This is a genomic window from Moritella sp. 5, from assembly GCF_018219455.1.
GTDB lineage: Bacteria > Pseudomonadota > Gammaproteobacteria > Enterobacterales > Moritellaceae > Moritella.
This window is the reverse complement of sequence record NZ_CP056122.1, coordinates 1,845,489-1,903,159: the sequence shown is the minus strand read 5'-3', so window position 1 is coordinate 1,903,159 and position 57,671 is coordinate 1,845,489. Positions and strand designations below refer to the sequence as shown.

The window sequence follows — 57,671 nt, the reverse complement described above, 5'->3', positions numbered from 1 at the left end:
CGAGAACTTCCAGAGCTTGAGCTGTGGTTCTTGTACCCTCTTCTGTTAAAGATCGACTACTTTCCATCGCCTCTACCGCATTTTGGGCCTCATGCTGCAACTGATTAATCATACTTTGAATTTCATCGGTTGACTGTGCAGTTTTAGTAGCAAGATTTCTGACTTCATCTGCGACGACAGCAAAACCTCGGCCAGCCTCACCCGCTCTGGCAGCTTCAATTGCGGCGTTGAGAGCAAGAAGATTAGTCTGTTCTGAAACACCTCTGATCACGTCGAGTATAGACCCGATTGACTGTGTTCTTCCCGCTAATGCTGTGATAACCGATGACATGTTACTCATTTCACCACCAAGGCTATTGATGGTATTAGATGAGTCTTGTAATGTTTTACGCCCAGCTTGAGTTTCGCTATTTGCACCATCAGCCGAATTTGCAGCACCCGCAGCATTTTGCGATATCTCATTAATAGTCGCGATCATTTCATTTATTGAAGTTGCGACTAATAACGTTCGCTCGCTTTGTGCTTCACCTCTTGATAACCCAAGCTGAGATTGACTGCGAAGTTCTGTCGCTGAACGACCTATACCTAACCCCGTATCTACGACTTTGGAAATTATTTCATTAATATTACCCACAAAGATATTGAATGCTTTAGAAATATGGGCTATTTCATCCGTTCCTTGCACAGGTAATCTAACGGTAAGGTCTCCATCGCCTTTTGATATATCGTCTAATGCCTGTTGCAAGCCAGCAAGCGGTTTGAAAAATCGACCCAGTAGCCACATCAACACGAAAGCACATATCAGGAAGATAGCAATAATTGCGATTAACTGAGTGATTACAATATCTGCTACAGCATCATCGACTTCTGAAATTGGGATACCAATATCAAAAGCACCCAATAACTCACCATTCTTATCATAAACGGGGACCATTATGTCGTACACCCACATGTCTTGCACATCCGCATACCATTTAGAGTATTTTTGCTTGCCTTTCCCTGCAGCTTCTACAGTGTAGCTATCTTTATAGATCTTATTTAACTTGCTTATATCACTATGTGCAACGGCTTGGATGTTTCGGTCTATGAAAATCGCGTAGCTAATATCTGAACGTTCTGAAAGTGACAGTACTAACTCTTGTAAATCAACCAATGGCTGGGAAGACTTTTGTAATACATACTCAACGTTTTTAGCAATGACTTCAGCCTTTACTTGGGATTTTTTTAATATAATGCCATCAATTTTTTGATTAGATATATAAGCAGTAGAGGTGATACTTGTTATGCCTGCGATCGCAAACATAACGAATACCGTTATTAATATTAGATTTTTCATACACGACATCCTTGGTGTTATCATTCAGTTACAGTAATTAAATACCATATATTCATTCCACTTGTTATCATCTAGAATCAACAGGCTACAATAACTAAAATATTCTACCCCCGCTTTTAAATCAGAGCATAGATTGAAAAATCAGAATACCATGATGCCATGTTACAGGACATTGAAACTTGTTAATTTAAGGTGAGGTTTACCGCTATTTAATCTACTTTTTACAATTGTAATGGCTCATTCGAGGCTTTCTTTATCTAGAGAGAAAATCGTCGATATACGGCTTATTGAACGTGAAGATGCTAATGCGCAGGTCATGGTTATTCAGGAAAAAAGTCCTCTCTAACGCTTATTCTACCCCTTTAGAATCAATTTTAACCCGTAATTCTGGATGGACCATTTTACACTGTCTTAGTGAATCCCCCTTTCGCGTTGATTCTAATGGAAATACTTATTTCTAATATTTTTGTAATATGCGATACAAGTCACCATAAAATGGAGAGCACCTTGAATAATATTTAATCTAATCAAGGCTGGATCACAATTTAACTCGTGATAAGGTTACCGAGTGCTGTTGTGATATGGGAACGAAACACCTGCACAACCAAGAAAGGCAATGAGCATGACAAAATGCATCTGTAATTTTTCGCTTTTACCTATCATAAATCGCTCATTCCTTGACTAAATTTGATAAGAAGTCGAGCCACATAACGCCTGTCGGATTACATGGCCTTGTTAAGTGATTGCACGCTGAAGTTCCCGCATATTCCTGATGGTGTGCAAACATGAAATTGCACTATGTATATTGTTTGGATCATACAATATTGGGCGCATACCTGCTGCCTTAGCTGCTGATATACCTACCGGACTATCTTCAACAACGGCACATTCATTAGGTTGGAAACCCATTTCTTTTGCTGCGTGTAAAAATATACCAGGATCAGGTTTCCAAGAGTCGACTACATACGAACTATAGATTTTTCCATTAAAGTGCTCGGTCAGTCCAGTAATGGACAACGCTTTTTTAATTTTATCAAGTGGACCACTAGATGCGACACATTTAGGCAGTAAGATTTCGTTTAATGCTTTGTCCACACCTTCGCACGGTCTTAATTCTTTTTCAAAGAGCTCATCAACAAGTATTCGATAGGAGGTTACGAAATTATCTTTTAAATTAATTTGGTGTTCTGATTCTATATCCTGAAGGATTGCAGCTAATTTACCACCACGATACTTTTCCATCATCTCTGTAGCAGAGGAATCTATACCGTAATTTTCTAGCATCATTTCAAGGCCAAGATTACAAAGGTACTCACTGTCAACTAATGTTCCATCGCAGTCGAAAATTATACACTTAATCATATTATCCACTTAACAGATTATATAAACGGAACCAAATATACTATTAATTACAAATAGATAACTGAATCGACATAAGTATATTGTAAATGGGTTACGGCTTTATTTCTACCCATGTATCAGCAGCACCATCAACACACCTAGTTTTAAGTGAACAAATAATATTTGGGTTAACTAAACGAAAATTAACAGCCATTCTATTTTTATTGCCAATTTTTGTTGGTGTGTAATGAGTTAAACAACCACAATTATTACAGTGATGGAATTCAAGTGTTTTGTAACCCCAGCAATATGAAGATATAACATCTTTTGCAGCGTTAATCGTAACTTCTGTAGGTGAAAAATACGCCCAGAGTGATGCATATTTACTACAAACGGAACAATTACAACTGGTGACTGTTTCTGTTGTGGCTGGAACAGCTATTTTGATATTGCCACAATGGCAGCTTACCTCAATCATTTAGTGAAACTCCTTGATGTTAAACACCCAAATAGGTGTCGATTGCGTGATACCCGTCTATATCTTCAAATGTTTTACCAACAACATCCCAGTAATCGTTATATGAAGGAACAACCTTACATTTTTCATCAATCATCTGTTTGTAGCTTTCCTCCGTGTCGTAGCTTTAAGCGTGAAGAGAAACCTAATCCACCATATCTGTTTAATCGCTTGTTAGTCATTCACAATTACAACTACAACTACAACTACAACTACAACTACAACTACACAACTGATTTTATTGGGATTTAACTTTATAGCAAGAAAAATAAAACTGTTTTATGACAAAGTGTGACAACACGGAGATAGATAAGCTACCTAACAAAGCTAGGTGTCTGGAATAATCATTGGTGGGAGTTAGTTCGCTAGATTTTATGTAGCGAACCATTATCTTATTTAGAGTGACAGAGCAATTAACGCTGCTCTAAAGGATATGAGCGATAGCTCCACATACCATATACGCGTAAAGCATCACGGTAAATACCTAACAATTCACCATCACTTGGTACTTTAAGCTCTTCTAATGGTCTGTCATTCGCAGCATAAGTGTCAAAGGAGACACCTTTAGGACCAGTCTGCCAGCTTGCTACTTCAAATAATGTTTGTCCGCGGCGAACATGACTTGCAGAACTGATAATCGTTGCATGATCAATATTATGACGAGCCAAAGCGTAGCTGCTATACAGTGCATTTTCTACCGTACTTCTCGCGTAGTTATCTTCTATAATACGAGATGAATCAATACCGTGTTTCACTAACCAATCAGCCATTAGTTTACCTTCGGTTTTGTGGTTTTTAGGCACGCCACCAGTAACCACAATATAGGACTCAGGGTTCTTTTTCGCCATAGTCAAGGTTGCGTTAAGTCGGTCAATTAAAATTGGGTTCATGCTACCATCTGGATTTAACGCATAACCTAACGTAATGATCGCGTTATTGCCTTTGCCTGATTTTTTGATTTTATTGCTTAGTGGCGTTTCGACAATGCGGTCAATGGTAGATATGATTTTCTTCAAGTCCGCTACGCGTCCTTTATTCAGTCCTTCTAATGCGTTTAGATGGCGAGAAACTTCACTTTTGTTGCCTTTAAAGTTCTGCCAAATAACTAAATAAGAGTGTGCATCTACGTCATCTGGAGCCACGCTTAAGATTTGGGTGAATAGTTCAATCGCTCGGTCTACATTCTTGTTATAGATCTGAGCATTCGCTGCAGAAAATAGCAAATCGATTCGGTAAGGTTCTAATTGATAAGCATCAAGCAAGTTATTGGTGATGATTTCCATATTGCTTGGCATTTTTGCCGTAAAACCAGCATGAGATATACGAGCTGGATTTTTGAAGGCTTGATAAGCATCGTTAAGTAGTTGATCGACTACTTGACGTTGGGATGTCATTTCCGTGTAATTAGCTCGCGGCTGAATAACATCTGACGCTGCAACAGTTTGCGCTGAATAAATAGAACTTGAAAGAATAAGTGCAAGGGTAAGTGTAGATAATTTGCTTTTCATGATTGTACCGAATGTATAAACAGGTGTCTTATCCTACAGTGATAAAGCTTTGGTATAAACCCAAAGAGTTTCTCCGATTAAGAAATAACCTTAATAGCCGCTATAACAGAAGTATGACGATGAATTATATTTGTATTTTTCAATTAACTCTATAACATACATGTAAAATGTTACTTATGTGAGTATACAAACTCAGCGAACTTGTAACCATACAATTTATAGGAAAAATTTATGCGCTCACTATTTTTACGAATGCGTTTTATTCACTGGCTGGGTGCTGTTGCACTGTTTATTAACGCGCTATTTTTAACTGATAATCTAACTGCACAGATCATTCAATATGTCGTTATAGTATTTTTAATCCTCCACGACATCGATGAAAAATACTGGGGAGTAGACTCATTAGAAAATGTCACTGGATACATGAAATCTTTTGAGAAAAAAGATCTTTCAATCCCTTGCGACTTAGATAGCCGCTACAACAGTGAGATTGGTAACGTGCTAGATGTAATCAACGCCTTCCGAATAAATGTGAAAGATGCGTTGGTCGATATTCAAGATCAAGCGAATACCTCGGATGATATTGCAGAGCTCCTTAAACTAAAAGCGCAAAATATCTCTTCACGCATTCAAGAACAGGATAATCATGTTGGTTATCTGACGGATAGAATCGACACTTTGGACAGTACTTCTGTTGCGCTACAAGAAAAAGCAGAAGAAACGCGTCTGCAAGTAGAACGAACCCACGCAGGACTAATTATATCCAATAATAATATGGGGTCGATGTCCAAAGGACTCAAATCATACATCAAAAGTAACGACGAGCTACACGGTAAATTCAACCTGCTTTCAGAGCAAACGAAGTCTATTGAGAATGTGGTATCCGTGATACATAATCTAGCCGATCAAACAAATTTACTCGCATTAAATGCAGCTATTGAAGCAGCTCGAGCAGGTGAACATGGCCGAGGCTTTGCAGTAGTCGCTGATGAAGTCAGAAACTTAGCTATATCGACTCAACAAAGTCTGGTTCAAATTAACCAAATCATCGCAAATATTTCTGCCGCCGTAGTCGATGCTGGTGAGCAAATGAAAATACAGTCATTAGCCATCACTTCACTATCGGAACACACAGCTTCGAGCCAATCAGAATTGGAGGTCGCTTGTAGTAATATAGATGGGATTTTGTCATTAATCGGCGAAAATGAAACTAAAGATAATGTTGATATTCAATATATTAATCGCTTAGTGAGAGATGTTGCAGGCGAAATTGAAAAACTTAAAAACCTCTCGGGTTCCAATGCTCATGACAGTAGCGAATTGGAACAACAAGGCCATCGTCTAAGTGAGGCTACAGCACAAATTGTAGTACAACTTGGCAGTTTTAAAACTCGCTAACGCTAGCAGCCTAGAGTAAGCTCTAATAGAGAGGCCACATGAGAATGACTCGTTTCACCGATTATAGCTTACGCACCTTGCCAAATGCGGTTATGTGTAATTTTCCAGTAACTCGAATACGCTATTAGGTTAAATTACTGCTTTTCCATAATACCGCGCCTTTGCCTGTCTGAGCTAAGATGTCTTGCGGATTTCTTAGTTTACACTTATTGATAGATAGGCAACCACAACCTATGCATTCATCAAGGTCATCTCTCAACGTTTGTAAACGGTTAATACGTTCGTCTAACTGTAACTTCCACACATTTGCCATCGCTCTCCACTCTTCTTCTGTGGGGGCTTTTTCTTTGGATAACTGAGAAAGCATTATTGTCACTTCTTGTAAAGACACACCCAACTTTTGAGCCATTTTAATCACAGAGATTCGCCTTAACACACTGCGGTCATAGCGGCGCTGATTTCCAGCATTACGCCAACTTTGAATAAGCCCTTTCGTCTCATAAAAGTGCAAGGTTGATACCTTAACACCAGCCCTTGCGGCGACTTGCCCAACACTCATTTCCATCTGATTTCCCTATCTAATTTTGTATTTAAGTTTATGAAAATAGGACTTTACCTCAACATAGGTTGAGGTATTAGACTAGCACTAATATAAATAAAAAGCATGGAGCATAAAATGAAAAATAGAACTATTCCCTATCTATTCGCGCGATTTTTTGATGGTATTTCATCTGGAATGTTTATGATGGCGTTACCATGGATCATGCTTTCAGAAGAAGGTATGGGGTTGTTTGTGGCGATTACGGCATTGGTTTGTACCTCTTTATCATTTGTTTTTACACCATTTTTTGCCACTTTGATAGATCGCCATTCTAGAAAGAAAGTGTTGGTCGTCATGCAGTTAATACAATCAAGTACCGCATTGATGGTGTTCATTGCTTATTACAACGGTATTCAGTCTCACTGGCTTTTGGCTTTTGCTCAGTTAATATTTTGGTTAAGTAATGATTTAGCTTGGAGTTGTAATAATGCTTTCACACAAGAAAACTATCGCCAGGATGAATACGCGAAAATATCCAGTTATCAAGAAATCGTTATGCAAGTCACAACACTTGGTGCTGGCGCATTAGGGATTATTTTACTTGAATACTGGTCAATGCTTGAGTTTTCATTTTTGGCTACATTTGCTTCACTCCTGTCTGGATTATGCTATATAGCGATCCCTTACAAGCGCCAATTCAGTCCATCCTTAAAAGAGGCATTCTTTAAGCAACTTGTCGCAAGCAAAAGCATATTTTCTAAACAAAAACACTTTTATGCATTTTTGGCATTATCTTGCTTATCTTATCCAGTATTGACCTTTCTGGTAAAACTTGTCCCTATATATTTCGCAGAACAAGGCATCAGTGGTAGTTGGTTTGCGGCATGGGAAATGAGCTATGGCTTAGGTGCGTTACTAAGTGGATTGCTGATTGCTCGCCTTTTAAGGCGTTATGAGCATGAAAATGCAATGATAGTTTCAATTCTAGTGATGGCGATCTTACTTCTTTTGATGGGATCTTACCTTTCCCCTACTTTGATTATATTACTTACTATTGGCCTTGGTTTTTTCAATTCATATAATCGTATTGCAAGAACCAATAAGATGCATCATGTCATTGCGATGGAAGAAAGAGGACGCGTTGAAGGTGGATTAAAACTGTTCTCTACACTAGCACAAAGTTTGAGTTACGTCGTTATTGCGCTGTTAAGTTACTTACAACTCACAGCCTTAGGTTTCATTATTATCGGGATAGTATTGCTGATCGCAGGGCTGATAATGCTGCACTTAAAACAGCGTTCAAATATTAAGACATTTTTGAATCAAGCTGAAATTATCGGTCACTAGTCTATTGATAGAAACTATACGACCGTCGTTGCTTGCTGTATTAAAATTTAACGAATATTTAAGTACCACTACTGGACAGTAGTGGTACTTAATAGTGGCAGAGCTACCCTTGTTAATCGGCCGAGTATTACAGTTGCCCAGCAAACAATTCAAACACGGGGATTTCATTATCGTCCAGCATGCCCATGGCTTCGGGATAGCCCACCACATGCTGGTATATACCTTGTGCCAAATAGTTATACAACAAAGGCTTAAATCGACCTTGTATAGGCTCAGCGTCAGCCTCAATTTGTTGATAGCCTTTATGCCACGACAAGGCTAGCATAGCCGAGATCATGCTAATCACAAGCGGCCCTGGCAGCAGAAAATGGGACTTGTATAACAAGAACAACTTGCGCAGAGACTTTTGATTCCAGGCATGGGGGGCTACATCTAAGGAGTTAGCTACACGAATACACTCGCCCTCTGCAAAGCGCTGATCGGAATACGTGGCGAAGTCTTTATTACCTGCGGAAGGGCCCGCAAAAGCAACCGTCGATATTTTTGCGCTCTCAGGCAATTTTTCGCCCTGGATATCCTTCAGCCACAAAGCCAGTGTCGGCGCTAAAGCACCACCCAGACTGTGCCCCGTCACGCAGATATCAACGGCGTCTTTACCCTCAATGTCGCCCTGCAAAAATGCTAATAAGCTCTTACCCTCTCCTGGTACGCCGGGTTCCGCAATCATTTCCTGTAACTTGGTTATGCCAATTTCAGTGCTCTTCGAGATTTTTGGTTTCAACTTAGCTGCAGGTTTTCCGTACTGCCACGGCACCATGCTAGCCACTTGAAAATCTTCTATTAACCAGTCTTTCAGTCCCACGGGATTAGTGCCGCGTATGCCTATAACATAACGTGACGGATCTTTAATATTGCGCACCAGGTACATTAAGTTGTCATCAAACAAGGCAAGGTCGAAGATAAATACTCCCGGCCCCCAGACCAACTCCCATTCATCTTTAACAGGTGCCCAGCTGGTTAAGGCATGCTTAATATCTTTCTCAATTGTTTGAGCATTACACTTATCGGGACCAATTACATCAAATCCATAGTAAGACATATAAGCAAAGGCCAACATGGTTTGGCTTTTTGAATAACTCATGATCTATTTCCTTTTCATTAGGCACGGTAAACCCGCCATCAAGCAAATGCTTAACAGAGGGACTTAATTACCGCGTTAATTAATAACCAGGTCCGGTATGCAGTACTGAGGGTACTGAACGGAAATAGTTGTAGTTGTGCTGCTTATCTTCTTCCGTAGCAGTCCACTCCGTCTCTAACTTAGCAAGATCTTCTTGCAGCTGGTCAAACACCTTGTGCATATCGTCCTTATACTTCGCATCGACACCATTGAGCAGGTTAGTAAAGTCACCTTGCAGTAGCGTGAATCGAGCCTTGCCGGTTGCCAATGCCACGAATGCCAAAGAACGCCATTCATTTATAGCGGTAGTGCCGCCATCCATAGGCACTTGAACCTTGCTAATACGAGGGTCCAGAGCCGCACGTATACCCGTTGTGCCATAAACTTGATGACGAATAACCGTGTGATGAATAGTGTCCGAAGCAAAGCGTGCAACACCCGCCTTAGTCTGGAAGCTCTCGTAACGTGCAGGTAAACCCTTGACCATGACCTGTAACAAACCAGCGTGAAAATCTTGTAAGTACTTATCCGCTTGTACCGCAGCATCATTCGTATAAATAATATCGATCAATGCCGTGGTATAGCCATTCCAGATTTTAGCGTAATCTAACTCCCACTTAATACAGGCATTCGGCAATAGCTCGCCGGGCTTACCCGCAGAACCCTGCATAGTTAGCATCGCAGCACGCGCTTCAAAATCTTCATCTGCACCATACTCGAAGTTGGAGTAGCAGTCGTTTAAGTGGTGCACCAAGCTATCATGGGTGGTCGCAAAAATTTGACTAAACACCGCGCCCTCTTGAACCAAGTGTTCGGTAGTAATCCCTTCCGCCAACTCATGGGCAAAGAAGTGCAAATACATGAATGTTCTGAATGGATGCGCCCACTGCCCTTGCGCCTCAAAGGCGTCATGCATCGCCACTTCAACCAGGTTATAAGTCATATGTATTTCAGCCAAGTGCTTACCGCTGATCACTTGATAATACATAGAAGCTAATACCAAGCTTTCCGCACGACGGAAGCTAGGGCTGCGCGGGTCTGCTAGCAATACATCAGTGGAGTGAGGCGCCACGACAGAAATCAATTCCAAACGCTTCTTTGTGCTGTTTACTTTAAAGTAAGCCGCACCGCCATAGGACTCATAATCAGGCTTGGTTTCATAGTTCTCTAAGAAGCGGAAATCAATGGTCAACATACCCTCGCCCATTTCTGGAGCAGGCTTTAAGAAAGGCGATGCCACACCAGACTCGGCCAAATACCCCAACAACTGGCCTTCTTTAAAAGCAGCAATCGCAGGCTCAGGCGCTGTGTCCATATTGCCGCCGTCGGGTAGATGTAAACCAAATATTTTCTTCGTAAACAAGCCAGGCCAGTATTCAGAACCGTCGCTCCAAATAGCCATACGCTTTTTATTGGTCAAGGGAATTTTAACATTCGCTTGAGGCAGGTAGTGATCCAGTATCGCCATGACAGAGAAAGCGGTCCTTGCTGTCTTTATCAATTTTTTAAACAGAGTGACTGATTCCTCGATATTAACAACGGCAGGAATACTCAAACGCTGCAGTAAAAACTCGGGGTGCACTTGATAGTATGGTTTCAAGGTGGTTTTTGAAGGTGGCTTTTTACCACCATAAACTTCCGTCAAATTAAGCGGATGAGGAAAACGGTCTGCGCTAACCAAAAAGAAATACACCGGCGACCAAATCTTATTACTCAACATGACGAGGAAACCACCGAGGGTCTTCGGCAATAAAACCACCGTCAATACCAAACCTGTAATACAAGCACCCACAAAACCCCATAGAGCCAAAGAGCCCTCTGGTAGCACCACTGCAACTGACTGAGAAAAGCCAATGTCTGCAGCCGTCACTTTTAAGATTGCGCTGTACAGTAAAATACCAGAGATAGTACTAATAGTATGGAAGACTGTGCTCCTCCAGGGAGTCGCAGTACCGATCAACAATGCCGTTAGCTGCGATGCAGCCTGCCCCACTAGCAACCACGCAATGATTTCTCCGCCTGCTGGGATTGTACCTGTTAGCACCATGATTATTTGAGCAACCTGAATACCCGCCAGCGCGAATGCCACAAGGGCCTGTGCACCGCCAAAGAACAAGGCGAAACCCAAACCAAAACAGGCGCCGCCCGCAAGATAGAGCATGGCAAAGCGCATGTCTGCATGAGTAACAACCATACAAGTAATAAAGAAGAAGATGGTAGTAACCACAGGGGCTAAGTTTAATAGACGAAGATTTAAAATGAATACGCCAAACTTAGTTCGCGTTTGCTGAAAGGCATGACCGCTCAGTAACAAACCCAGTTCAAACAACATACCCAAAACACTACCAATGATAGTGAACAAGAAAGGCATCCACATCCATGCGGCCATATTCGCCCCAGCCTGAGGAGGTTTCAAAAAGGTAAACAAATCACCCAGCCAAGCCAAGCCCGTAACAGAGGGATTGAGCAGCTGAATAAACATAACGCTAGACAACGCTGCCATAAACAACAAACTCAATATAGAAAAAATTGAGGGCAAGATTGCATAGGTAGGCTGTTCTGGCTTTTGAAAGCGGACTTCATCCGCATATTGAATAGGTATGGGGGCTGGTATAGGTGATCTTTTTATTTGTCTGACGACCTCGTTACCGACTCTTTTAATGGATGCAGGATCCTGTCCCGCATCATCCTCCAGTTGAACTGCTGTTTCATTTTTCATATTTGCCCTTTTTGCTTATTTATTATTTAAGTGAGAGTTTTATTCGACATTCCGCACGTAGTTTTGGTAAATTTCGAAGGAGTTGCCTACACGTTCGTAAAAGATACGACTGTTACCCATGATAGATTTTTAAATGTGAATAAGAATGTAATATGAAATTTAAGCAATGTACCACCTCATCAATAATTCAGAAGAAAGACAATATTAATATGGCATGGAAACTTTTTAATATTCAATAAGTAGTAACTATAATTATACTTACTGTGATCTACTCACCAATAAGTATAATTATTTAGGGGTGCGGTACGTAGGTTTTATAATTATTGCTAACAAAAAACTGGACATTCGCCATTAGAAAAATTATTGCGACCTAATTAAACGGTCGAAGGATACTAGTTTTCTAACGCAGAAAGGGAAAATAACGCCAGAGGTTGGCATAGCTGGTTTGGGATCTTATGATTGCTTTGGACAATAATGTGCATTGCGCAACAAATTTTTAAGCACAATTATTGAGTGATTGATGTAATAAGCTGGCATATCCATTTGGTTTGTGCTCCAAATTGCAAATCTCCTATTTATATTGATGTATCAAAGCTTCTTTTTTCAACCATTTGATAAACACAGAAATGCGAGACTTTCTGATTGAACCTGAATGATATACTGCTGAGTACTCAACTCCTGGTAGTAGGCTTATATCAAATGGCTTTACGAGTAACCCTCTTTCGATAAAGTCTCCAGCTAGGCTATCTGTTCCTGGACAGACACCATGACCTGCAATTACCGCATTTAACCCCATATCTAATGTCTCAACTTCCATACACTGAAAAGCTCTTTTGTTAATATCGACATTAGCTTTTTGGAACCATTCTTCCCAAGAGAAGTGGTGGTTGCGAATCCCTTTAATCAACCAACAATCAAGAAGGTGCTTAGGTTCGGTAAGTTTCATATTGTTAGCAAGTTCTGGAGAGCATACAGGAAACACAGGCTCATCGAACAAGTGCTCTCTGACGAGGGATGAATCGTCATTACTTCCAACCTCACCGATTGCTATATCAACTTCACCTGCAAGTCCTACTTTCGGTTTAATAGAAGAGCTAATACGTATGAGCGTTTCGGGGTACTCCATGGAAAATTTCCACAGTCTAGGCATTAGCCATCGGGAAGCAAAAGAAGGCGTTGTAGCAACCGATAGTACACCTGCTATCGGCTCGGGCTGAGTAGCGTTTAATCCCTCAGTAATTATTTCGAACGCCTGAGATACTTTTTCATAAAGCCTCTTACCTTCAGCCGTAAGCACCATATCTCGCCCTTTACGAATGAATAGTTTACAGCCTAATTCTACCTCAAGTTGCCTTAACTTCTGACTGACCGCAGCTTGGGTAACACATAATTCATATCCTGCTTTGCTATAGCTTCCCAGTCGTGCAGCAGCCTCAAGATAACGGAGGTTGCTTAAGTAGTGTAGCCTTTTGTCCATAAGCTGTTCTTATATGTCCTGTTAGAAACCATCGTTCGTAATTTATAAAAGCTTACTGGATAATAACTATAAAATCAAAGACCTTCAGGAATGTAGCTATATAAAATTTTGTAGTTACAACCATTTGTGGGTTAAGGAGAGTTTATGAAAAAAATTGGATTGGTTGGAGGGTTGAGCTATGTATCAACACTCGAATACTACAGGCTTATCAACGCGATGGTCAGGCAAGAACTCGATGGACATTCCTCTGCTCGTTTGGTTATTGAAAGTCTGGATGAACGAGAGTTTTTGGATAAGCAAAAAGAAGATGAAACTGAAAAGGCTTGTGAAGAAATGATAGTTGATGCTGTCGGAAGCTTGATAAATGCTGATGCGGAAGTTATTGCCTTATGCGCTAACGGACTGCATCGTTTCGAAGCTGCAATAAGAGAAGCTCATGGTATTGAGCTAATAAATATTGCTGAAGCTACCGCTGCAACTCTTTCTGGTCAGCACATATATCAAGCTGGTTTATTGGGTGTTAAGGCAACGATGGAAGGAGACTTTTATAAGGAGAAGCTTCTCAAGTATGGTGTTGTTCCAATAATCCCTGACACTTCAGAGCGTAACTTAGTGCAAGAAAAGATTGTATCTGAGTTAGTTCTCAATCAATTTACTTTGGAAACAAAAAATGAGTTCTACAGCATCATCGAACAGTTAATCGACCAGGGATCACAAGGTATTATTTTGGGGTGTACAGAGATCCCACTACTGATAACTGAACCTTTATGGCAGGGCGTACCTTTGTTTTCTACAACAGAAATACATTGTAGAGCAATTGTTAACAGCGCATTGAGTCTATAATCTATGATTAACGATCACAATTTCATTTCAGAACTACACAAAAGAAGCTATCAAGAGCAGAGTTCAACTTAACATTCGTGTCAAAAAATGAAAAATAACAATGTGGTCGAATTCAGTTCACTTGTGTTACTGGTTATTTTTTTCTCGGTATTATTGGCTCTTTTTTGGAAATAATGATCAATTAAACGCCTACGATTTGTATCTCTTGCAGGAATAGATATGCAAGATTACGGAGAAGTGACTATTGTTGCGCGATCTACAACCGAGTCATTACGTTAACAAAGAAAGGGGCAATTTTGAGTTAGCAAGGCTATGTGATTACCGAGGGAGTGTGACGGAGTAATGACCGTGGGACTTTGTCGTTTTCACTATGGTATTTTTACTAATACCTCTGAACGCTCGATCCGTAACACCTTGGTATTCAGATTTTCTCTTACCCAGATGTTTCTAATTGTCGAGTGACTGATTGATATATTGTGCCTTTCATCATTTCACTACTGATAGGGATTTGGGTCAGGTCGATGGCATCGATTTTTTTCTGGACTTATGGAGCTGGGATTAGGAATGCCTCTGCATTGCAGAAGCATATTTTTTAAACAAAAATTACTACTGTTGCCATTAAGATTGAGATGAAAACAATATCGTATCGGAATAAAGCTCATATTTACCCTGTAATTTATTTTTTTTGAGCTGTTTTTTTTCAGTATCTGCGTAAGGGATAACGGCTTTAAAATCTACAAAGCTGCCAATGTATGACCACCCCCTATCACGATATTCATTCTTTGAAACCTCACCTTGTAATAGCTTCCGACCAAATCTATCCATAACTGTAACTTTTGTTTCAATTTTGGGTGGAAGGTTAGGCCACATCGAAGATAAATCTACGGTTTCCTCTGAGTATTCACCAAGAACAAACGGTTTTTCGCTTGAGATTTTATTACATTGATTAACGGTAATGGTTTGGCGATCTCTTGAATTATTTTTATAGTCGAAAGTCACAGGCTCAAAGTTTTTTTCTGAAACCAGTTCGTATTTATTTCTGCTTTTCTCGACTAAGTACACACCCGCGTATTCAGATGCTTTATCCATCCAATCTTCATTATTATCAACAAGTTTTATTTGTGGTGGCTTATGGTTACTCACAAAGTTGGGAGTATATTCATAAGTAATTTGAAATAAAAAGTCTTCCATATCAGGTTTTGTTAAGGCACTAAACGCTTTCTTAACCGACTTTTTTATCATACTGACAGAAGTTGGGTCTGTCAGGTAAACTTCTATTAGCCCATGTCCAGTGCTCTCATCATGGTTGACAGGTGCGGTAAAGTTGAAAGGTTGGACAGAACCAATACCAGTTAACTGTAAACCATTTATCACCAAATCGTTACCAGATAGGATGTAATCCCCTTTTACAATTGGTGAGGCAGGCGCTATGTGAATAACTTTTATATTATCTGCATCATATCCAGTCTGAGACAACACATTTTCATATGATTCATTTACCCATAAGTTCCCCTGTGAATGGGCAATATAAATTAATTTTTTACCTTCCCATGCTAAAGAATCGTTAATTAACCTATGATTTAATCTTACCTCTTCAGTATTGGGGGTACTACCAGTGAGGGTTGCTAACTTTTCAAGAAATGCTTTTATTTGATAGTTAAGTTTAATACTTATTACATCGTTAACAAATAGGATAAACCCTTCAACGAGTGTACCTATCTTTTGGATAATAGAGCTTTCTTGACGCCCATTAATTATATCCCAAAAGGCCTCCCAACGGTCAAACGACTTTTGTGTAAGCTCATGAGTTCGTTGGTCGAAGGTTTCAGCAAAATCCCCCAGTAGATTAAGATCCCCTTCGTCGATGTAAGAGTCGTTATAGAAGAGTTGGTATTCAACTTTTTCGCCTTTGTATTCGTCGGTATTGAGGGTTGACTGGATTTTATCCTGACCGCGTTCTGCATCTTTTTTCGTTGTCGCCACACCATTAAAAAATCCAATAGCATAACCCTCGACCTTACAAGAATTATTAGCCAATGCAGGCTGTAATGTTACAAGCAGAATAAGTAACCAAGTGAGTCTATTCACAGTACTCTTCCTCTGCAGGTAAGGATATCGATACAGAGCCATCTAACAAGTGGTTGTAAGTGAGGTAAGCCATAGTGCGAGATTTAGTATTATAGGTTAAGGCCTCAATTGTACGAGATGTATTAATTCTATCATCTACCGGAATGCCGACAAACTTTTTACATGCAATGACGCTGAGGAACTTGTCTGAAATTTCAATCGCTTTATCGATGTTAGCATCGTTTTTCTCACTGAAATCATGATAAAGATTTTCTTGTGTTTGTTTTGCATCTTGCTTTAGTGCTTTACGAACAGGTTCTGTCACTTCTAATGCATCAATAAAGGCTTCAATATCATCACGAATGCCATCTGCATTTTCATCGGGTCCGGTGAGAGAGTCAGAGCGGTCTAGAATAGGTTCAAATTTATCGTATAAAATTGAGAATTGGTCATCAATAGTTGGTTGGTCTTTTAACTCCTGAATCAGTTCTGGCGTTTTATCTATCTTAGTAACTGGTATGTGTTCATTATGACTTTCGTTATTGCCGTTTTTACAACCCGACAATAGTAAAAATAAGATTAAAGTAAACTTTCTCATGAGATATGTCCCTAATTACTCTTGCTATCAAAAACTTTATATCTGTCACTATGCATGTGCAATCTCGACGTTTAACACCAGATGAAAACAACATATAAAGCAAGTTAAATCAATGTACTATTTGACAATATCACGTTGATAAATGCTAAAAAACCAAGGGTTTGTAAGTAACACTAAGTAACACTGAGTAATGAATAACAAATGTATGTAAGATCGATATGAACATATTATGGATGGGTGAACATGAGTTACAAAAAATAGTGTAGTGGTTAAGTAAAACTGGTGTAGTAATAACCATTTATATAACCACTAATCGACAACCTCGTTGTTTTTATTTCTAAATAACCCAACTTGGGCATCCATTCTGTTTAATAGTAATGTCTTTGGTTTGCCTCGGCTTTCAAATGCCATTCGTATTACTTTCTTAGTAAGCTCACAGTCAGGACTACTAGAAATAGCCCAGCCAATAACGGTAACTGCTGCGGTTAATTAAAGTGAGTTTATCACCTCTAACCAGATGGCCAAATTCATTGTGCCACTTCACTACAGATAATGTCACTCGCCCAAGCAGGCCTTGGATATTCTTTTACCGGATATGGGCCTTTCGAAAAAGCTTTATCATGGTAATAATTCACTCCGACGTCGATAGCCAACTGGCTGCGAAAACTTCCTCCTTTGGATAAAGAGGTTAGAGCGTAGATAAAATCATATTTAGGACGCCAGCCTAAAGTTTTTTTAGCCTTACTGTTTATATACACCCGATCGATGGAGTCCATCATCTTCCAACCAAACTCTTCGTACGTTTGCTTATATCTGGGATATTTTTGCCCCGAAACATTTTAGACTTTCTTAAGACTCTTTATTATCATGGCTGGTTTACCACCGTAAATACTTCCGTATAGTAATCCCTAATTTTACGCTCTCCATAGGTTGGAGCAATACTGTCATTTCCCATAACAGTTAAGAAAAACTCAGCAGCACCACCCCATTTCTCAGGTAGGTGTTTCATTAAACACAAAGTTAAACGCCTTAGACAGTCAGGTAATCGAATAATATTCACGTCTTTATACTGTGCTTCAAAAGCAAACTGTGCAATCTGAGTTATTGTTAATACTTCAGGGCCACCTATGTCTAGTTCTTTCAAGTTAGAATTAATAGCTTCAATACAAAATGCAGCGAGGTCTTCACCATGAATTGGGTTTAACTTTATCGATAAAGAGCCAAACAAGTAAACACTACCTTTGGTTGCCATGTGATAAATTTCTTCTAAATCAGAGAAGAAGCCGTTTGGTCTAATAACGCATGGTTGTAGTCTTTCTGAGCTGAGTAGGCGTATAGAAAACCTTTCTTTAGCTCTCAACATACGAACATTGGAATATTTTGGCGCATTGAGCGCTGAAATATAGATAAATTTCTCAACTCCTGCTTTTTCAGCCTCTAGCAGAATGTTTAGATTGGCTTGGTAGTCGATATCCATATACTTCAAACCATCTTGCTGTCGAGTAATACCTAAGCAAGAGATAACGACATCGACATCATTGCAAATGCCTTCAAGTTGTTGCTGGTTAGTAACTTGCACCTCAATAATCTGTGCTTCATTTACCCCGTTTATTAGTAACTTTTGTTTGTTGCGAGCCAGCGCAACAAAGTCCTGTCCACGCTCTTGTAGTTGCTTAACGATATGTAGGCCTAAGTAGCCAGTCGCACCCACAACTAAAACCTTTTTTGATGTCGTCATCATATTTTCCTTACCTTTTACGGCTAATTACTCCGCTAATGTTCGGCGATACGGTTCTTCTCTTACGCCATGAGAAAGTACTAACTTCATTATGAAAATTGGAGCTATCCACTCAAGACCGACAGGGGAAGGTATAAGCTGAGCAAGAATGATCGATAGCATTACGATCAACAATGCGACAGCGCGTTGTAGGTACAAAGGTATAAAATGAATAAATACAATTGATACCATCATCATGCCATACCAAAAGAAGGCATAAGACCATGCGATGTCAAAACACAGTGGAATCGCAAACAATTGAAAGTGGATAGCTGGGAATAGAAATTTACTTCTAACCAGTTTTCCCAGCCAATTAACATCTAGGTTTTGGTCTGTATAAAGATAACGCTTCATTGAACCAAGCGAGTTTGTTAGCACACCACCAATCATATCCAAGGTTAAAACGGCTGCTACGATAATTTGTAATACACTCCAATCAAGCTCTTTCCACGCAAAAAAGTATAGGATTGCTGGTGCTATGAATGCAGCATAATTTGCAATTGCACTCTCAGCTTTAGTCGCACCATAGCCTGTTGTGAAATTAAACTTCCCGTTGCACTGCCAGTTAATAGGTGCACCTTTTAAGGTTATTTGATCTTTGGTCATGTTGTCCCCTTCATTTGAAATTATTACGGACGAGCAATATACAATCTTATTTAGTCCGATCGGTCTAAATAAGATTAACCGATCAATTTGGATCTTGTCAATGTTTTTAGTCCAACTGGTCTTTTAAATGTTGGTTTTTATCGTCCAGTGGACTTTTAAAGGAAATGAGAATATAGTCCTAGGGACTTTAAAAGGGGCGAAACCATGCCAAAAATCGTAGATCGAGAAGCATACCGTAATAAATTAATCACCAAAGCAGTTGATATTTTTTCAGAACACGGGCTGAACGGGTTAGGAATGCGAGGCATTGCAGAAGCATTGGGTGTATCCAAAAGCGCTCTTTATCATTACTTTTCAAGTAAAGAAGAGTTATTTACCGCCTGTACAGAGTTTGTGCTAGAGCCACACTCACTTTATGGCGTAGATAGTACTTCAGCTCTACCTGAAGACAAGAAGCTAGCCATAGTCCAATTGATAAAGACCTTGGATAGCCGTTTTAAGGGCGAAATGACGGTGCTACTGGACTATGTCAAAAATAGGGACAGCCAAGATATAGCGAATGATAAGCTTCTAAAAATGGCTGACAACAAATTCCTAGCAGAGCTAAATAAAATAGTAGGCAAAGAGAATGCGAATCAGGCTTATGCTTTGTTACTTGGTGGTTTAATGACCCGACTACTAAATGGAAACCAAACCAAAATTGAAGAGATAGCGTCTTGGATCCTCCAACTTTCAGCGGGGGATGCGAGCTAGCGGATATTCTTTTTTGCTCAGGAAAAGGAGCGAATTAGACCAAGGGTACTGACACTTTCTGCCCAGAACCGTTCTACACTACACTCTACTCTGCCATAACGACAAGTATCGCAAACTCAGCAGCGTCATCCGTTGCTGAATAATCACACTAAGTTATTGATACAAATTACCAGCCACAACGTTCTCTAAGCGGCTTTATAATATTTTCTAAACCAGAGGTATTGAAAACAGCTGTAATGGCGCTTTTATTGTACAACGTTACTTGAGTCACTAACTTAGGAGAATCAAGCATCTCTTTTATGAAAGGAATTGGCTCGTTGTGATATGTGGTATTTTTGTCAGTAGACATACTCCAGTTTTGAGTCATTGCTTTATGCGTACCGACTTGGGTCAGAACCGAAGCTTCGAGACCAAGATAGTCGTTCCAGCCAATATAGAGATCTGTTGTATTATTTTTACACCTTACAACCAGAGAAACCGGTTTACCCCATCGGTTTTTTCCAGAATCAGCATTCAAAGTCAATGTGATGGCCTTAGAACCATCTACGGATACATACCACTTTCCTTTGCCCACGAACGACGCTGGTTTAACTTGACGGACATTAAGCTTTTTAGCTACAGCCAAATTATCAAAACACTCAAGTCTAACCAGATCCCCTTCAACAATAGCGCATTTAGCATATTCTTTTTCAGTGATTGTAGCGCTAGCGTTTGCAGCCAACAACAGTGAGGCTGCTACCAGTAAAATTTGTCTCATCATCTTCAGCTCTATCCTTGCGATGCTTAACGCTTTAATACTCTTTATGAACAATACCTTACCAATTTATTGCTGCAAGGTAAACGGCCAGCGACTATTGATGATTACTCTCGTGCGGTACGCCGCATTTCTGCTTACTTTAACCTGTCATCAGATAAGTTTACGACCTCGAATCTAAGCCTGCAACAATTGCAAAAGACATGACCAAAAGGCAACTAACCAAATGAGAACAATAGTCCTCACGTACAGATAACGTCGAGCAAATCCATTCAGCTGGTACTGTTATCGCGTTTTTCTCTTTGCTATACTTTTTGCTATACTCTGCCGTCGGCAAACATACTGTCACGACAGTAACTTAAACTCTATTACTCGGCATCACGACCGCATAGATATAAAGGCTTAACTTGGAATTATTAAACATTGACTGCCTTGGCAAATCGCTGCGGCTAGAAGGCTCGCTAGCAGGCTGGCAACAAGTATTTTGGGACGACAAACTCGTGTCGGTGATCAACGCCTCTAGTGACAATGAGGGCAGTAAAACCCATGAATTTGAACTCAACCAACACCGCGATGATACGCAACCACCAGCCAGCATCCTTATAAAGCTCACCACCGAGCTACTCTGGCAACCCTTTAAAATAGACTATGCCTTGTATGTTGATGAACAGCTCATTAACCAAGGCCAGCGCGACACAAAAGATATTGAACGGCAAACCCCGCAACATCCGGTTGCCGCAAAGCAAAAGTTTAGCTTAATTGGTTTAGGCTCGCTGGCGTTAAAGTTATTGAAGAGTGCCAAGGTTATCAAGGTAGTGCTGGCCGGCGCCAGCCTGGCTGCTTATTCATGGCTATTTTCATGGCAGTTTGCCCTCGCCTTGATTGCTTGCCTGGTGTTTCATGAATACGGCCATGTTAAAGCCATGAAATACTTTGGTATGAAGACCAAAGGCATTTACCTGATCCCGTTTATGGGCGGGTTAGCATTAGGTGATGATAAGATTAATACCCGTTGGCAAGATGTGGTGATCTCGATTATGGGCCCCACCTTTGGCTTGATCATGTCGCTGCTGTCTCTTGTCGCCTACTGGCTAACAGGGGAAATATTCTTTGCCGGACTGGCCAGCTTTAACGCCTTGCTGAATCTATTTAACTTGTTACCGATTTTACCGCTCGATGGTGGCCACATCCTCAAAAGCATTAGCTTTTCGATGAACAGCGTCGTAGGCCTAGTTGCTTGTATCGCAGGGGCAGTGGCCGGGATATTCATCAGCTATAGCTTAGGCTTGGCCCTGCTTGGCTTCATGCTGTTAATTGGTAGCGTCGAGATCGTATTTGAATGGCGTAGCCGTCATCAAAGCCATCTATTACCCCTCGACAAATACGGGCAGCTGTTTTCCGCTATCTGGTATATGGCGACAGTAGGCGCGCTTATTGGCGTGATTTGGTACTTTGCCGGTATGGGCGATGAGTTACTCTCCTTACCACTGCAGATATTACAAAGCTAATTACCAGCGGTGCCACCAGCCCATTGCGACTTGATTTTCTGCAATGGGCTTCATTGTTCACTCGTTTACATAACCCGTCATTTCCACAAATCCCTCTCCGTCATGAGAACCTTTAAAACTGACCATCCCCTCAAAATATTCAATACCAAAGCGCATGATCTGCTGCTGATTAATCACAGCCACGCGTAAATCAACATTTAAACCAATACTTTGTTTTTCTACGTGTAAGTCAAATGCATAGGGATAATCTAGCCTGTCGTTAACATGACTGACCAACTTAATATTATTCGCATCAAGAATATCAATAGCGCCATTAGTATGCATCAAACTACCATAGATAAAATCCTGTTCAGAAGAGCGAATACGGTAAATCATCAAGGCTTTATCTGTTGATACACGTAAAGAAAACCAATCCCAACCCAGTTGATCTTGCGCGAGCATTGCCGACCCCCACTCGCGGTCAAACCAAGCTGAACCAGTCACATTGAGCCATTGTCCTTGCCATAATACTTCACCTTCTACGTCGATAAAGGGCTGAGAATAATAATGGCTAGCGATCGCCTCACGCTGATGCTTTTTACTATAGCCCTGCTCACCTTGCAGAAAAAATGGACTCGCAGTCACTAGCGATAATTTTACCTGCCACGCTTCATTATCGGTACGCGCAGACCCATAACTGAGCTGCGCAGGTAATAATGCCGCCGACGACTGCCATAACCAATCATCAATTGCAGCAGAAAAAGGTTGCTCAGTAATAGCCACATTAGCAAACTCTTCCCTTCCCTGACGAAAGGCAGCAAGGTGCACCTTAGTATCCGCCAACGCACCATGAGCAAAATACCACTGCGCCTGATTAACCGCGGTACGGAATAACGTCCATTGCGTAGCAAAACGTATTCCCGTGTCACTCTTTAAATTAGACGTTAAGTACCACCATTCATGGCGATAATCTTTATGTGGCGAATGTGCTTGAGGAAAACGAAACTGATGCTCAGGTAAGGCCTGCGCATATTGTAGTTCCTCACCTTCTCCGACTTTAAGCGGACTTTTATTCAGCTCAGGTAATGTTTTGACTTGTTCGCCACAGGATAATAATAAGAGTACGACTAATACTACAAACACGAACAATTTAAACATTTTACGTGGTTTCATCTGCGACTCCTTAAATTCAATTTAAACAGCGGAATACCGAGTGCTGGCAATAAGAATAACAATCCGAATATGCTGCTGACAGCAAAGGACCCCACATTGAACATCAGTGGCATTGACCAACCAAAAGAAGCTGGTAATGCCTGACTCACCAATGCATGGGCTAATATTGTGGCGATTGGCCAGCTTAAAAGTACGCAGCCCACAGCAAGTAAGCACCATTGCATCAGCATATGAACAAACAGATCGGCCTTGCTATAACCCAAGCTGCACAAAATGTATAAATCGGCTTTACGTGCCAGCTCTAAACCATTAGCCGATAGAAACAGGCCAAAACAAGCAATCACCAATAATATAACCGCGATCAACTGCGTTAATATAAAGGTCTGTGAAAATACCTTCAGCGCTATTTTTTTTACTTGTGAGGGCGCATATATTTGATCATCAGCCAACCCCAACGCCAAGCCCACAGCTTGTTTATCGATAACAGTACCGGAACGAAAATACACACCGAAACCACTATAAATCCAGCCCGTAAATGACCGATTAGCTTGTGCGGTATCTAACGTCAGTGAAAAACCCGGATAGCCATATTCATAATAAATACCTTGAATATGACAGCTATATTGCATCTCTCCCTGATGAAAATGAATTAATTGTTCAACGGCCAATTGGCGTTTAAGCGCGAGCTGTTCATTGATAAAGCACCCCTGCTTAATCTTAGTCGATAACGACTTTAATAATAGCGATGACAGCTGTTGGGGTGACTGATAACTGGATACTTTAACGGCGTCACTCTCTATCCTCGCCCAAGTATGCTGATGCAGAGTATATTCATCAATATCATTGTTATTTTGCAGCCAATCTTCCACCTGTGGTTTTTGGCCATGATGATAACGGATAAGCAAATCTGCACTTAATTGTTGATCAAGAAAGCGCACAAACGCCCCCTCAAAACTGTGTACCATTAAAGCGGCAGCAATACTGGTTGTTAACGCGAGATAAAAAGCCGCTAGGGGTAAGTAACGTCGTCTAATCTGATTACTGGCATCTTGAAAAATATAGTTAACCCGGAAAGAGTTAAATCCAAAAGACGTCACACCCAGCCCACTTAGAAATAACATGCCTTGTAAAAAATGGGGTAAAAACAGCACACTCGCGATCAATAACAGGCCATACTTAACCATGATCTGGTACCAACTTTGGCTCGGCCACCCGATAAATAACAGCAATAGAATAACCGCTCCCGCTAACGTGACCAATCGAGGAAGGTAGCCTTTTACCGTGCTTGTAGTAAAAGTAACATGAGCAGTACTGATCCGCTTAAATTGCTTTGCTAATGCCAGTAATACCGCAACGGATGAAATAAGCAGCGCCCATAATGCGTATTGCCATTGCCAAGCAAAGTGACCACTCATATTCAGTGAATAAAGCTGACTAAACGTGAGTCCCAGCAAGGGCAATAATACGGTCACTAGCGCGACTGCAATCAATACCCCGACAATACTGGCAACAAACACCAGAAATAACGCTTCAAGCAACATGGCTATTTTTATCGTATATAGTGCAACCCCCAACAAACGTAACTGCATCGCTAATTCAGCACGTTTATGCCAAGCCTGCTCACCAGCCTGAAACGCAATAAACATACTGACAATAAATCCTAAAACAGCCAATGCCATTAAGTTAAGGTGCAGCGCATCGGCAAATCCACTGCGTTCTTGATATGACCAAGGTTCATTGAGGGATAAATGCGCGGGCAATACAGCCTCTAACGCCTGCTTCTGTGATGCTGTCAATGGCGCCACCATTAACGCGCTGAAATCAATCTGCTGGGGAAATAACTGCCAAGCGAGTGCAATATCAAGCAGTGCAACCCGACCCCATTGTTCGCTTGTGGTTAAACGAATGGGAATGGGGGTTTTGTCAGCCAATATCAATACAGAATTAACGTCGGGGTTGATATCGATATCAACATCCAGTGACGCCAAATGCGCTTTAGTGAACAAAACGGCTTGATGATTGAATTGGGCAGGATTAGCAATACTCAGCCCTAGCATATCAATAGCAAGGAACTTCAAACGTTCGCCATTCGCAAGATTCTTTCGAAATGTTAATACTGGCGTAATGTGAGTGAAGCCTTGTCTGCGCAAGTGAGCAAAGTCACTCTTACTCACTCGACCACCTTGCTCAGCGACAATATAAAAACCGATAGGACTCGTTAACTGTGCATTGGCTTGGTTATATTGTTGTTTGCTCGCATGATTTAAGACCAGAATACAAAGCAAGGTGCTGGTAGCGATGGCTAAGCTGAAAATTAAACCCAAATGTAGTAAGCGATGATGATTATATTCTGCTATCTGGGTTTGTAATGCCAGCCACAATTCTTGCCGGTCTACTCTGCGGATGAAACTAATAACATTACTATCCGTCATCGTCTCTACCGCCCCAACTCGATTATCTCTATTTATAGACGTGGTTGATTAAGCTTAGCTGACCATCTGCTAATTGATAGATCTTATCCATTTTGGCCGCAACGTTATAGCTATGCGTAACCAGTACGAGTGCGGTATTGTGGGATTTAGCTAATTTAACTAACAATGCCACGACACGGCTACTATTATCGTCATCGAGATTACCCGTTGGCTCATCGGCAAGTAATAATTTAGGTTGTGCACTCATCGCTCTGGCAATCGCCACACGTTGTAACTCGCCACCAGAAAGCGTCGAAGGATATTGATTTAATAAAGAGTGGATGTCTAACTGTCGGGCCAAGTTATAACACAGAGCAGTATCGTAGCGCCCAGCCAAACGGGCACTAAAAGCAATATTGTCCTGAACCGACAAACTCGATAATAAATTATATTGTTGAAAAATGATTCCTAACTGTTTCTTTCTCAGTTCACTGAGCTGCTGTTCACTCGCCTGTGTCAGTTCAACCCCTGCAAACGTGATCTGTCCTTGCTGTATCGGCTCTAACCCAGCAATAAGATTAAGTAAGGTAGTTTTACCGCTGCCACTGTCCCCCATCAGGCCAATACATTCCCCTTCGCCCACGGCTAAGCATAGATCTGACAACAACTTTCGCTGGCCATGGCCGTCCGAAACCTGGTGGCTAAGAGCCTCAATGGTTAATGGCACTGTTACTCCTTTTTGAACTTTCACAGGAAAGATATCACTTTGCTTGTGTCGCTAATATTAACGACACACGATTGATAAATTATATTGTTTAATTATCTTCTCTTAAGTCTAGCGGTTGATGTACCTTTAGTTGGAACAACCTCTGCACCACCAATGATATTCACGTTGTCATAAGCAAAGCGAATTTCTCTTGTCCGCCGTTCAATAGCTTGCGGTAAACTAGATGAGTTAGACAGTAACTGAACGATTTGTTTACGGAAACGATATATTTGAATGTTGATATGGTTCTCACTCTGCCCCAATATCTTGCTCAGTAACTCTTTATCAATCCAGCCTTGCTCATCAGCCCTCACCCCTTTAATAGCGTCATCGAGACGCTTTCTAGCCAGGATTAACAGTAAATAGTGATGATTACGTTGCCCTAGATCGAACACCTGGCCACCCATCGTTAATTTCATCGCAACATGTTCTTCATTTTGACTAACCATGAATTGTATTGATACTTGTTCAACAGTTTCAAGATCAGACACATCATTCTGCAACCTTTCAGCTGTAGAACTGGCTCCAATAAAAAGCCAAACTTGTGCTCGTCGACTAACCAGTTCAGTCACTTTTGGCACCATAGTCGGTAACCCAAGTGTAACCAATATTAATAAGCTATTTGGCGAAGACAGCTCAACAATACGCCATGCTTCTCCGGACAGACTGCCGAAATTAATCAAATCATCCAGATGTAAATGATACTCACGTCCTCCGTGAATTCGTTTGCCATTAACATAAGTACCATTACTACTCAAATCTTGCAGTACCCACACACTCCCATTCCAAAAAATTGTTGCATGCATACAAGAACTATCTGGCTCGAACAATAATGAGTGTGGAGCATTAAACTGCCTACCAAAGAGATGCTGTGGCATCAACGTAACTTTCTCTTCAGTATTAATATTGATAATTTTTGCCATAAAAAATTCCATCTATAATTATTAATTTAATCGTATCCGTTACATACATAATTCTGTGCCAGCAGCCAATTCAGCACGGTTTCGCCCTTTCGCTTTAGCTCTGTACAACGCTTTATCCGCACGAGCAAACAAGGTATCCAATGTATCTTCACATTGAAATTCGGCACTGCCGATACTACAAGATAGATTAAACTCGGATAATGAATGGTTTATGGTTACCGCATTTTGAATCCCCTGTGCAAAGCATGAAATGAAATGTTTATCCACACCATTAATCAAAATAGTAAACTCATCTCCAGCGAATCGAAAAATTTGTACTCGTTCACTACTGAACTTCAATAATAGTTGCGCAAAATTGGCTAGCACAAGATCCCCAGTTTGGTGGCCATATTTATCGTTGACCCGTTTAAAGCCATCAAGATCAATGATAAGTAATGATAAGTCCAATTGTTTTTTATGACTATTTTCGGATAATTGTTGAAAACAATGCTCAAATTTATTTCTGTTAGCGAGCCCTGTCAAGCTGTCTTTGAATGCCAGTAATTTCATTTTCTGATATTCCAGCGCATTATATAATGGATTGCTCAACACCTTAGACAACTGGGTTAATAACGCTTGTTGTACCATGGTTAGACGTTGTTCTAAGTCGCACTCTAACTGACCAAAAACATAGTCGTTATTAAATAAATCTAACCTTAAATTAACATTATCGGGAGCAGATATTTCAGCTGTCAAAATATGACCTCCAGTATGAAATTCAAGATTACAGAGAGGTATATATTCACGGACGCTTTGCTTAAAAATAGCCAATAAGACTTCAGGATCTAGACTGGATTGTAATTTACTCGCTAAATTGACATAGGCTCTTTCTGCTACTTTTGATTTGATCAGCATATTTAACAATAGCGGGTGTGTGAGGCTAAGATTAAATAACTTATACGATAACCAAGTGTGTGCTGTCATTACTATTATCACCAACTTCTATTTTCAAGTCAGTCATATTAAGCATCTGACTTTACTCGGGTTATTATTAAAATAATAACGGGACTCATCACTGTTTTTATACCAGTTGCCAAAAAGCAAACTATATAAATAGTTTAAATCCAGATTACCACTTTTGAGATCTAAAAAATATTACAGCTTATTACACTTACAATTATTACACTTGTAATAAGCTACTAAATTACATGTATTTTCTAGATTTAAAATAACGAAGAAAACAAAGCGACGCTCTTAATACACTTATCTTATCCCATCCCAAACTTAAGCACCGTAATTCAGCCCCATAACGTATTAACAGTTATAAATCCAGCATGAATACAATTCACAAATGATTTTTTTGATACAGGCTTACATCTGCATAATAAAATTACGATCTGTGATTGCTATTTGCCAAATATCAATCGACAATGAGAATCATTACCATTTGTATTTACTACTTATCATATTTTGAGTATTATGCAGCCCAATCATTAACAAGCGGAGAAAAATGATGTTAGGTTTTAATCTTAAAATCGCGCAAAAGAGTTTGCTGTGCATATTATTAGGCAGTGCTTTTAACTTGCAGGCAGAAGTTGTCACGGTAACGGATATTGCGGGTCGTCAAGTGAGCATTGACAACGAAAAAGTTAACCATATTGTTTTAGGTGAAGGTCGTTTAGCTTACTCGCTTGCCGTTTTGGATAAAGAAGCCCCCTTATCTCGGGTCGTTGGTTGGAAAGATGATCTGATTAAGTATGATCCTGATGCTTATAGAAAATACAAAGAAAAATTTCCCGAAATAACCAAAATAGCCAATCTAGGTAGCCCCTATTCTGGCGATTTAAACTTAGAAAAGCTCATTATTTTAGATACCGATCTTTTTATCCTAAATTTAGGTAATTTACTAAAAGCACAAGAAAGTGGATTACTAAAAAAACTTGATAAAGCTGGTATTAAAGTTGTATTTGTCGATTTTCGTCAACGCCCGACACAAAATACAATTCCCAGTCTATTACTCTTAGGTAAGGTACTAAATAGAGAAAAACAAGCCAACGAATTTGTTGATTACTATATTCAACAAATGCGTAAAGTAAGCAGCGTAGTACAGACAAAGAAACTAGAAGAACGCCCGCTTGTTTTTATTGAGAAAGCTGCAGGTTACGATGCAGATGCATGTTGTAGTACGTTCGGTAATGCTAATTTAGGTAAGCTAATTGATGAAGCTGGCGGTATTAACTGGGGAAGTCGTAAATTCCCAGGTTACTCTGGTAAAGTCAATCCTGAAGCGCTTTTCACTGATGATCCAGATATCATTATTGGTACCGGAGCCAACTGGGCTGAGGCTAATCCAAATACAGCGGCAGTGTTATTCGGTTACGAAGCCACAGAGGCATTGGCACAAAAACGCTTAAAAGCACTATCAGAGCGTAAAGGTTGGTCCGCACTAAAATCGGTTAAAAATAAAGAGTTTTACTCTATTTATCATCAATTTTATAACAGCCCTTATCACTTTATCGCCCTACAAACCTTTGCAAAATGGTTTTACCCCGAGGATTTTAAAGACTTAAACCCTCAGGCTAATTTCAAAGAATTACACGATAAATTCTTGCCCATTGATTTAACCGGTGTTTTTTGGACGAAACTAGATTAACAATAAAATTAAATTAGTTTCAATATATGGCGAGCTATCAGCATAGCTCGTCCTTTGTTATAGAAAGGTCTAAAATGCGCCAATTAAGTTATATAGATAACGGTTTAAACGCCACGAATCAATACCAGAAACGTTCGATAAAAAAAATTCGTCTCATCGGATTAATTTCGGGATTATTACTTTTAAGTGTCTTGGTTGATATTGCCACTGGCCCGGGCAATTTTCCTCTAGCAACCGTATTAGATGTCATTTGGGACAAAACGTCACACGGCATTAAGCTTGAGGTGATTATCTGGGACTACCGCATGCCTGTAGCGCTCACCGCACTGGTCGTTGGCGCGATGCTTGGTATGGCAGGCGCTCTGATGCAAACTATCTTAAACAACCCACTGGCAGAACCTTTTACCTTAGGTATTTCGTCTGCTGCCAGCTTTGGTGCTGCACTTGCTATTGTGATGGGCGTAGGGTTAGCCCCTAATGTCGGCTCTCTATTGGTGACTGTAAATGCCTTTATCTTCGCACTTTGTACTTGCGCTGTACTGTTAGGAATGACACGCATTAAAGGCGTTGGTACACAGACCATAGTGTTATTTGGTATTGCGATATTTTTTGCTTTTAATGCACTGTTAGCAATGATGGAATATTCTGCATCAGAAACCCAGTTACAACGTATTGTGTTTTGGATGTTAGGCTCTCTCGGACGTGCTAGTTGGCAGCAGCTCAGCATGGGCTCGTTAATGATGGTGATTGTTCTGCCATTTTGTATGTCTCGAACCTGGCGACTTACAGCCCTTCGCCTTGGTGATGAAAGTGCAATAAGTATGGGGGTAGATGTCAAACGACTACGTATAGAGATCCTTATTTGCATCTCTCTATTAGCCGCAACAGCGGTAGCATTTGTCGGTATTATTGGTTTTGTCGGGCTAGTCGGACCGCACATTGCAAGAATGTTAGTCGGTGAAGATCAACGCTATTTTTTACCTTTATCAGCGATGCTTGGAGCAACCATGTTGTCGATCACATCGATTGTCAGTAAGACGCTGACACCGGGTATTATTTATCCAGTCGGTATCATCACTGCACTTATCGGCGTACCCGTATTCTTGATTATTATAATCCGTAATTCAAAGGAGCGATTCGAATGAGTTTAGTGCTAAATAATTTGAATGTTAATTATGGCAGTAATGAAGTATTAAAAAATGCTTCTATCGAAAGTTTAAACACAGGATCATTCACCTGCTTACTTGGTCCCAACGCAGCCGGAAAGTCGACATTATTCAAGGCTATTGCTGGATTGGTAAAACCATCATCCGGAAGTATTTTTTTGAATGATGTAGATATATCAACATTAAGCAGAAAAGAGCGAGCGAAAAAAATTGCCTACTTACCGCAATCTTTTCACTCTAATGTATCTTTGACTGTATTTGAAAGTATTTTATTGTCATTAAAGCACCAATCAGCCTGGCGCGTAAAACAAACTGACTTACTTCAAGTATCCACAATCTTAGAACAACTTTCTATCTCAGCATTAGCCGATAGGGATATTTGTGATTTAAGTGGCGGTCAACAGCAAATGGTCGCGATGGCAAGAATTTTAGTACGTTCACCCGAAGTTATTCTTCTCGATGAACCAACCAGTGCCTTAGATCTACACTATCAATTATCGATTCTATCTGCAGTCAAAGAACTTACTATCACCAAAAAAATAATCACGGTAGCAGCATTACATGATTTGAATCTAGCCGCTAAATTTTGTGATCAACTGGCTCTATTAAGTGATGGCCGGATAAAAACTCAAGGAGAACCTGAGGACGTACTCGGGTTATCAGTATTGGCTGAAGCCTACAAAGTAACAACCTCGTTAGAATTAACATCAGGCGGTTATTTGTATGTTGATGCTCAGTTAGCTGGTTAATGTTTTAGGACTAATCTAAAAAAAAGCGACTCTAAGAGTCGCTTTTTTATTTATCGTCTTTATTTACACTTAATTATTTAAGTACTATTTTTTCTTCGCTGGACGGCGGCGACGTGGTGGTTGTGAACGTTTAGGTACATAACCTAAGATAGACTCAGGGATACCAACTTTCGCTTCAAAACCTTCAACTTCTTTACGTTCGATAACATGGTCTAGTAATTGTTCGATAGCGCATAAGTTACGGAAATCATCACGAGAAACAAATGAAATCGCTTCACCTGCTGCACCAGCACGACCAGTACGACCAATACGGTGAACATAATCTGCTGCTTCTTCAGGTAAATCGTAGTTTACTACACGGTCTAAATCATCAATATCAATACCACGAGAAGCAACACCAGTAGCAACAAGTAAGCCAAGATCACCGGCTTTAAATTCTGCTAGTAACTGCTCACGCATCGCTTGACTACGGCCACTGTGGAATGATTCAGCTTTAATGCCACGCTTTTCAAGTTGGCTTACTAACTTGGCTGCACCACGTTTTGTTTCAATAAAGATTAACGCTTGCTTCCAGTCATTTTCAATAATCATGTGGCTAAGCAATGCCGATTTCACATCTTTATCAACAACAGTTAACCACTGGTCAATCTGTTGTGCAGTTGTATGCTCTGGTTCAATCGAAATTTCCATTGCATAGTTAATTGCTGTTTTTGCCAAGAAACGTACTTGACTAGACAAAGTAGCTGAGAACAGTAAGTTCTGACGTTCTTGCGGTAAACGCTCGATGATTTTGTTGATATCGTTAACAAAACCCATGTCTAACATTCTATCCGCTTCGTCGATAACTAGTACTTCTAGTTCGTCAAAGTGAAGCGCACGTTGATGAGCCATATCTAATAAACGACCAGGCGTCGCAACTAGAATATCAACACCTTCAATAAGGCGTTGTTTTTGTGGTTCCATATCAACACCACCGTACATCGCCATAGATGTAAGGTGTAAATTTTTACCGTATTGCTCAACGTTTTCTGCTACCTGAACTGCCAGTTCACGAGTTGGTGTTAAGATCAGCGCACGAATACGTTTAGCACGTAGTGTATGTTTGTGGCTGAACATTTGTAATAGTGGTAATACAAAACTTGCTGTTTTACCCGTTCCTGTTTGCGCTGCTGCAATCAGGTTTTTACCCGATAAAATAGCCGGAATTGCTTTTTGTTGAATCGGCGTTGGTTGCTCGTAGCCTAACTCAGCTACTGCTTGGGTAATTAATTTGTTTAATCCAAACTTAGAAAATGGCATTTGTAATCTCAGGTATTTGATAAATAAGTAAAATAGGTAAACTGTTAGGATTGGAATAAGTAACAGTTGGATATTGGCGTGCATTCTAACACGAAGCGAGGACTAGCGGGATAATTTAACGTTTACTGCGTTTATTTCTATACATGCGCTTATCCGCTTGCTCAATCATGTCTTCAAGCACTGTTATCTGTCCATTATTAAATGTTTGGTAACCATAACTAACCGATGTTACGCCACCGACATCGAATTCTGATGCTGCAAAGTTATAACACCCTAGTATACGTGAACAAAGCACGTTTAATTGTGCATCATGAATACATTCATCATTAAACGACGTCATAATGATAAACTCATCACCGCCTATACGCGCAATAATATCACTTTCCCGACCATGTACGTTTAATACGTTAGCAAGGTTGATAATACATTGATCACCCACTTGATGACCCTGTTTATCATTAACTTTCTTTAAATTATCAATATCAAGGTAAACAAGACCAATCGTCTGCTTTGCCCGTCGTGCGTCTTTAATGCGCTGTTCACCAAGAAAAGATAACCCTCTGCGGTTATAAAGACCGGTTAATTCATCCGTTAATGCTAGCTCACGGATCTTCTGACAATCACGTAGCATTTGTAAATCTGCGGTAATTAACCGACAAAACTGTGCCAGTACCTTAAGCAGCGCTGATGAATTCTTCGTTTTTTTGGTATCAATAATACAGATAGTGCCAAACAATTCACCACCAGGCCAAAATATAGGTAAGCCACAATAAGAACGAACTTTACCTTCCACCACAAGCGGCGATGATGTCCAGTAAGGGGCGAGCTTCGCATCTTGTATATTCACCCCTTGCTTGGTTTCAATAATATTTCGACAAAAACTATTCACGTCCCATGGCCATGAGTCATTACGAGACAGAAAATTGTCTTCATTTTGACTCGCAACAACCACATTAAATTCATTTTGACGTAATTGCACAATCGTACCACACTCAGAATCAAACAATTCAGCAATCAGATCCACGGTTTGCTGCCACTTATCGAGATCAATAATATTTTGCTGCGAACGAGATAAACAGGCTTGGTTATCAATCATGGTGACCTTCCTTTTCATACCAGAATAATCATTTTGAAGCTGAAAATAGCAATTAAAGATATACCTCGGCTTTATTAACTAAAGCATTAATAATCGTATTATGGGTAAATGACTCGATGTTTATGTCATATTATAAATAAGTGTTTAAACGAATATGAATCAATACCTTTTCACCATTAACACAAAGAGCCCTTAAGTTATGCTTGACGCCATTAAAGAATTCATCAATCCAAGTGAAAATTCCAATTTATCAAAAGCATTCGAGTATCAAAATACGCACTTACCAACATTATGGTTACTGGGTAAAACAGGCGCAGGTAAATCGTCATTGATCCAAACGATTACTGGCGATAGTGATGTTGAGGTAGGTAATGGTTTCGAACCTTGCACAATGACATCACACGCTTACAGCTACCCTAAAGCGACCCCTTTACTGCGTTTCCTTGATACGCGAGGATTATCAGAGGCGGACTACGACCCGGCTGAGGATATTAAGATCAGTGCGCAACAAGGCCATGCTTTACTTGTCATAGCCAAAGCTGAAGAACCGGAACAAAGCGATGTTCTTAATGCACTAAAAAAGATTAAAAAACAAAATTCAATCAAACAGATTTTAATCATTCATACAGCCGTTAAACAACTCTCTGCTGATGAACAAACCAAAACAGTACAATATAACCAACAGCAATTTGAAAAAATATGGGGTGATGAACTGCCCTACCTTGAAGTCGATTTTGAACTCTCGGACGGCGACACATTTGGCATTCCAGCTTTAAAAAATAAGCTAACGGAATTACTGCCAATTATCCAACAGCTTAACGACGTACAACAACACGCGGATACAGAAAGTGCTAATTTTCAAACGTTAAAAACAGAAGTACTCTGGTATGCAGGTTCGGCTGGGGCAGCAGATGCAATTCCTGCTGTTGGATTGGTTGCAGTGCCGAGTATTCAGGCAAAAATGCTACACAGTTTAGCTAACCAATACGGTATCGATTGGAATAAACAAGCTTTTGCAGAATTTATCGGGACCTTAGGTTCGGGTTTTGCTTTCCAATATGCATCGAAGTTCGGTATTCGCCAATTAGTAAAATTAATTCCTGCTTACGGACAAACCATTGGTAGTGCATCTGCCGCCGTGATCAGTTTTGCATCTACGTATGCCATTGGCCGTGCGGCTTGCAAATACATGTATCACAAAAGCAAAGGGGAAACGGTGTCGAATAAAGACATGCAAACGGTATACAAAGACGCACTATCAAATATTAAAGAGGTAGCGAAAAATGAAACGCGTTAAAAATAGTCTCGCACAGCTTAATAACCTCTCGGCGGGTGTAACAACAGTACTTACATTAGCGGTATTCCTGCCCATACTTGTACTATGTGGTTTTGGTTTATACGCCATTATTCAATATGGTTATACCCTGCAGTTTGCAATTGTATTAGTGGCTACATTTCTCATCTCTTATATCCCCCTATTACTATTACGTCGAAAAACACAACTGAAAGCCGATGAATTGCTCATATCTGAAGACCGTTTATCTGAAGGAAGAACCCCAGAAGACAGCTTAGTGAAAGCCTCTGCCGATTGGTCTGATGCCGAAAACGCCATTTGGCAACGTCTTAACCAAAAGATTGAAACGCAGCTCGCCGAAGATGATGAATGGGGCTCGTTAAAAACACACGGCCTTGTTATCGCAAATACCACAGCTCAAGCATTTTCCCGTGCTGACTTTCAATTTTCAGTCACCGACGGATTAAAGCTATTAGAGGAAGTAAGCCGCCGCTATCGCGTCATTCTCAAAGAAAACGTGCCCTTTGTTGAAAGTATTAAAGTCTCACACTTAAAGTTTGCTTATGATCATCAAGATCAAATTGAAACCGGCAAGCAAGCCGCAGACTTACTCAGTAAAGCGTATCGTGTTTATCAATTCATCAACCCCACAGCAGCGATAGCGAAAGAAGTGCGTAACAAGTTACTCGGGGATATGGCTGGTAGTGTCGGTGCAAATTTACAGCTCAATATGAAAAGAGCGTTTCTGCAAGAAGTCGCGGCAGTTTCAATTGATTTATACAGTGGCCGTTTTTCTATTGCAGAAAGCGATATTAACAAAAGCACGATCGCAGAGGAAGATGAAAATCGTCAGCCAGAGCAGCTTGAACCCTTACGTATTGCGGTAATCGGGCAAATCAGTGCCGGTAAGTCGTCGCTTATCAACACGATAAAAGGGGCGCTGGATGCAGAAGTAAGCGCACTGCCCTCCACCAGCGAAGTGCATGTTTATAGTTGTGCAGTGGGTGATATTGAAGTGCTAAAGTTGGTGGATTTACCCGGCCTTGATGGTAATGAAAAAACCAGCAAAACAGTGCTTAAACATGTAACCAATGCGGATATGGTGTTGTGGGTATTAAAAGCAAACCAATCATCACGGCAACTTGATCGTCAATTCATGCTTCGCTTAGATGAGTTTTACGCGCATAAAGATAACTTACACCGTAAAAGACCTGTGTTCACGGGTATTTTAAACCAAGTGGATAAGTTAAAACCCTTGGCTGAATGGTCGCCACCGTATGATTTAGCCCAGTCTGACTCAGCAAAAGTAGTGACGATTAACAAAGCGATTGATTACAACCAAAAGTTACTTAACTTCGATACTATCATCCCGACTTCGTTTTCAACTGAATCGAAGACGTGGGGACAGGAAAGTCTAGCGCAACTGATTGCCAATAATGTGGATGAAAGCATTAACGTGCAACGTAATCGTCAACGTTTAGAAGGGAGAAATAACGGTGCATCTGAACAATTAAAACGTGTCTTTAAAGGCGGGAAAAGTTTGTTTAAAAACCTTATTTAAATAATGAAGGGAGGATAACTACTCCCCCCAGTATTAATGTGTAATGCAGAATACTTAAGTTGAGTTGAGTTAACTTAACGGAACCGCTTCAGCGACTAATTTAAGGTGTGCTAAAAACTGCTGTTTATCCATCTCACCAACAACACGTAATTGCTCAATTTCATTACCGTCACCATCAAAAAACAACATACTTGGCGGTCCAAATAATTTTGCTTTCGCCATCCATTCTGATTGCGGCTTGGTATTGTCCGTAATATCAAATTTTAGCGCATTAATTGCGGTCATTGCTATAGCAACACTTGGGTCTGAAAACACGTGTTTTTCCATCACTTTACACGATGTACACCAGTCTGCGTAGAGGTCGACCATAGTCACGACTTTCGGCGCTTGCAGATTATTAATCGCATTATCAATATTTTGTACCGACGCAGTTTTCATAAACAACGGTCGCGCGTCTTTCTCAGAACCCGTACTAATAGCGCTACGCTGGGTGATATGCTGCAGCGGATCAGCCATATCATCAGCGCCTGTCATCATGCCCACAAATAACATAGCGCCGTAAACCAAGGATACGAATACCACTACATGACGTAACCACAAACGACTTGCTTGAATATCAGTAATGTTATGAATGTACATAGCACAACTGATCATAAGTAATGCCCACAATCCAAGAGTCACACTCGGAGCAGCAAACCGGCTGATAAGTAAGATAGCGATCGCCAGTAGCATTACGCCAAACCCTTGTTTAACACGGACCATCCAAGGGCCGCTGCTTGGTAAGAATTTACCACCCGACGTACCGATTATCACCAAGGGTACGCCCATGCCTAATGCCATCACGAACAATACACCACCACCAAACAACCAATCTTGAGTGGTAGAAACATACAATAATGCCCCCGCCAGTGGCGCTGATACACAAGGCGATACCACTAAGGCTGAAATAGCGCCCATCATAAATACCGTTATAGCCTTCCCCCCAGTTAAGCGTTGCGATTGGTTATTTAATGCGACCTGTAAACGCGATGGTAATTGCAATTCATAAACACCAAACATCGCCAGTGCTAACAATACAAATAAACCCGAAAATATCACTAACAACCAGGTTTGTTGCATCGCCGCTTGTATATTAACGCCCTGCCCAACCGTCGCCATTAACACGCCAATCAGTGCATAGCTTGATGCCATACCCAACACATAGGCTAACGAAATATAAAAACCTTTCCAGCCCGTCATGCCAGAGCCTTGACCACCAATGATGCTCGATAAAATGGGGATCATCGGCAAGACACAAGGGGTAAAAGCAAGCCCTAAACCAAGTACGAAGAAAAGTAACAAGGCTTGCGCTCGTCCAGCCCCCGCTAACATACTCGCTAAACTTTGGCTGTCATTCGCTGAAGCCCCCGCCACACTCATCAACTGGCTTGACGCTGGACTGATAGGTTCAACAACAGACGGTATAACCGAGCTATTGGTCACCTTAGCTTCAAGTTCAATCACTTTACGCTGTGGTAAATAACATAAACCACTATCAGCACACCCTTGGTAGCGGACCTTAACACTACCACTTCCCGTAAACGGCAAGGTAACCGTTAGCGGTTGATGATAAACCTTCACTAAACCAAAATTAGGATCTTGTTTTTGTTCTGCGACAATTGAAAATTGTGGTTTAGCCAAGCTAACATTGCCACTCGTGACATTGAAAGAAAAGCGTTTGTGGTAAAGGTAATAACCCTGCTCGGTCGCAAACGTTAATACCAATTTATCGCCATCTTCAGCGCTTAATACTTGTGATGAAAATGGAAATGCTTGGTTAACCGTAAGGAATTCAGACTCAGCATGACTGCTCGCTTGCGTCTGCGCAATAGCGCTAACACTGGTTAACAGCAGCAACATGATACATAGCTGCTTCATTGCATCATTTAATTTAAAAAGTAACGTCATGATAATAAAAAATCCGTATTTTGATGAACATTCAACTGCTCATCAACTAATGCAAACCCAATTTCTTCGGGAACCGTTAAGCGAGGGTTAATCGTTAATGCTGTACTTATTATCCCAGCTTGCAATGCGCTATCAGCTACAACCGTCACTGAAATAACCTGCTGGTGAGTATCTTGTGACGCGAGAATATGAGAACTTTCTTGGTCTGAAAACTGTTGTCGTCTTGCATAATGCGCTGATGTAGTCAGTGCCTGATTACGTAGTGGTAAAGCAAACAGCGCTTGCGTCTGTTCATGCGGGTTAACCACTGCCACCACAAAGTCACTGCCATCCACTTTACAGCCCGAGGCACGAACATCACCACCAAAGTTAATTAACGCACCACTACTGGCTTGCTCTGCAATGGCTAACGCCTGATCAACGGCGACTTCTTTAATCACCCCACCGAGATCCAATTGCGTAATAGGGAAATGCATGATCAAGATATTATCTTCTATATCCCAGGCCGATAACCCCATATAAGGTACTGCATCTTGATAGACCTGTTCACGTGTTTTAGCATTGTTTTGCAATAACGTTTTGACCGTACCAACCGTAATATCAAAGATCCCCTGCGTCGCAATACTATACTCACGCACCTTAGTTAGAATATCCAGTGTCTCAGAGTCGATAACCACGCGTTTACCACTGCGCTGGTTAATCGTTTTCGTTAACATTGAGGTATCAGAATAGAAATTAAATTTTTCTTCTAAACGGCGTGTATTAGTTTCAATATCCCGTGCTAACTCCGCAGCTTCCGATGCAATCAAAGTCGCTTCGCAAGGTACTGTCATCGCCATAAAACGATGTACATAAGATTGCTTAATAGTCATATGTTACCCCTACTGCCCACCAGCGACTAGCATAACCATTACTCTGTTCATAATAAGCCGCTAATGCATTCATCCGCCATTTACTTGATAATTTAAGGCTTATACCCAATTCATAGGCATTGGCATTAAAATCACCCAAACGAATGTCGGTAGTGGCATAACCTGTTGAGGCGAATGTTGGATCGCTGGATTTTGGGTCAATAAAGAAATTCGCACCTTGCTGACTATACCAAGAATAACCCGGCGCCAGCATTAACCAATCCGTGATTTTGATACTCATTTTACCACCCAGTTGATGCGACATTACGCCCCAATCATCGGTGAAAAATTTATAACGCGGACGCACAACTACACGGTCAGTCACACTATAAAATGTTTGTACATTAATCCCTCCAGAAATACGTGTATCAGGGCGCGAGTCTTGCGCCAAAAATACTTCATCATCACTAATTTTACCGTCATCATCAATATCGACTTCACGTAATACTGTAAGATAATGATTGCTCAAATAACCACTTTTATAACCGCCGTAGGCCGTAAAGGTTGCATACAAATTAGGAGTGAATACTTGTGACATCCCTACTTCCATACTTGATGTAAAGATGTCTTTCCATTGCTGTTCATTGCCGCCATTTTGATATTCCTGAAACGCCAATGTCTGATCAGAAAGGACTGAACCACCAAGGCTAAATGAACGGTTTTTACTGCTGTCTGTATAGAGCAAGGCTTTCGCATTCGCGCCCATACTTTTATAATCATCTTCTTGTGAGTAGTTCACGCCCAGAGTCCATTCATCTCGGTCTTTATCCCGGAAGGTCACATTTGTTGCCGCAGAATAGCGCGTATCCTCTAACTCAACGGGACGCATCTCATAATTACCGCGGTAAGGGTCATAACCCGCACGGATGACTTCCGACGTCTTATCTTGTGCTTCTTGCGTACGTTTTCCCGCAATAACACCCGATGATGGCGTTGTCGGCACCCAAGCTGGTGAAGCTCCAGATACAGTGTCATAACCAAGTTCGGCTGTGATGGTCCAATCCAAACCAATATTCTTCTCTAGCGAGAGAATGTTGTCCCCGGCTTTGATCTTATCGCCGTATTCTTCAAAACTCAAATGATGGATCGATACATGGTCTGCAGCAGATACAGAGCCAGCAGCAAGGCCAAGTAGGGTTAACGGTAATTTTATATTCATTTTTATCATTCATCTTTAATTGATTACAACTGTGATTTATCAGCAATACCGTCTAAATCACTAGCTACAGAACAAGCGTCTATTTACGCGCGGAACAAGGTGCTTTTAATTACAGCCACAGCCGCCACCACCGACACCATTACCGCCAATCGAACCTTGTTTATAAGCAAATACTTTTTCTGAAAACACATCAAACTCAGGCACTTCTCCACCGGGTTTCATGGATTTTTTCGCCAGAGTCCCTTTTTGCCAAGGTTTAACAGGCTTAACGCTAAACCAGTCACTAATCGCCGAGAACAAAGAAGGTTCTTCATCTACATCATTACTCACAGGTTCGGGGAATACCGATGCATTCAATACAGGATAAACAGGTATCGGTGCTGGTATCACTGTGGGTAAAACTTTTGGTATCGGGGTTGGTAAAGCACTTGGTATAACTGTTGGTAACACGCTTGGTATAACTGCCGGCATCGTTATTTTCGGTAACGCGCTAATAACAGATTGTGATGACTGGTGGTTCTGCACATTAACAGGCCTGATCACAACGATTGTCGGTGTTTCAGCTGTATGCTGACGAGAAGATGCCGACACTTCTGCGATTGTTTCCTGGCTTTTGTAAACCACATTAGAAATAGACTCCGTCACTTGGTAAGGTGAGTCTTGGTCTGTAGTCGTTACTTCGGCTTGCAGACCAAAACAGGTCAATAGCAGCGAAGAAGACAGTAAGGTTAATTGTGCATAAGGTTTCATTGACCTAGCCCCATACCTTTCAAGTCACTCATAATGACATCTCCAATATGATTAATCGCACCATAACGCACCTTTAACACTTGGCCTTTGTAAATGTAATACAGCGCCGGCATACCAATCGGTTGAAAATCATCAACCAGCGTTTGATCAGCATCGTTAACAACGCGGAATTTGATTCCCAACGATTTCTGAAATGCAATACCAGCAGCCACATTCTCATCTACATCGACACCAACAACATCAACCCCTAATGCATGCAATGAAGGCACTAACTGGTTTACTTCTGGCAGTTCAGCACGACAAGACACGCACCACTCAGCAAAAAAATCAATTAACGACACTCGATTGGGGTTTAACCCAAGTTGTTCCTGAGCGGCCGCAGAAAGCATTTCGCCTCGTTGATAAGCGTGCGCTTGGCTAGACAACAATAATGTGAACACCACAAGCCATTTTTTAAACATAAGTACCTCTAATACGATTAATTTAACTAATTTTTGAATTATTATTCTTAAGCCCTAGATAACATCACAACGCTAAACAGCTACTCTCCCAGTACAATACGTACCTTGGTTTCAGTATTGACCCTGATTGCATCCTTGAAATAGGCTGCTAACTCCGCAGTATTGTTCGCATCAAACACAGTGCCATTACTACCCGCACATTGTCGGAATTGCTTAATCCGTGTTGCCGATACCCCAAAACCGATGAAACTGACTTCAATATTAAGGTTTTGCTGAACCTCATCGCATAAACCAGCACGCATTAAGTCATTGAAATAATCTTGTCGACTATCACTACCATCGGTAAACAAGATCAAGCGCTGAGTCAGCGCGGTTGACTGTACGGGTGTAACATTCCACTCTTTTTGCCACTCCTCGGTCAAGGTGCGAACACCCCAAATAAACCCTTGGAAAGAAGCGGTACTCCCTCCAGTTGTTTCTAATAATTCAACATGGCGAATGACATTATTAAGATTGTTTGTCAGTGGTAAAATAAATGAGGTTTCGCTACAACGATCTAAATAACGATCCGGTGTTACTTCATTAAAATCCAATTTTTTAGAAGGATAATTTAACGACTGCACGGTTTTATCTGCATCTAAATTTCCATTTGTATACACCAGACTATCCACACATTTAGGACTGTCTTCAGAACTAAGTAACCAAGGCGCACCAGTCACACCAACACCCGTTTGAAAAGGCACAATAGAAAATCGAACCTGATTACTATTTGGATCAATATCGTTAATCACATCAGTAATTATTTTTTTTAATTCAGGTAAATCCCGTGACATCGAACCTGATATATCCAGAATGAGGGCAAAATCTACCGGGTCTTGAATCACATTCACATTACGGATCAATTTAGAGCGTGACAGACTGTTTGACTTCATCTCGACATTACCTTTAATATCAACGGGTAGTGATTCCAGCATCGCCGGTTTAAAGCGATATTGCGCCTTAATCTGACAGCCATTCTTGCTATTGAGGCTGACACTTTTATTCAGTACCGGTAGCACGAAATTGGGCCTGTAGTATTCCAAAATATTCTCTGTCACCTCGGTATTGTTACTTTGCTGATAAGCACAGGCAAGCACTGCTGAATCAGTCGCTTGTCCCGCACGAATTACAACTTGGCTATACATAGAAAAAAATACAGTCATGGCTAATAAGCTCACTATCGCTGGCAACATAAAAGCAAAGGTTAATGTGATCGCGCCGCGTTGACGTTGTATAAAATTCATAGTGATCGCCCTATTAATAACGCTGAACTCTGATAATAACGGTCGTTAAAATTGCGAATTAACAAAGGCGTTAAATTGCCTGCAATGCTATTTATGCCTTTAATACAAACAGTGACTTGAAATATTTCGGCATGTTGGCCCGCATTGAAACCTTGAATCGTGCCAATTGGAGACAAATCCGTTAAGGACAATAACGGCGGTCTCGATAAGCATGCCGCTCCAGCATTAATATCGTGTAACCTTGGTATCTGTGTTGCCACATCAAATACCACTTGTTCAACATGGATCCCCAGTTCTGCTGTGGATTTTGAAATCAACGTATTAAAACGACGTTGCGCAATCTGCAGTAAAGACTCCGTTAAGGCGGTTGAAATGACTCCGGATGTCGATGATTTAGAGGCTGAAACCAGCATGGCATTGTCACACTGCTCACACGCCACGATAGACGTGAGTGAATATGCCAAATTATCAAGTTTATTTTTTTGGCTAATAGCTTGATTTATATTCACTATAAACAAGACCAAAACGACCATAACAAATGTGATAACGGGTAATTCGATCACACTACTGCCACGCTGACCCGTACGCATACTCCATTTAATTCCCATGGCTGGCACCCCGCTCTAACGTCACTAAAATCGTACGATTAAAACTCGTTAAACGATTAAAGCTATCAATCTGACCAGTCATAAATAAAGCTTGGTAAGGATAAACCAGCGTGAACTCAGCAAAATCCTGATTCTGAAAATCGTCTAACCCCGAGCCATTAGCAAGCGCCGTCAAAGAATCGAAGTAACGCGCTTTAACAGTCATCTTACTGCTATTCAATAAAGGTAAATGTTGTTCAGACAAGGTCCGCTGTAATTCCCCCGTCAGATCTTGACCCGCCTTCGTCACGACTAATTGTCGAGTCGCAGAAACCAACGCGACATCGATAACACTCCCCACCATCATAAAACGGCTAATTTCGATAAGTGCTAACAACAATACAAAAAAGGGTAAAATACTTACCGCAAATTCAATGCTGACACTGCCTTTCTGACGGTGTTTTGTTTGACTAGACTTCATTGTCTTACCAAAGTTAATCGCGTTACTAACACTCATGGCTTAACCAGCTGTAACTCTTGTTGCTGCTGTAATTGTTGGTAATAAGCGGTGTTACTTTCCAGTTCAGCTTTAGTCAGATCTTGTTTTGCAATGGTTTTAGCTGCTTCAACATCCCCTTTCATGGCAAATGCGAGTGCTAAATTCTGACGACTCTTTGATGTTGAACTGCCGCGTAAATAATGCGAATAAAGTACATTAATACCTTGCTCTGGTTGACCGTCTAAAATCCAAGCTAAGGCTAAGTTATTACGATATTCTAGATTTTCAGGCTCGTTGGCTAACGCGCGAATAAAGGCAGTTCTTGCTGGGCTATAATCTTTAAATAATGCGTAATTAATACCGAGGCTGTTTAATGTTTTCGCATCATTAGGTAATAATTCTACTGCTTGTTTTAAATCCACTAATGCGAGTTTAACTTGCCCTAACCCTTGTTTTGCATTGCCCTTTTCACGTAATATTTGGCCGCGAGTTTCATCCGATTTAGGCGACGCATTCGATTCAAACCTTTCACTGGATAACAGAGACTGCGCTTTATTAAGGTAATGCAAGGCTAAATCAAACTCAGACATTTGGTTGTAAGCAGTTCCTAAAGCCAATAACAACGAAATATCCGTTGGCTGTAGTTTAAGTTGCTGGCGATAGATAGTAATCGCGCTTTCTGGTCGGCCACTTTCAAGCGCAAGTTGCGCGAGTCCACGGTCGTTTTTCATCTCTTCAGTGACATTAGCTTGGTGAGAGCTACACCCGGCCAACGTCAGGACGCAGCAGGCTAACAGCCATTTTAGTAAAAAAGACGTCATCATAATCCTCCTATGCTGTCTAATAAAACGAGAATCGTTGGCGCAACGATCAGTACGACCACAGGTAACATAATTAAAAGCACCACAGGTAATGACATTTTCGCTGGAATTTTTCCGACTCTCTCCTCTAAACGAAGGTACTGATATTGACGGCTATCACTGGCTATCAAACGCATCGTAGGTGCAATCTTACTGCCGTATTTTTCAGCCTGAGACAATGCAATGACCATATTTTCAACTTCAACTAAGTCAGTCCGTTTGGCTAAGTTATCCAGTGCGGTTAAACGAGAGTCTAATAATCTTAACTCCGCTTCGGTAATTAGCCATTCACGAGATAACTCAGGTGCAACAGCCTCCATTTCATGACCAACGCGTTGAAATACAGCTTCTAACGTTAAACCAGATTCAACACAAATCACCATCAAATCCAATGCATCAGGTAACGCCAGAGCAACACGATAATTGACTGTACGTGCCCGCCACTTCAACCAATGTTCAGCAAGTAAACCGCCTGAAATAGCGAAGACTAACGTTTTGGCTAACACAAATTTATCTAAGTCAAAGTCGACATACCATTGCCAAGTCAATCCACTGATTAACATCAAGCTTAATTTACTCACCAAAAAATACGCACCCGCTCGAGAACCATGAAACCCTGCTTTAACCAATAACATCGCGATATCTGGCGCGACGGTTAAACGCTGCCATAAGCTTGATGTTGACTCCGCGTTAAGTGAACGAGCCAGATCAGCATTGTGTTTAATCGATACCAATGCAAGACGCTGCAACAGCAACTCTCGGCGTTGAGCTGGACCATTAAATATCAATGCCATCACCGCGCCGCTGATGAGCAACACGACAGCTAACCATAAAGATAAAGTCATTAAGCACGCACCTTAGTTAACAAATGAATGACAGCTAAACCAAGCGCCATACTGGTCACTACATACCCCAACACTAAATGGCCACTAGCACTTTGGGTTAAGGTAATAAAAGCACTTGGATTTTTGAAAAACATAACACCAATCAGTATTACCGGTAAGCTTGCTAAAATTGCCGCCGTCATACGTGGCTCTGCCGTTAAACTTTTGATCTTCATTTTAATCGCGGCATTATCATGCACAGTACGACTCAAACTATGTAATACTTCACGAAGCTGACCACCGTTCTCTTCATTTAAGATCAGCGCGACACGAAAGAAGTGAAAGCTAACATAAGGCAAACGGATACTGGCTTGATCCAGCGCTTGCTTTAAACCAATACCAATTTCTAACCTATCGCGGATCAAACTAAACTCTCGGCCTAACATCCCCTGCTGATAATCAGCAATTTGCGCAATGGCTTGTGGTACAGAAATACCCGCCGATACAGCACGGGACATCTGCCCTAATACTTGGGTAAAGGCGGCTTCAAATTCACGATGTTGACGCACTCGCATCAGCCAATAACTCGCCCCAGCAATGCCAATAACAGAAATCACAATAATCATCATTCTCATCAAGTGTGAAAAAAAAGGCATGAAAAACCAAGTTCCCAGCGCCGCAGAAACTAAGGTTATCAATAACCAACGTTTAGACTGACGATCAAACAGCGAATCAATGCGCGACTGTATCTGCGACCAGTATTGCAGCAAAAAACCTGTTTTCTGCTGCCAAATAAACAAGGCTGAAGTTGCTGTATTAACGGTTAAATCAACTGCGGAGACTAAATTTAGTCGACGCTTTAATACCATTCGTTGTCGCTGGTATTGCAGTACTTTATAGCTGCTTAATAGGAACACTAAAAATAATAACGAACCAATAATAACCTGCATTATCGCACCCCTAGCGCTTGCTTTAACTGCGATTCAAGTTGGTAATAACGCACTTTTTCACTAAATCTCGGTAATATTTTTGCCGATAAAAATCGCCCAACAATGTCACCATGAGCATCCGTGTGTTGATAATCAAAATGAAATAAATCATGGGTAAGGTATTGATCACCTTCAAGACCAACAATTTCGGTAATATTAACAATGCGGCGTTTACCATCTCGCATACGCTCCACTTGCACAATGACATCTAAGGTACTGGCAATTTGACGACGTAAAGCCGATACAGGTAAATTAACTTCTGCCATCAATAACATATTTTCTAACCGAATTAAGGCATCATGTGGGGAATTAGCGTGAAGCGTTGACATCGAACCATCATGACCCGTGTTCATCGCTTGCATCATATCAAACGCTTCAGCACCACGAACCTCACCTAGAATAATACGATCGGGACGCATTCGTAGCGCATTACGTAACAGCTCACGTTGACCAATTGCAGGCGCACCTTCGACACTCGAGGGTCGCGTTTCGATGCTCACGACATGGGGTTGTTGCAGCTTTAATTCTGCCGCATCTTCAATCGTAATAATGCGTTCGTCTGGTGATATGCCAAATGACAGCGCATTCAACAACGTCGTTTTACCTGCGCCAGTACCACCAGAAATCAATACATTAATGCGCGAACGGGCAATAATATTAAGTACACTCGCCATTTCTGTCGACATCGCACCCAACGCCGCAAGTTGCTCTAAGCTGTGCTTTTTCTCATTAAATTTACGAATCGAAATACACGTACCATTTAATGCCAACGGTGGGATAAGTACATTCACACGGCTACCATTTGGCAAACGAGCATCGACCATCGGCGTTGTTTCATCGACACGACGACCAATTCGGCTCACTATCCGTCTCGCCAAGTTCAATACATGTTCTTCATCGCGAAAACTGACATCAGCGCGTTTCACTTTACCCCGCAGCTCAATGAAGACTTCTTTATGCCCATTGACCATGATATCGGTGATTTCAGGATCATCCATCAGCACCTGCAAAGGACCAAGACCAAGCATTTCATCGACAAGGCGCTGACTAATATTGCGTTGTTCGATACCGCCAATTGGAAATTGCTGACGTGCTGCAATGCTTCCAACCGCTTCAAATGTACGCTCCTCGAGCTCTTCTGGACTTAAGGTGACAACGACAGATGGCGCAATAATCGCCATAATCTCTTGCTGAATAGTACGAAAACGCTGTTCTTCAATATTGCTTGTCGAAGACACATCCGCAATCGGCACTGATAATGACTGTGTCGTAGATGATGTTTCAGATTGCGTAGCTGTCGTTACATTAACTCCAAACATTACGCCCCCTTAAGCCAGCTAAACAAGCGTGATTTAGACACTTCAGGCTCGCCACTGACTAGGCTTACTAATTTTTTCAGTGCTTTAGCATTTCGGCCTTTTTGATTAATCGCCAACACTCCCAATGCATTACCTCCTCGCATATCTGCTGGCGAATAAGGAATTTCCACATCGAACTTTCGACTTAGCGTCGACGCTACATCATTCGCTGTAATCAGAGACAAAGCCTCAGGTTTAGTATGGTTAAGCACCACTAACGTTCGTGTTGACGATGATTGCTCTAATTTAGCCAACAACTGGTTGGTACTACGAATAGACGCCAATGTTGGCTCAACGATAACCACACGAACATCACTGCTGTTTAACGTGTCAAAACCGACCTTATCGCGTAGACAAAACGCGGGGACATCCCACAATAAATGTGTAGCTTGCTGCAGACAGAAGCGAGACACTTTTTGCATACTGACCACATCGGGCCAAAAGTGTTGTTCAAAACCAGATTGATAGCCAGTAAACACATATAAATCATCATTTACCTTGAGACCGCTGCGCTGATAGATAACGGGTTCTAGGCAGTCAGGAAATTGCAACATTTCGACTAATGCATTGTTTGCTTGCACACTAAATTGCAGATCCAAATCGCCAGTTATAAAGTCCAGATCCGTACAAGCAACATTCATCCCTTGCTGCTGTGATAAACCCCAAGCAATATTCGCTAATAAAGACGTTGTTCCAGCGCCCCCTTTGGCACTAACTACCGTAATTTTACTCCCTCGAGGTTTACTATCTAGGGTATGCTCATTCGCCATTTGATTAGACATATTCACAATTATTGACCTCCTAAACTAGCAGCGACGCTACTCTTTTTATCTTTGTCTTGGTTATTACTCGCAACAGGCTGATAATAAGCTTCAACAGTGGCAACCGCTTTGCGTCCATCCGTCGCTTCGAGAGTACGTCCCACAATTAAATCACGTGGTGTTGCGACCATTTGCGCCAACGCACTGGTGTTAGCACAACCAAAGTTATCGCTGCTTCTAAATGCATTTAGCACTATATGTTTAGCTTTACCCGCCTGGCAACTTGGAACAATACTGCGGTAAGATTCAACAACTATCGCAACATCCGCGATTGAAGACGACTCGCTAAATTGACTCGAAACCTGAGATGGATAAATACCAGCCTGTTTCAAAATTGCGATTAACTCGGGTACTGCTTTATTGCCTTTATCGCTATAACTATCAATTCTGACCCGCAGTGCCGAAAGTTCGCCTCGCTGATAAATAAACTCAATAAGCGCCGCTTTATCACTTTCATTCAGTTTTTCAGAATCTAGCTGTATCGCTATTTTATGCGTTACAGCTTCTACTTTTACGTGTGGTTGTCGTTGTATAGAATTACTCATACAAGCACTTAACAAACCACAAACGATTAATATCAAAAATATCCGCATAACTACCTCAGTAATAAAACCCATTATCGCCAAGCAGTCGCGGCTGGCGATTGTTAGTGCGACTTTCATTGTCTGTTGAATTTGTGACATCCCTTGATACTGGCCACGCTAATAAACGCTCAACATCACTCATCGGGATCAAGCCATCCGTTGGTAAGGGTAACGAGTCTGCACGGGTTGGTTGCACAAGATACGCCGTGGCAATAATGATTAATTCCGTCTCTTCGCGCTGAAAACTCGTTGAACGGAACAGTGCTCCTAACACAGGAATATCACCCAGTAATGGCATCTTTTGTAACTGTTCAATATCTTTTGATTGCAACAATCCACCCAAAGCAAAACTTTGACCACTTGCCAGTTCTACCGTCGTTGATGCACGACGCGTAACAAAGGTGGGGAATGAAGAACTGCCCTGTGCGCCACCGATTTGAACATTAGTTTCCGACGAAACAGTACTCACCTCAGAAGCCACTTTCAGACTAATTTTATTGGCACTGAGTACGGTCGGTTTAAAGTCTAATTTCACACCAAATTGCTTATATTCAACAGAAGCTGTATCACTGTAAACCAAGGGTAATGGGATCTCACCGCCCACTAAGAACGATGCTTCTTCACCACTCATTGCCGTTAAATTAGGTTCTGCTAATACCGACATCATACCGTTCGTTGCTAGTGCATCAACAATCACAGAAAGATCTGCCCAGCCCGCTGGATTTAGCCCTCCCATTTTACCGCCAGAGCTGTCTAGAAAAGAAAACGTGCCGGTACCAAAGCCTTGCGAACCCCACTTAATACCCAACTTATTGGATACTTTACGTGACACTTCCGCTATCCTGATCCGTAAATTTACTTGGTTAGGCATGGTGACCTGCAGCTGATTAATTAACTCATCCTTATCAATATTTTTCTCTGCCGATTTATCTTTATTATCTGAACCTGTTGAATTCTGCGTGTTACTGCTTTCCTTACTATCACTGGACTCTGTGTTCGCTAGTGCTGACACATACCCTTCGGATAAACGCACTATCTTTTCCGCCATGCTCGGTGTTGGTACTTGTCCTTTCAAGAACAACTTACCAGCGGTCGATTCTGCGTTAAATATAGCATCAGGAAACTCGTTATGAATCAGTGCATTAAGCTCTATTACATTGTGGTTAACCTTAACGGTTGCAGAATAAATAACGTTTTCTTTCGCATCAAGGACATACAAAGACGTGCTACCGGTCTTTTTACCAAACACCATAATTTTGGTATTCGTTAACGTTTGGTAATCCGCAATGCCATTGCTGGCAATAAAGATAGATTTCGCTGTTTTCGGTAATACCACCAAGCGGGCTTTATTCAATACCACATCTAACGTTTGTGCTTGCAACAGAGTACTAAGCAGTAATAACGACAATGCACTCACTAGTTGTTTAATCATTTTCGTTTCCTGCATTGCTCATCACTCGTTTATCTTTAGCACGAAATTCAATTAAGCCGATATCCGGTTGCACTTGCTTAATTGCAGGCAAAATATCATCGACATGAATTGCTGGAATCACAGCGATATCAGTTTCGTTACTGTTTTTACTGCGTAAGACCATCGACAATGTACCAAGTTGATTGGCTAAGGTGATTTGATTTGCTTGCGCTGGTGACACTTCTAACGTCACCGTACTGTTGTCTGGAATAACACCTTTATTACTCTTTTGTTTTTCCATATAACGTACAATTTGAACTGCATCATTAAATGCCAATACACGGACATTCTGCGCGATGGTTTTAACATATAAACTTTGAGTTTCATTACCACGAGAGCGTAACTCTTGCGCTTTTGACGCAAGCAGTAACACATCAACGTGATCACCCGGACCAATTAACCCCGAATTCGCAGTTACTTCATCAACAGGGATTGATACCGCGCGATAATTTGGACGTAACATCAGGGATAAAAAACCACCTTGCTCTGGTTTTAAGAAATCCGACGGACTGAGTATTTTCCCCGTAATAAAATCACCCGCGGCAACCGTATTCTCTAAACGATCCATAGAAAAATTGGCTTTATCAATAAAGTCGATACGATCACGCACACTCGTTTCATCGACTGTTTTCCAAGCAAATAACGAAGCACGATAAGGGCTACCGATAGCTACCTTTTGTGCTGGTACCAAGACTTCATAAGTTTTTACCATGTTCTGTCTCGGAGTGCTTTTTACTGGTGCAGCCAAACTGAAGAACAGCCAAATTAACCCCAATAACGACAGACAAACAGACAAGTAAACTAAACGTTTTGCATTCATAATTATTGCTTCTATCTAATACGGTAAAACGTAATCACGCTAAATTAACGTGTATCATTCGCCGCCATTAACAGTTTCAAGTTTGCTAATCACAGACTCATAAGTAGTATTTATTGCGTTAGTCAGGTCGCCATCGGTACCTAAAAATTGCAACATAATTAATGACATTGCAGCCGCTAAAATTGCATATTCAATTGCCGCTGCACCGCGTTGTTTTTGTTTATTGTTTTTCATTTTTCATCTCTATTATTTTTATGGTGACGTTAACAAATAGGCTATTAGCTGCAACCAACAGCCTATTTATAAACAGTTAATGAATTGATTAATCGACAGACATCAAACGATATACATATTGACCTGAATATGAATTGGATTTATTTACATCCGAGGTTGATTCGGTGACCATATTGAGACATTTTTGACGTTCATATTGCGCAGAGTCAGCACTCACATAACACAACGCTGAACTATATGGTTTCACATTGTTATAGCGGAATACTTCGCTATCAATAGGTGATAACATTTTAAGCTCCGCTAAACTTGGTATACGCCAATCTGTTTTATTGCATAATTTTTCGCTATTTTTCTGAACCACTTCAGCTAATACAGAGTCAGCATCTGAGCTAGACTGACCATAATATTTAACTCTTGTCATAATCTCTGCGTTATCAAACAGTTGCCATGTTTGCTTTGTTTCCGGCTGATATGCACATACTGCGGCATCAACATCAGTAGTCACAGAGCCTGCGCTATCAAGCAATTCATATGACAACTTAATTTCACTGACTAAACGACCTAATACAACTTTGTCTTCGTTTCCTTGTTTTAACGCATCACTATATGTTTCACGATTATTAACCGTTTTATAGTGATAGATTACTTGCTTATCACTGTAGCCTTCTTCAACAGTCCAATACCAAAACATAATGTCTGTTGAAGGATAATCGTCAGTATCATACTCAGGCTTAAAGGCAAGATGATGTGGGAATACATCAACATCGATTGTCGCACTACCCTTAACAACTCCTGTTTCCAATGAAATTAGCTGTTTTTTGCTTGGCAATGACCAATCATTACGTCCACATAACTGCGCAGTATTCGTTGACTCAACTAAACCACCAGTCCCCATCACACTCGCAATACCAGCTCCAGACGCATCAAATGCTAAATCATCTGCGCCATTTGGTAGCCCGTCTTTAAGCAATGTCCAAATTCGTTTACGCACAAGATCTCGGTTATCCATCACACAACGCCAGCCTTGTGCATAGGTTGTCGCGCTTGGAAGGTAGTCACCATTCATATCAAGTTTATAAAAGTGTGCTCCAACCACGGCATCTGCGGAAGCAACTTTATAACCAGCATCTGATGCACGTTTTAGGCCCGTTTCTGCAACTTCATTTAAGTCATCCACATCAGCTGACGTTGGTAAACTATTAAGCATAGCCAACAGCTTATCTAATGCTGAAAGCAACGCGGTATTATCCCCTTTTGGTAATTGATCCGTTGCGGTTTTCAGATCTGCTGTAATGCTACTGCTAGCCTTGATAAAATCATTGATAATCGAGGTAGCAGCAAATAAATCTAAACTCTTAGCGTGGATAATTGCACCATCACTTGCAGCGACTAATTCATCTTGGGTAATGTTTGCTGCAATATTTTGATCCGTTAGTTGAATCAAAGCTGTTAACGCTGGGGTTACTTTCGTCGCGGTGAAAAATGAGGTATGTAACGCCGTGAATTTAATGAACTCTGCATTAGCTAATGCAGTATTTTCTTTAATCTTCACTTTAATGCTATTATCAACACTTCTATCATTTTCAAGCATCGTCGAATAAATAGCTAACAAGCCAAGCCTTTCTTTATATTTAGCCAGCTCTAATTCTAATACATTAAATGTCGCTTTAGTCTTGATTTCTAACGCTTGAACATCGGATAATAGTGAAGACAAAGGATTGTCAGAGAGAACATCAACACCATTAATAACAGTAACAATGTCAGTTAAAGTCGTTTTCCATTCACCGTCATGTAACAAAACTGAAGCTTGAATATCAGTATTTACCGCCTTACTTTCAGCCACTATTTCAGCAATTTCAGGGACAGCCCAACTACCAACAGCAATCGCATAATCATACGACGTCGTATTTTCTTTACCCGCACTGATTTTTTTCAGCGTCACCGCATCACTTTCTGAAGCCCAATATGAACTATGTCGAGAATCACCAATTAACTGTTTCTCAAAAGCACTTGGCACATAGTCAGAGTTAACTAAGGTTTTAGCTATCATTTTAGTTGTACTTAAAAACGTCCAATTTGGCATACTACAAAATGAAGGGCTTAGCATATCTAGAACACCATCTGCCGAATCATTAAAGCCCGCATAAGCCCAAAACTGTGGGTTTTCACCATTTACATCGTATTCAATGTAACAACCATCAGTATCCGCCTTAGACCAATTACCTGTTGATGTTAAATCTTGCGCTTGGTTCCAAGTTTTCATTGATACAACACGCGTCACATAAAATTTTTCACTCGCAGCCGTGGCAAACAATACTGGACCAGCAGGGTTCACTTTATTCATGATCGCGTTTTTCTTAACGCGAACGCCGACTTTGCTTTTATCATAAGCTTTTGGACCAATGTGTTGAGGTTTACTCGTCACTGCCTGCCATGTAACCCCGCCGTCATTAGTAAATTCGTAATGTTCAGGTTTATCGTAGCCAGCCACCCATGCCCAGCTAAAACCATTTGTTTTCACTTCAGGCTCATGACTAGGACTACCTATATGCGCATTGAAAATCTTAGGGAGAGTTGGCGCATCAATTACAACTGGTACACCCGCAGTAAATGCTTGCGTACTGATTAAAGCAGCACCGGCTGCAGTGCCCGTTGCAACATTTTCTTTAACACGTACTTGTACGTGCCCAGTATCAATATCAACATCACCAACCACTAAAGGTTTATCCGTAACGGTAGTCCACGCTTTCCCAGCTGTGAGTGAGTATTCATAATCGCTATTATGATTAAAGCCACTAACCAGCGTCCAATCAAACGTATTTAAGTCATCATCTTGTAAAGGGTTGGTTGGTGCGACAGGTCGAAGCGGATCTACATTCTTAGTGTAAGGTGACGTATTCACAAGCGCGTCACTCACACTTCTGTTTGTCGCAGAATCAGCTTTAACACGTACCTGAATCTCCCCAATAGCGTAAACAGCATCAATGGCTAACTGATGAGGATTTCCATTAACTGCCGTCCATTTTTGGTCTTGCACTTTAATTTCATAAAACCGTTTGTCATTGAAATTATGACTCCAGGTCCAGCCAAACTGATCTAAATCATCATTAGTAATTGGGGTTGTAGGTGCATCAGGTTTAACAATCGGATTCGTTGGATTCGTTTGATCCGTTGGACTCGTTGATTTTTTATCCGGAGTGCTATCGTTACATCCCGTCAATAATGTGCCTGCAACCACTGTCAATGCGAGCAGTGATTTGTTAACCCCTAACAACATATTACATGTCCCTTTTTAATGTAGATTTAAATAACCTAATGAAAACTATAGTCAAACATAAAATTTCGCATATAATAACGATAATGATAGTGATTATCAATTGTATTCAGCACGTATACTCCGATAATTTTCTTTAGTGAACTAAAAGTGACCATAATACGAACAATGGTTAGTATTAAATTTCAACAAGCGAAGTATTATTTTTATGCATGGAAAGTACAAACTGTCGAAAATAGCGACTATTTTAGCAAGCTGTAGCCTTGTGATTAGCTGTGGTGGTGAACAAACAAGTAAGACAACATCTGATATTTACGACTACAGTAAATTACCAATTTGCTTGGATGCAGATCGTAATAATGCGTGCGGTCAACAAGAGGAACAAGTACCGAGCTTAAAGAGTGTTTCTAGTGCTAATACGGCACCTTACTTAATTGATAATTCGGGGTATTTTTTCACCGCGACAGCGAGTGCAGCAGTAATCAGCCCATTCACAACCTTAATCCAAAATGAAGTACTGTTTAACCCGCAAGTTGCGGGTAGTGAAGAACAAGCTAAAGCACTTTTAAAGCAGATTTTTGGAACAAAATATAACATTGATTTTTATAAACTAAATGATATGCACGGTCCAAAAGAGCCCACTAAATTATTACTTGCTTCATTCAAACATGCACTGTACTTGCAAGGTGATTCAAAAGCGTTAAAAATCTCGGCTGCTGTCGATAAAATGGTGAGCAGTCGTAATTTTGATATTACCGAAAGCTTGTCACAAGCAGATCTAGACAATAGCTATGTTAACTTGAGTAACCGCTACCTAATCCCAGGTTCTTATCCTGTAAATACTCTCTTTTCATCCTCTCCAATTACCATGAATGAAAATACAGGTATGTTACTTGCCCTCGCCAACGGTGATAAATTATTACAAGTAGATACCACGACTGGCTCGAGTCAATTATTTACACCTACAAGTACAACACCATCACTACCGAGTATGTCGACATTTGATGATCATGACGATGACGATGATGATGATGATGATGACGATGACGACTGTGATGATGACGATTACGATTATAAGGATCACTGTGATGGACAAAAACAACTTACATCCACAATGACATTTGCAGCACAAGGCAAACATGATAAGAACGCTTATTTAATTTATCAACCGACTATTTATGGTGACAGAACTGTCAGTAAGACATGTAATAGCACGGGTAATAATGGCATTTATCTAACCGAATTAGGTAAAAATAGCAAGGCATCGCCTTTATCTTCCGCACTAAGTATAGATACGTTCAGCAAAGCGTCAGGTGGAGGTGAAGTAACACCCGTAGAACCCTCACTTCCAGATTCATCTGCCGACTGTAAAAACAACAATATCAGTAACTTAGTTGTTTCTTACAATCAAGATTGGGTCACGGCCGTATTTACAAATGGTTATGGGGGAGATGCTGAATTACAACAATTATCAAGCTCCACATTAAAGCAAACAGGTAAGCGTTATACATTATCTTCAA

The 57,671-nt window shown here is 40.9% G+C and carries 51 protein-coding genes (2 of these 51 cut by a window edge); 11 read left to right on the top strand and 40 right to left on the bottom strand.

The window, feature by feature from the left end; genetic code table 11:
* The 5 genes from HWV01_RS08515 to HWV01_RS08500 all read right to left on the bottom strand — a co-directional run.
* Positions 1-1,336: the 5' portion of a methyl-accepting chemotaxis protein gene (locus tag HWV01_RS08515; protein WP_211674967.1), read on the bottom strand. It extends 227 nt beyond the left edge of the window; 1,336 of the gene's 1,563 nt are visible here — the first part of the coding sequence; its start codon is at positions 1,334-1,336; the stop codon falls past the left edge of the window.
* 735 nt (positions 1,337-2,071) lie between these two features.
* Positions 2,072-2,698, bottom strand: coding sequence for an HAD-IA family hydrolase (locus HWV01_RS08510; RefSeq protein WP_211674966.1), 627 nt, complete (start codon positions 2,696-2,698; stop codon positions 2,072-2,074).
* Positions 2,699-2,789: 91 nt separating this feature from the next.
* Positions 2,790-3,155 carry a GFA family protein gene (locus HWV01_RS08505; protein ID WP_211674965.1) on the bottom strand — a complete coding sequence of 122 codons (366 nt, stop codon included), beginning with the start codon at positions 3,153-3,155 and terminating at the stop codon, positions 2,790-2,792.
* A 19-nt stretch (positions 3,156-3,174) separates the two neighbouring features.
* Positions 3,175-3,291, bottom strand: coding sequence for a hypothetical protein (locus HWV01_RS22475; protein WP_371816351.1), 117 nt, complete (start codon positions 3,289-3,291; stop codon positions 3,175-3,177).
* Between the two features lie 316 nt (positions 3,292-3,607).
* Positions 3,608-4,702, bottom strand: a complete 1,095-nt coding sequence (locus HWV01_RS08500; protein ID WP_211674964.1) for a YdcF family protein — start codon at positions 4,700-4,702, stop codon at positions 3,608-3,610.
* Positions 4,703-4,933: 231 nt separating this feature from the next.
* Here HWV01_RS08500 and HWV01_RS08495 point away from each other — a divergent pair, with 231 nt between their 5' ends.
* Entirely contained in the window at positions 4,934-6,100 is a 1,167-nt protein-coding gene (locus tag HWV01_RS08495) for a methyl-accepting chemotaxis protein (protein ID WP_249185486.1), read from the top strand.
* 124 nt (positions 6,101-6,224) lie between these two features.
* Here HWV01_RS08495 and soxR read toward each other — a convergent pair whose 3' ends face one another.
* On the bottom strand, positions 6,225-6,665 hold the full coding sequence (gene soxR, locus HWV01_RS08490; RefSeq protein WP_211674963.1) for a redox-sensitive transcriptional activator SoxR: 441 nt from the start codon (positions 6,663-6,665) through the stop codon (positions 6,225-6,227).
* A 111-nt stretch (positions 6,666-6,776) separates the two neighbouring features.
* Between soxR and HWV01_RS08485 the strand changes: the two genes are divergently transcribed.
* The gene (locus HWV01_RS08485; RefSeq protein WP_211674962.1) at positions 6,777-7,988 is read left to right on the top strand and encodes an MFS transporter; all 1,212 of its coding nucleotides are present in this window, start codon (positions 6,777-6,779) and stop codon (positions 7,986-7,988) included.
* Positions 7,989-8,115: 127 nt separating this feature from the next.
* On the opposite strand, the gene HWV01_RS08480 is transcribed toward HWV01_RS08485, so the two are convergent.
* The 3 genes from HWV01_RS08480 to HWV01_RS08470 all read right to left on the bottom strand — a co-directional run bounded on the left by HWV01_RS08480 (position 8,116) and on the right by HWV01_RS08470 (position 13,364).
* On the bottom strand, positions 8,116-9,129 hold the full coding sequence (locus HWV01_RS08480) for a hypothetical protein (protein ID WP_211674961.1): 1,014 nt from the start codon (positions 9,127-9,129) through the stop codon (positions 8,116-8,118).
* Between the two features lie 79 nt (positions 9,130-9,208).
* Positions 9,209-11,887 carry a hypothetical protein gene (locus tag HWV01_RS08475; protein ID WP_211674960.1) on the bottom strand — a complete coding sequence of 893 codons (2,679 nt, stop codon included), beginning with the start codon at positions 11,885-11,887 and terminating at the stop codon, positions 9,209-9,211.
* 571 nt (positions 11,888-12,458) lie between these two features.
* Positions 12,459-13,364 (bottom strand): LysR substrate-binding domain-containing protein, encoded by a 906-nt coding sequence (locus HWV01_RS08470; protein ID WP_211674959.1) that lies wholly within the window; start codon positions 13,362-13,364, stop codon positions 12,459-12,461.
* Positions 13,365-13,508: 144 nt separating this feature from the next.
* Between HWV01_RS08470 and HWV01_RS08465 the strand changes: the two genes are divergently transcribed.
* Complete coding sequence (locus tag HWV01_RS08465) at positions 13,509-14,207, top strand: aspartate/glutamate racemase family protein (RefSeq protein ID WP_211674958.1); 699 nt, start codon at positions 13,509-13,511, stop codon at positions 14,205-14,207.
* A 618-nt stretch (positions 14,208-14,825) separates the two neighbouring features.
* Here HWV01_RS08465 and HWV01_RS08460 read toward each other — a convergent pair.
* From HWV01_RS08460 to HWV01_RS08440, 5 genes are all read right to left on the bottom strand, one after another.
* Positions 14,826-16,295, bottom strand: coding sequence for a hypothetical protein (locus tag HWV01_RS08460; protein ID WP_211674957.1), 1,470 nt, complete (start codon positions 16,293-16,295; stop codon positions 14,826-14,828).
* Positions 16,288-16,872: a hypothetical protein gene (locus tag HWV01_RS08455; protein WP_211674956.1), complete on the bottom strand. Its 585-nt coding sequence runs from the start codon at positions 16,870-16,872 to the stop codon at positions 16,288-16,290. The genes HWV01_RS08460 and HWV01_RS08455 overlap by 8 nt, the downstream gene beginning before the upstream one ends.
* Positions 16,873-17,399: 527 nt before the next feature.
* Positions 17,400-17,651 (bottom strand): hypothetical protein, encoded by a 252-nt coding sequence (locus tag HWV01_RS08450; RefSeq protein ID WP_211674955.1) that lies wholly within the window; start codon positions 17,649-17,651, stop codon positions 17,400-17,402.
* A gap of 86 nt (positions 17,652-17,737) precedes the next feature.
* Positions 17,738-18,613: an SDR family oxidoreductase gene (locus tag HWV01_RS08445; protein WP_249185485.1), complete on the bottom strand. Its 876-nt coding sequence runs from the start codon at positions 18,611-18,613 to the stop codon at positions 17,738-17,740.
* Between the two features lie 24 nt (positions 18,614-18,637).
* The gene (locus tag HWV01_RS08440; RefSeq protein WP_211674954.1) at positions 18,638-19,255 is read right to left on the bottom strand and encodes a hypothetical protein; all 618 of its coding nucleotides are present in this window, start codon (positions 19,253-19,255) and stop codon (positions 18,638-18,640) included.
* A 204-nt stretch (positions 19,256-19,459) separates the two neighbouring features.
* On the opposite strand from HWV01_RS08440, the gene HWV01_RS08435 reads away from it, so the two are divergent.
* Positions 19,460-20,008, top strand: coding sequence for a TetR/AcrR family transcriptional regulator (locus HWV01_RS08435; RefSeq protein WP_211674953.1), 549 nt, complete (start codon positions 19,460-19,462; stop codon positions 20,006-20,008).
* Positions 20,009-20,174: 166 nt separating this feature from the next.
* Here HWV01_RS08435 and HWV01_RS08430 read toward each other — a convergent pair whose 3' ends face one another.
* On the bottom strand, positions 20,175-20,768 hold the full coding sequence (locus HWV01_RS08430) for a type VI secretion system-associated protein TagO (RefSeq protein ID WP_211674952.1): 594 nt from the start codon (positions 20,766-20,768) through the stop codon (positions 20,175-20,177).
* A 401-nt stretch (positions 20,769-21,169) separates the two neighbouring features.
* On the opposite strand from HWV01_RS08430, the gene HWV01_RS08425 reads away from it, so the two are divergent.
* Complete coding sequence (locus tag HWV01_RS08425) at positions 21,170-22,270, top strand: site-2 protease family protein (protein ID WP_211674951.1); 1,101 nt, start codon at positions 21,170-21,172, stop codon at positions 22,268-22,270.
* A 57-nt stretch (positions 22,271-22,327) separates the two neighbouring features.
* Here HWV01_RS08425 and HWV01_RS08420 read toward each other — a convergent pair whose 3' ends face one another.
* The 5 genes from HWV01_RS08420 to HWV01_RS08400 form a co-directional block, all read right to left on the bottom strand.
* Entirely contained in the window at positions 22,328-23,422 is a 1,095-nt protein-coding gene (locus tag HWV01_RS08420; protein WP_211674950.1) for a lipocalin-like domain-containing protein, read from the bottom strand.
* Complete coding sequence (locus HWV01_RS08415; protein ID WP_211674949.1) at positions 23,419-25,854, bottom strand: FtsX-like permease family protein; 2,436 nt, start codon at positions 25,852-25,854, stop codon at positions 23,419-23,421. Before HWV01_RS08415 ends, HWV01_RS08420 begins: the two co-directional genes overlap by 4 nt.
* Positions 25,855-25,882: 28 nt before the next feature.
* On the bottom strand, positions 25,883-26,560 hold the full coding sequence (locus HWV01_RS08410) for an ABC transporter ATP-binding protein (RefSeq protein WP_211674948.1): 678 nt from the start codon (positions 26,558-26,560) through the stop codon (positions 25,883-25,885).
* Positions 26,561-26,652: 92 nt separating this feature from the next.
* Positions 26,653-27,522: an FHA domain-containing protein gene (locus tag HWV01_RS08405; RefSeq protein WP_249185484.1), complete on the bottom strand. Its 870-nt coding sequence runs from the start codon at positions 27,520-27,522 to the stop codon at positions 26,653-26,655.
* 39 nt (positions 27,523-27,561) lie between these two features.
* Entirely contained in the window at positions 27,562-28,485 is a 924-nt protein-coding gene (locus HWV01_RS08400; RefSeq protein WP_211674946.1) for a GGDEF domain-containing protein, read from the bottom strand.
* A gap of 526 nt (positions 28,486-29,011) precedes the next feature.
* Here HWV01_RS08400 and HWV01_RS08395 point away from each other — a divergent pair.
* The 3 genes from HWV01_RS08395 to HWV01_RS08385 all read left to right on the top strand — a co-directional run bounded on the left by HWV01_RS08395 (position 29,012) and on the right by HWV01_RS08385 (position 32,069).
* Positions 29,012-30,154, top strand: coding sequence for an ABC transporter substrate-binding protein (locus tag HWV01_RS08395; protein WP_249185483.1), 1,143 nt, complete (start codon positions 29,012-29,014; stop codon positions 30,152-30,154).
* 74 nt (positions 30,155-30,228) lie between these two features.
* Positions 30,229-31,299 carry an iron ABC transporter permease gene (locus HWV01_RS08390; RefSeq protein WP_211674945.1) on the top strand — a complete coding sequence of 357 codons (1,071 nt, stop codon included), beginning with the start codon at positions 30,229-30,231 and terminating at the stop codon, positions 31,297-31,299.
* Positions 31,296-32,069, top strand: a complete 774-nt coding sequence (locus tag HWV01_RS08385) for an ABC transporter ATP-binding protein (protein WP_211674944.1) — start codon at positions 31,296-31,298, stop codon at positions 32,067-32,069. The genes HWV01_RS08390 and HWV01_RS08385 overlap by 4 nt, the downstream gene beginning before the upstream one ends.
* Positions 32,070-32,153: 84 nt before the next feature.
* Here the strand turns inward: HWV01_RS08385 and HWV01_RS08380 are convergent, their stop codons facing one another.
* Positions 32,154-33,368: a DEAD/DEAH box helicase gene (locus tag HWV01_RS08380; RefSeq protein ID WP_211674943.1), complete on the bottom strand. Its 1,215-nt coding sequence runs from the start codon at positions 33,366-33,368 to the stop codon at positions 32,154-32,156.
* Between the two features lie 115 nt (positions 33,369-33,483).
* Complete coding sequence (locus HWV01_RS08375; protein ID WP_211674942.1) at positions 33,484-34,464, bottom strand: diguanylate cyclase; 981 nt, start codon at positions 34,462-34,464, stop codon at positions 33,484-33,486.
* 199 nt (positions 34,465-34,663) lie between these two features.
* Between HWV01_RS08375 and HWV01_RS08370 the strand changes: the two genes are divergently transcribed.
* Positions 34,664-35,761: a YcjF family protein gene (locus tag HWV01_RS08370; RefSeq protein ID WP_211674941.1), complete on the top strand. Its 1,098-nt coding sequence runs from the start codon at positions 34,664-34,666 to the stop codon at positions 35,759-35,761.
* Positions 35,748-37,319 (top strand): GTPase family protein, encoded by a 1,572-nt coding sequence (locus tag HWV01_RS08365; protein WP_211674940.1) that lies wholly within the window; start codon positions 35,748-35,750, stop codon positions 37,317-37,319. The genes HWV01_RS08370 and HWV01_RS08365 overlap by 14 nt, the downstream gene beginning before the upstream one ends.
* 69 nt (positions 37,320-37,388) lie before the next feature.
* Here HWV01_RS08365 and dsbD read toward each other — a convergent pair whose 3' ends face one another.
* The 18 genes from dsbD to HWV01_RS08275 all read right to left on the bottom strand — a co-directional run bounded on the left by dsbD (position 37,389) and on the right by HWV01_RS08275 (position 56,154).
* A complete protein-coding gene (gene dsbD, locus HWV01_RS08360) occupies positions 37,389-39,266 on the bottom strand; it encodes a protein-disulfide reductase DsbD (RefSeq protein WP_211674939.1) in 1,878 nt (625 codons plus the stop codon).
* Entirely contained in the window at positions 39,263-40,138 is an 876-nt protein-coding gene (locus tag HWV01_RS08355) for an FAD:protein FMN transferase (protein ID WP_211674938.1), read from the bottom strand. Before HWV01_RS08355 ends, dsbD begins: the two co-directional genes overlap by 4 nt.
* The gene (locus tag HWV01_RS08350) at positions 40,128-41,336 is read right to left on the bottom strand and encodes a DUF3570 domain-containing protein (protein WP_211674937.1); all 1,209 of its coding nucleotides are present in this window, start codon (positions 41,334-41,336) and stop codon (positions 40,128-40,130) included. Before HWV01_RS08350 ends, HWV01_RS08355 begins: the two co-directional genes overlap by 11 nt.
* Positions 41,337-41,441: 105 nt before the next feature.
* Positions 41,442-42,086, bottom strand: a complete 645-nt coding sequence (locus HWV01_RS08345) for a DUF4266 domain-containing protein (RefSeq protein WP_211674936.1) — start codon at positions 42,084-42,086, stop codon at positions 41,442-41,444.
* Positions 42,083-42,547, bottom strand: a complete 465-nt coding sequence (locus HWV01_RS08340; RefSeq protein WP_211674935.1) for a TlpA disulfide reductase family protein — start codon at positions 42,545-42,547, stop codon at positions 42,083-42,085. The genes HWV01_RS08345 and HWV01_RS08340 overlap by 4 nt, the downstream gene beginning before the upstream one ends.
* A gap of 80 nt (positions 42,548-42,627) precedes the next feature.
* On the bottom strand, positions 42,628-43,830 hold the full coding sequence (locus HWV01_RS08335; RefSeq protein WP_211674934.1) for a VWA domain-containing protein: 1,203 nt from the start codon (positions 43,828-43,830) through the stop codon (positions 42,628-42,630).
* Positions 43,827-44,438, bottom strand: a complete 612-nt coding sequence (tadF, locus tag HWV01_RS08330; RefSeq protein WP_211674933.1) for a tight adherence pilus pseudopilin TadF — start codon at positions 44,436-44,438, stop codon at positions 43,827-43,829. The genes HWV01_RS08335 and tadF overlap by 4 nt, the downstream gene beginning before the upstream one ends.
* Positions 44,428-44,934: a TadE/TadG family type IV pilus assembly protein gene (locus HWV01_RS08325; RefSeq protein ID WP_211674932.1), complete on the bottom strand. Its 507-nt coding sequence runs from the start codon at positions 44,932-44,934 to the stop codon at positions 44,428-44,430. The genes tadF and HWV01_RS08325 overlap by 11 nt, the downstream gene beginning before the upstream one ends.
* Positions 44,931-45,740 (bottom strand): lipopolysaccharide assembly protein LapB, encoded by an 810-nt coding sequence (locus HWV01_RS08320; RefSeq protein ID WP_249185482.1) that lies wholly within the window; start codon positions 45,738-45,740, stop codon positions 44,931-44,933. Before HWV01_RS08320 ends, HWV01_RS08325 begins: the two co-directional genes overlap by 4 nt.
* Positions 45,737-46,621 carry a type II secretion system F family protein gene (locus HWV01_RS08315; protein ID WP_211674931.1) on the bottom strand — a complete coding sequence of 295 codons (885 nt, stop codon included), beginning with the start codon at positions 46,619-46,621 and terminating at the stop codon, positions 45,737-45,739. The genes HWV01_RS08320 and HWV01_RS08315 overlap by 4 nt, the downstream gene beginning before the upstream one ends.
* A complete protein-coding gene (locus tag HWV01_RS08310) occupies positions 46,621-47,550 on the bottom strand; it encodes a type II secretion system F family protein (protein ID WP_211674930.1) in 930 nt (309 codons plus the stop codon). Before HWV01_RS08310 ends, HWV01_RS08315 begins: the two co-directional genes overlap by 1 nt.
* On the bottom strand, positions 47,550-48,908 hold the full coding sequence (locus HWV01_RS08305) for a CpaF family protein (protein ID WP_211674929.1): 1,359 nt from the start codon (positions 48,906-48,908) through the stop codon (positions 47,550-47,552). Before HWV01_RS08305 ends, HWV01_RS08310 begins: the two co-directional genes overlap by 1 nt.
* Positions 48,908-49,729, bottom strand: coding sequence for a hypothetical protein (locus tag HWV01_RS08300; RefSeq protein WP_249185542.1), 822 nt, complete (start codon positions 49,727-49,729; stop codon positions 48,908-48,910). Before HWV01_RS08300 ends, HWV01_RS08305 begins: the two co-directional genes overlap by 1 nt.
* 8 nt (positions 49,730-49,737) lie before the next feature.
* A complete protein-coding gene (locus HWV01_RS08295; RefSeq protein WP_249185481.1) occupies positions 49,738-50,313 on the bottom strand; it encodes a CpaD family pilus assembly lipoprotein in 576 nt (191 codons plus the stop codon).
* A gap of 55 nt (positions 50,314-50,368) precedes the next feature.
* Positions 50,369-51,784, bottom strand: a complete 1,416-nt coding sequence (locus tag HWV01_RS08290) for a type II and III secretion system protein family protein (protein WP_211674927.1) — start codon at positions 51,782-51,784, stop codon at positions 50,369-50,371.
* A complete protein-coding gene (cpaB, locus tag HWV01_RS08285) occupies positions 51,777-52,643 on the bottom strand; it encodes a Flp pilus assembly protein CpaB (RefSeq protein WP_211674926.1) in 867 nt (288 codons plus the stop codon). Before cpaB ends, HWV01_RS08290 begins: the two co-directional genes overlap by 8 nt.
* Before the next feature lie 54 nt (positions 52,644-52,697).
* Positions 52,698-52,877, bottom strand: a complete 180-nt coding sequence (locus HWV01_RS08280) for a Flp family type IVb pilin (RefSeq protein WP_211674925.1) — start codon at positions 52,875-52,877, stop codon at positions 52,698-52,700.
* Positions 52,878-52,965: 88 nt separating this feature from the next.
* A complete protein-coding gene (locus HWV01_RS08275; protein ID WP_211674924.1) occupies positions 52,966-56,154 on the bottom strand; it encodes a hypothetical protein in 3,189 nt (1,062 codons plus the stop codon).
* 205 nt (positions 56,155-56,359) lie between these two features.
* Between HWV01_RS08275 and HWV01_RS08270 the strand changes: the two genes are divergently transcribed.
* On the top strand, positions 56,360-57,671 hold the 5' portion of the coding sequence (locus HWV01_RS08270) for a hypothetical protein (protein WP_211674923.1). The gene runs 722 nt beyond the window's last position; only the first 1,312 of its 2,034 coding nucleotides appear in the window; it begins with the start codon at positions 56,360-56,362; the stop codon falls past the right edge of the window.

What these genes read in the sequence shown, in the direction of transcription:
- HWV01_RS08450 (WP_211674955.1), bottom strand. Translation starts at nt 17,651, where the DNA reads ATGATGGACTCCATCGATCGGGTGTATATAAACAGTAAGGCTAAAAAA.
- HWV01_RS22475 (WP_371816351.1), bottom strand. Translation starts at nt 3,291, where the DNA reads ATGATTGATGAAAAATGTAAGGTTGTTCCTTCATATAACGATTACTGG.
- HWV01_RS08455 (WP_211674956.1), bottom strand. Translation starts at nt 16,872, where the DNA reads ATGAGAAAGTTTACTTTAATCTTATTTTTACTATTGTCGGGTTGTAAA.
- HWV01_RS08325 (WP_211674932.1), bottom strand. Translation starts at nt 44,934, where the DNA reads ATGAGTGTTAGTAACGCGATTAACTTTGGTAAGACAATGAAGTCTAGT.
- HWV01_RS08485 (WP_211674962.1), top strand. Translation starts at nt 6,777, where the DNA reads ATGAAAAATAGAACTATTCCCTATCTATTCGCGCGATTTTTTGATGGT.
- HWV01_RS08440 (WP_211674954.1), bottom strand. Translation starts at nt 19,255, where the DNA reads ATGACCAAAGATCAAATAACCTTAAAAGGTGCACCTATTAACTGGCAG.
- HWV01_RS08415 (WP_211674949.1), bottom strand. Translation starts at nt 25,854, where the DNA reads ATGACGGATAGTAATGTTATTAGTTTCATCCGCAGAGTAGACCGGCAA.
- HWV01_RS08295 (WP_249185481.1), bottom strand. Translation starts at nt 50,313, where the DNA reads ATGAGTAATTCTATACAACGACAACCACACGTAAAAGTAGAAGCTGTA.
- HWV01_RS08370 (WP_211674941.1), top strand. Translation starts at nt 34,664, where the DNA reads ATGCTTGACGCCATTAAAGAATTCATCAATCCAAGTGAAAATTCCAAT.
- HWV01_RS08310 (WP_211674930.1), bottom strand. Translation starts at nt 47,550, where the DNA reads ATGCAGGTTATTATTGGTTCGTTATTATTTTTAGTGTTCCTATTAAGC.
- HWV01_RS08385 (WP_211674944.1), top strand. Translation starts at nt 31,296, where the DNA reads ATGAGTTTAGTGCTAAATAATTTGAATGTTAATTATGGCAGTAATGAA.
- HWV01_RS08505 (WP_211674965.1), bottom strand. Translation starts at nt 3,155, where the DNA reads ATGATTGAGGTAAGCTGCCATTGTGGCAATATCAAAATAGCTGTTCCA.
- HWV01_RS08500 (WP_211674964.1), bottom strand. Translation starts at nt 4,702, where the DNA reads ATGAAAAGCAAATTATCTACACTTACCCTTGCACTTATTCTTTCAAGT.
- HWV01_RS08320 (WP_249185482.1), bottom strand. Translation starts at nt 45,740, where the DNA reads ATGATGACGTCTTTTTTACTAAAATGGCTGTTAGCCTGCTGCGTCCTG.
- HWV01_RS08345 (WP_211674936.1), bottom strand. Translation starts at nt 42,086, where the DNA reads ATGAAACCTTATGCACAATTAACCTTACTGTCTTCTTCGCTGCTATTG.
- HWV01_RS08445 (WP_249185485.1), bottom strand. Translation starts at nt 18,613, where the DNA reads ATGATGACGACATCAAAAAAGGTTTTAGTTGTGGGTGCGACTGGCTAC.
- HWV01_RS08435 (WP_211674953.1), top strand. Translation starts at nt 19,460, where the DNA reads ATGCCAAAAATCGTAGATCGAGAAGCATACCGTAATAAATTAATCACC.
- HWV01_RS08335 (WP_211674934.1), bottom strand. Translation starts at nt 43,830, where the DNA reads ATGAATTTTATACAACGTCAACGCGGCGCGATCACATTAACCTTTGCT.
- HWV01_RS08465 (WP_211674958.1), top strand. Translation starts at nt 13,509, where the DNA reads ATGAAAAAAATTGGATTGGTTGGAGGGTTGAGCTATGTATCAACACTC.
- soxR (WP_211674963.1), bottom strand. Translation starts at nt 6,665, where the DNA reads ATGGAAATGAGTGTTGGGCAAGTCGCCGCAAGGGCTGGTGTTAAGGTA.
- HWV01_RS08495 (WP_249185486.1), top strand. Translation starts at nt 4,934, where the DNA reads ATGCGCTCACTATTTTTACGAATGCGTTTTATTCACTGGCTGGGTGCT.
- HWV01_RS08510 (WP_211674966.1), bottom strand. Translation starts at nt 2,698, where the DNA reads ATGATTAAGTGTATAATTTTCGACTGCGATGGAACATTAGTTGACAGT.
- HWV01_RS08315 (WP_211674931.1), bottom strand. Translation starts at nt 46,621, where the DNA reads ATGACTTTATCTTTATGGTTAGCTGTCGTGTTGCTCATCAGCGGCGCG.
- HWV01_RS08355 (WP_211674938.1), bottom strand. Translation starts at nt 40,138, where the DNA reads ATGACTATTAAGCAATCTTATGTACATCGTTTTATGGCGATGACAGTA.
- HWV01_RS08350 (WP_211674937.1), bottom strand. Translation starts at nt 41,336, where the DNA reads ATGAATATAAAATTACCGTTAACCCTACTTGGCCTTGCTGCTGGCTCT.
- HWV01_RS08340 (WP_211674935.1), bottom strand. Translation starts at nt 42,547, where the DNA reads ATGTTTAAAAAATGGCTTGTGGTGTTCACATTATTGTTGTCTAGCCAA.
- HWV01_RS08380 (WP_211674943.1), bottom strand. Translation starts at nt 33,368, where the DNA reads ATGCCATTTTCTAAGTTTGGATTAAACAAATTAATTACCCAAGCAGTA.
- HWV01_RS08400 (WP_211674946.1), bottom strand. Translation starts at nt 28,485, where the DNA reads ATGACAGCACACACTTGGTTATCGTATAAGTTATTTAATCTTAGCCTC.
- HWV01_RS08390 (WP_211674945.1), top strand. Translation starts at nt 30,229, where the DNA reads ATGCGCCAATTAAGTTATATAGATAACGGTTTAAACGCCACGAATCAA.
- tadF (WP_211674933.1), bottom strand. Translation starts at nt 44,438, where the DNA reads ATGGGAATTAAATGGAGTATGCGTACGGGTCAGCGTGGCAGTAGTGTG.
- cpaB (WP_211674926.1), bottom strand. Translation starts at nt 52,643, where the DNA reads ATGAATGCAAAACGTTTAGTTTACTTGTCTGTTTGTCTGTCGTTATTG.
- HWV01_RS08305 (WP_211674929.1), bottom strand. Translation starts at nt 48,908, where the DNA reads ATGTTTGGAGTTAATGTAACGACAGCTACGCAATCTGAAACATCATCT.
- HWV01_RS08375 (WP_211674942.1), bottom strand. Translation starts at nt 34,464, where the DNA reads ATGATTGATAACCAAGCCTGTTTATCTCGTTCGCAGCAAAATATTATT.
- HWV01_RS08480 (WP_211674961.1), bottom strand. Translation starts at nt 9,129, where the DNA reads ATGAGTTATTCAAAAAGCCAAACCATGTTGGCCTTTGCTTATATGTCT.
- HWV01_RS08430 (WP_211674952.1), bottom strand. Translation starts at nt 20,768, where the DNA reads ATGATGAGACAAATTTTACTGGTAGCAGCCTCACTGTTGTTGGCTGCA.
- dsbD (WP_211674939.1), bottom strand. Translation starts at nt 39,266, where the DNA reads ATGACGTTACTTTTTAAATTAAATGATGCAATGAAGCAGCTATGTATC.
- HWV01_RS08420 (WP_211674950.1), bottom strand. Translation starts at nt 23,422, where the DNA reads ATGAAACCACGTAAAATGTTTAAATTGTTCGTGTTTGTAGTATTAGTC.
- HWV01_RS08275 (WP_211674924.1), bottom strand. Translation starts at nt 56,154, where the DNA reads ATGTTGTTAGGGGTTAACAAATCACTGCTCGCATTGACAGTGGTTGCA.
- HWV01_RS08470 (WP_211674959.1), bottom strand. Translation starts at nt 13,364, where the DNA reads ATGGACAAAAGGCTACACTACTTAAGCAACCTCCGTTATCTTGAGGCT.
- HWV01_RS08475 (WP_211674960.1), bottom strand. Translation starts at nt 11,887, where the DNA reads ATGAAAAATGAAACAGCAGTTCAACTGGAGGATGATGCGGGACAGGAT.
- HWV01_RS08395 (WP_249185483.1), top strand. Translation starts at nt 29,012, where the DNA reads ATGATGTTAGGTTTTAATCTTAAAATCGCGCAAAAGAGTTTGCTGTGC.
- HWV01_RS08300 (WP_249185542.1), bottom strand. Translation starts at nt 49,729, where the DNA reads ATGTCTAATCAAATGGCGAATGAGCATACCCTAGATAGTAAACCTCGA.
- HWV01_RS08280 (WP_211674925.1), bottom strand. Translation starts at nt 52,877, where the DNA reads ATGAAAAACAATAAACAAAAACAACGCGGTGCAGCGGCAATTGAATAT.
- HWV01_RS08365 (WP_211674940.1), top strand. Translation starts at nt 35,748, where the DNA reads ATGAAACGCGTTAAAAATAGTCTCGCACAGCTTAATAACCTCTCGGCG.
- HWV01_RS08405 (WP_249185484.1), bottom strand. Translation starts at nt 27,522, where the DNA reads ATGGCAAAAATTATCAATATTAATACTGAAGAGAAAGTTACGTTGATG.
- HWV01_RS08290 (WP_211674927.1), bottom strand. Translation starts at nt 51,784, where the DNA reads ATGATTAAACAACTAGTGAGTGCATTGTCGTTATTACTGCTTAGTACT.